The following is a 41255-nucleotide window of genomic DNA, read 5'->3' as shown; positions in this document are numbered from 1 at the left end:
CCATGGCCCAGATGATGAGCCAGCTGGACATCATGGCGGCCAGCGAGGTCGAGATCCCCTTCGAGGTTCTGCGTCCCTTGCTCCAGTCCATGGCCGCCACGGCCAAGTTGGCTTGGGATCCCTATCTGCACGATCCCAAGCTGGCCCGCCGGCTCTACCGCGTGACCTCGCCCACGCTCATCGTCCGCGGCGCGCAGGACACGCTCGTGCCCGGCGCGCACGCCGAGGCCTACGCCCGCGGCATCTCCCGAGCTCGACTGGTGGAGATCGACGGCGCTGCGCACCTGTTGCCCCTGGAGAAGCCCGAGGAGCTGATCGAGGCGGTCGGGGCCCACCTGGCCGCGTAGCTGGTCCCGACTACTCGCGTGCCCGCATCACGGCGAGGACCACGAGCCCGACCCCGACGACGAGAAAGCCGGCGCCGAAGCCGACGGTCGATCCGCGGGTCAGGTTCAGGGTGACATGCGTGAACGCCTCGTAGGCGAGCGCCCCGTACGCGAAGCCGACGATCACGAAGCCGGCGGCGGCCAGAAACAGGCCAGGAGCAATGCTCGCCCGGTGTCGGTGGGTCGGCGGTGTCGCCGTCGCCATCACCGGCTGGGTCTGGGGCGCGGGGGCTCCGCTGGGCCCGCCCGGGCCACCCGGTCCGCCTGGTCCGGCAGGGGGATTTCTCGTAGCCGTGGCGGCCATCGTGGCGGTGCCCATGCCCGGGGCCGGACCGCCGGTCCCGCCGCTCATGCCGCTGATGCCGCTCGGGCCGCTCGTGCCCCCTGCAGGGCTGGGTCCACCGCCGCCCACCGCCGGGCCACCCGGCGACGCGAGGTCGGCGCCGCAGTGGGGACAGAATCGAAACTCCGAGGGCACCTCATGCCCACATCGGCCGCAGTAAGGCATGACTCAACACCTTTCCTCGACAGGGGTTGCCCCGCTCCAAGCACCCGTCGGCGTGCAGGGTACCGCGTGACGCGGGGGCCTGGGGGTGACCATTCCTGGTCGTGCCGGTCGGCCGGTCGGTCGCCGAGGACGCCGGGGGAATCTCGCGTTCGGGTAGATGCGTCGGCCCGAACCGGGCATTCTGGTGTTGTGGGCGATAACCGGAGGATGCCGATGGGTAGGCACGTGATCCCCCTGGACGCTGGCGTGGAGGCCGAGGAAGAAGCCCTGCGGGTTGCGGACCAGGCGTACGACAAGGCCATGCACGCCACGATGGACGTGGCCAACAGCGAGCTCGAGCGGGCCGAAGCGCTGCGCGTGGCGACCCTCGCACGGGCCGAGGCGCTGCGCGCCGCGACGGTCGCGCGGGCGGACGCGCTGCGCCGGATCTCAGGCGAGCACATCGGTTCCGTGCGGCGGGCCGAGGCGGACCGGACGGCGGCGCTACGGCGTGCCGAGACCCGGTACCAGGAAGCGCTGGAAACGGCGGAGGAATCGGCCACCAAGGCCGTCGAGTACGCGTACGAAGCGGAGATGGTGGCGGCCCAGGCGGCCAACGAGGAGGCGTTGCGTGCGGCCGAGACGGCGGCGGTGAGCGCGATCACTCGGGCGGCTACGGTGCGACAGGCGGCCCTTGCCCGGGCCGAGGCCATGAGGAATGCCAGCAAGTCGCGAGCCGAGACCGTGCGCGACGCCACCAAGACCTACGAGGCGTCTCTCGACGCCGCCGCCCGGGGCCGGGCGGAGGAGCTGCGGGAAGCGACGCGCGAGCAGGACGAGGCGCTGTACGCCGCCACGGTCGACTACGAGACGGCACTGCGGGCCGCCCAGGGCGCACCCCCCTCGCTCGATCGAGCCGAGGCGCCGGCCGGCGCCATCGGTCCGGGACACGCGGAGGCCAGCTCCTCGACAGAGAACGGCCCCTCGACAGAGAACGGCCAGCACGATTCCATCCCCACCGACGGCAAGATCACGCCCTCGTGATCTGACGTTCGGCGCCCGACGCTAGGGTGCCGGCCCGATGGGATCATCAGTCGCGCCGGCTTCCCGAGCCGGCAGTGCCGATGCGCCGGCTTCCCGGGGCGGCGGGGCGCTCGGGACGATCGTCGTCGTCGGTGCGTCTCTGGCCGGCCTGCGGGCGGTGGAGACGCTCCGCCGGGCCGGCTACGACGGTCGCCTCCATCTGGTCGGTGCCGAGGAGCACCTCCCCTACGACCGGCCGCCGCTCTCGAAGCAGGTGTTGGCCGGTGCGTGGGAGGCCGACCGCATCTGGCTCGAGGACGAGGACGACTTTGCCGCCCTCGACGTCGAGGCTCATCTCGGCCACACGGCGACCGACCTCGACCTCGACGAGCGGGTGGTGGTGCTCCACGGCGGGACCCGCCTCGGCTTCGACGGTCTCCTCGTCGCCACCGGAGCGAGGCCCCGCCACCTGCCCGACACGCCCGACCTGGACGGCGTCCACGTGCTGCGGACCCTCGAGGACTGCCTGAGCCTTCGGCGTGCCTTCGAGAAGGGGGCTCGGGTGGTCGTTGTCGGTGCCGGCTTCATCGGCTCGGAGGTGGCGGCGACGGCGCGCTCGCGTGGCCTCGATGTGACCCTCCTCGAGGCGCTGCCCGTGCCCCTCGCCAACGGGCTGGGCGAAGCGATCGGCGGCGTGTGCGGCGAGCTGCATCGTGATCATGGGGTGGACCTCCGGTGCGACACCGCGGTCGCCGGATTCGACGGCAACGGACGAGTCGAGCAGGTGTGGCTGGCCGACGGGTCCGCCATCGAGGCCGACGTGGTGGTGGTGGGCGTGGGGGTGACGCCCAACACGTCCTGGCTGGACTCCTCAGGGCTGTCGATCAACAACGGCGTGGTCTGCGACGAGCGTTGCGCCGCCGGCGCCCCGGGTGTCTACGCCGCTGGCGACGTGGCTCGGTGGCACAACCCGCTGTTCGAGGAGGAGATGCGCGTCGAGCACTGGACGAACGCATCCGATCAGGGCGTGGTGGCGGCGCAGAACCTGCTCGCCGGACCGGGTGGCGGGCAGGCCTACGCCCCGGTGCCGTACTTCTGGTCGGACCAGTACGACACGAAGATCCAGCTGGTCGGCCACCCGCGGCCGGGCGACGAGGTCCAGGTGGTCCGGGGCTCGGTCGAGGAGCGTCGTTTCGTTGCCCTCTACGGGCACAGGGGCCGGCTCAGTGCCGCGCTGGCGTTCAGCTCGCCCCGCCCCCTCATGGCGTACCGCCGGCTGCTGAGCGAGCGTGCATCGTGGGACGAGGCCCTCGCCCACGCGGCCTCGAGCGGATAGCCGGCGGGCAGCCCACGCGGCCGGCGCGGGGTTGGGGCGCCCGGGCGGCGAAGCGACCAGGACTAGGCGGGGCTGGGCTCGTCGAGGCCCTGGGCCAGGGCGTTCCAGGACAGGGTGGCGCACTTGATCCGCACCGGGAACTTCACGACCCCCTGCAACGCGGCCAGGTCGCCGAGGGCGACCTCGGGCTCGGTGCCATCACCGAGAGCGCCGGCGCCGTTCCCGTCGCTGTCCTCGCCGTCCAGGCGGGCCTCGTGTACCGACATGAGTCCCTTGAAGGCTCTGATCACCGCCCGAGCCTCGTTGATCGACCGACCCTTGACGACGGTGGACATCATCGACGCCGAGGACTGGCTGATCGAGCAGCCCTGCCCGCTGACCTTGACGTCGGCGATCGTGCCGCCGTCGACGTCGAGGTAGACGATGATCTCGTCCCCGCACAGCGGATTGAAGCCCTCCACCCGGCGGGCCGGTGGTGACGGCAGCTCACCCCGGTTCCTCGGGTTGCGGTAGTGGTCGAGGATGATCTCGCGGTACAGGTCTTCGAGTCCGGCCATGCAAGCTCCTAGAAGAACAGCGCTTCGGCCTGGGTCAGAGCCTCCGACAGCGCGTCGACGTCCGACTCATCGTTGTAAACGTACAGCGAGGCGCGGGCTGTACCGCTCACGCCCAGTCGGCGCATGAGGGGCTTGGCGCAGTGGTGGCCAGCGCGCACGCAGACCCCGGCCTGGTCGAGCACCTGGGAGAGGTCGTGCGGATGGACGTCCTTGTACGAGATCGACAGCAGTCCGCCCTGTCGGAGCGGGTCACGAGGTCCGTGGATCACCAGGGCGTCGCCGTGGCGCCTGCCCAGGGTCTCGAGGGCGTAGGTCGTCAGCTCGATCTCGTGGGCGCGCACCGCGTCCATGCCCAGGGCCTCGAGGTAATCGACGGCCGCGCCCAGCCCGATGGCCTCGGCGATCGGCGGGGTGCCCGCCTCGAACTTCCAGGGCAGGGAGTTCGGCTCGAAGCCGTCGAGGCGCACGTCGCGGATCATGGAGCCCCCGCCCAGGAAGGGGGGCGTCGCCTCGAGCAGCTCTTCGCGACCCCAGAGGACCCCGATCCCGGTGGGCCCGAGCATCTTGTGACCGGTGAAGGCGAGAAAGTCACAACCGAGCTCGGTCACGTCGGTCGGGACATGGGGGACGTATTGCGACCCGTCGCCCACCACGACCGCGCCATTGGCCCGCGCCGCCTCGACGATGCGCTCGAGCGGGTTGATCGTCCCGAGGACGTTGGACATGAGCGTCACCCCGACGAGCTTCACGCCGTCGGCCAGCCGCTCGAGATGGTCCAGGGCCAGCTGCCCATCGTCGTCGACGTTGAGGTAGCGCAGCTCGAGGCCGAGCTCCTCGGCCATGATGAGCCAGGGCACGATGTTGGAGTGGTGCTCCATCTCGGTGAGCAGGACGCGGTCACCCGCCCGCAGGTTGCGGCGTCCCCACGCCTGGGCCACGAGGTTCAGCGACTCGGTGGCGTTCTTGGTGAAGACGACCTCACGGTCGGGCGCCGGTGCGCCGATGAAGCGGCCGATCTTGCCCCGGGCCTCGGCGAACAGTCGGTCGGACTCCTCGGCGATCGAGTACAGGCCCCGGTGGACGTTGGCGTAGGTCGACTCGTAGTAGGCGTCCATGGTCTCCAGGACGGCACGCGGCTTCTGGGACGAGGAGGCCGAGTCGAGATAAACGAGGCGAGGACCTTCGCGTGGACGGTCGAGGACCGGGAAGTCGGCCCTGAGGAGCCCGCCGTCGACGGAGTCGACCCTGTCCATCTGCCCCAGATGCCGATGCGCCTGCGATCTCTCGTCCCGGCCCGCTTCCAGGCGCTGAGGCGCCTGCGGGCTGTCCTCCCGGCCGACCTCCCGGGCCGGCCCTAGGCGCGCCATGCGTCGTAGCCCTCTTCCTCGAGCCGGCCAGCCAGCTCGGGACCGCCCGAGGCGACCAGCCGCCCGTCGATGAGGATGTGCACCCGATCCGGCCGCAGCTCGGAAAGGATGCGCTGGTAGTGGGTGATCAGCAGCACCCCGAGCTCGGGGCGGGCGGCCCGCACCTCCTGCACACCCCTTGCGACCACCCGGAGGGCGTCGATGTCGAGCCCGGAGTCGGTCTCGTCGAGGATGGCCACCTCCGGCTCCATGATGGCCATCTGCAGAATCTCGTTGCGCTTCTTCTCCCCGCCCGAGAACCCCTCGTTGAGGTAGCGGTCGCCGAAGGACGGGTCCATCCCCAGCTTCTTCATCCACTCCATGATCGACAGGCGCAGCTCGAGGACCGACATGTCCATGCCCCGGCGGGCCGAGAGCGCCTGACGCAGGAACTGGGCCACTGGGACGCCCGGGATCTCCTCGGGGTACTGGAAGGCGAGAAACATCCCGGCCTTGCCCCGCACGTCGGGCGGCCAATCCGTGACGTCCTCGCCCTTGAACAGCACCCGCCCGCCGGTGACCCGGTGGTCGGGGCTTCCCAGCAGGGCGTTGGCCAGCGTCGACTTGCCCGATCCGTTGGGCCCCATCAGGGCGTGGATCTCTCCGGGCCGGATGATCAGGTCCACGCCCTTGAGGATCTCGGTACCGTCGGCGGCGACGTGGAGGTCCTGTATCTCGAAGATCGGCTCGGCCACGCGTCGATTCTATTAGCACTACGACGGTAGGGGAAACCCCCGATTTACCAGCCCCGGTCGATCCACTCCTGGAGGTGGGGCCGCTCGTTGCCGATCGTCGTGTCGTCGCCGTGCCCGGGCAGCACCAGCACGTCCGGGCCGAGGGGAGCGAAGAGCCGCTCCTCGAGCGAGCGGATGATGGTCGGGAAGTCGCCTCCCGGGAAGCCGGTCGCGCCGGGACCGCCGGGGAACAGCGTGTCCCCGCTGAAGAGCACCGGTGCCCCCTCGAGCAGGAAGCACATCGAGCCCGGCGTGTGGCCCGGTGTCTGGATCGTCTTGAGGCGCAGCCGGCCCACCTCGAACACCGAATCGTCCTCCAGCAGGAAGTCGTAGGACGGCAGCATGCCGGCGTCGTCGGGGGTGACGCCCACGTCGATACCGGCCTCCCGCACGGCAGGGACGGCCTGAATGTGGTCCCAATGACCGTGGGTCTCCAGGACCTTCACGACGTTGAGCCGCCGGCACAGCTCGAGCAGGCGGTCGTGCTCGTTGGCGGCGTCGATGAGGACGGCCTGTCCCGTCTCCTTGCACCGCAGGACGTACACGTTGTTGTCCATCGGGCCCACCACCACGTGATGGATCTCGGCCCTGCTGTCTTGAAATTTCATCTTGACCACCCGGTCTAGTAGAACTGACTCATTCTCGCCGCCCGATCGAGGGGGAAGCAGTGAACTTCGCGTTCAGCGAGGAACAGGAGGAGCTCAGGCGCTCGGTGCGCCGGTTCCTCGACGACAAGTCTCCGATACCCGAGGTACGCCGGCTCATGGAGACCACCGACGGCTACGACCCGGCCGTCTGGGCCCAGATGGGCACCCAGTTGGGACTCCAGGGGCTTGCCATCCCCGAGGAGCACGGGGGTTCGGGCTTCACGTACGTGGAGCTGATCGTCGTGCTCGAGGAGATGGGTCGATCCCTGCTGTGCGCGCCGTACTTCGCCACCATAGCCCTGGCTGCTAACGCCATCCTCACCTCCGGGGACGACGCGGCCAAGAAGGAGCTGCTCCCTGGCATCGCCACCGGTGACACCATCGCCACCCTGGCCTTCACCGAGGACAACGGGCGCTGGGACGAGGACGGCATCGCCACCGCGGCGACGAGGGCGGGGGACGGCTGGACCCTCGACGGGCACAAGATGTTCGTGCTCGACGGCCACGTGGCCGACCTGCTGGTCGTGGCGGCGCGCACGCCTGCGGGGCTGAGCTTGTTCGCGGTCGAGGGCACTGCGCCGGGGCTGAGCCGCACCGCGCTGGCCACCATGGACCAGACCCGCAAGCAGGCGCGCGTCGAGCTGGCGGGCACGCCGGGACGCCTGATCGGTACCGACGGGGGGGCATCGGCGGGGCTGAGTCGGACCCTGGACCTGGCCGCGGTGGCCCTCGCCGCCGAGCAGGTCGGCGGGGCCCAGCGCTGTCTCGACATGAGCGTCGAGTACGCCAAGGAGCGGGTCCAGTTCGGCCGGCCCATCGGCAGCTTCCAGGCGATCAAACACAAGTGCGCCGACATGCTCCTCGAGGTCGAGTCGGCCAAGTCGGCGGCCTACTACGCCGGATGGGCCGCGGCCGACAGCTCTGACGAGCTGCCCGTGGTGGCCAGTCTGGCCAAGGCCTACTGCTCCGACGCCTACTTCCACGCCGCCGCCGAGAACATCCAGATCCACGGCGGCATCGGCTTCACGTGGGAGCACGACGCCCATCTGTACTTCAAGCGGGCCAAGTCCTCCGAGCTGTTCCTCGGCGATCCGACCTACCACCGGGAGCTGCTCGCGCAGCGCATCGGTCTCTAGGGCACGGGGCCTCTGAGCCACCGGGCCCGACGCCGGCCGGCGCCGGTCGGTGACTAACCTCGCGTGGTCATGGTCACTGTCGTGCTGGTGATCGTGGCGGCGGTGCTCGTGGCGGCGCTGGTGGCGACGGCGGCCACCGTCACCCGGCAGACCGAGCGGCGGCGGCCCCGACCGCGCGGACATGCAGAGGGGCGCCACGCACCGCGGCGGGCGGTCGATCAGGATGTGGTGGCGTCCTGGGTGACGCGTCACCTGCCGTTCGAGGTCAGCGAGCGCCTGAGCCAGCAGGACGTGCGACAGATCATCGGCTGGAACCTCGAGTATTTCCGCTCGCGGACCACCTCCGGCAACGGCCACTCGGCCAGCGTGGAAGCACCGATCGTGGTGGCTGGCGCCGAGACGGTCGACTACGTACTGGAGCGGGCCGGCGCGGTGGGCACGTCCTACACACCCGCCCAGGTGCACGCCGTCCTGGCCGCTCAGATGAACTACCTGGAGTCCATCGGGGCCGTCGGCGAGGACCCGCCGGAGCCTCGTTGAGCTGGCCTGGCGCGATACTGACGGGGTGGCATCTACACCGGAGCGGGACTCGGGAGACGGCGGGCTGCGGGCCTCCGACGCCGATCGGGACCGGGTGGCCGCCGTGCTACGCCAACACTGCTCCGCCGGGCGGCTGACCTTCGAGGAGCTCTCGGAACGACTGGGGCAGGTGTACGGGGCGCGCACCCTCGACCAGCTGTTCGCCCTCACCAATGACCTGCCCGATCCCGAGCCGCACCCGCACCTGGCCGAGCACCTTCCCCAGCTGCGGACAGCCGTTCCGACACCGGGTCGGGCGCTGGCGACCCACGTGGCCGTCTACGCCGTCGTGAACGCCGTGCTGGTGGCCGTGTGGGCGGCGACGGGAGGCGGGTACTTCTGGCCCATATGGCCCATCGTGGCGTGGGCCGTGCTGGTCGCCGCCCACGTCGTCAGCGTGGTGCGCGCCGCCGGTCGTCACCCCGACGACGGCTGAGACCGGGTCGAGCGAAATGACGGCCCGGAAATGCCCTCGCGGTGCGCGTCCGTCCGTATAGCCTGTTGGCACCAGAGAAAGGAGGTGGTCCAACTGAACAGTCCAAGTCTCGGGACCCTGGAGGTGGCTGGCCGTTAGGCGGCTGCTGGACCACCTGGTGAATCTCAACCAGACACCGCTCGGCGAGGCGGTCGGGAGCCGGTCCCACTCGATGCCATAGGTCCTCGTCGGGTCCTTTCCAGCAAGATTTGTCCGGGGGGCGCTTCGGCGCCCCCCGGACCCATGTCCGGGCTGCTGTCCGGGCAGGGGGTGGAGCCGGGCCAGGTTGGCTCATGATTGCCAGGGGTAGGTGCGACTGGTGCAGGTGGACATACGCAGCGGTGGGATCACGCTGCGTGGGTATCTGGTGCGACCCGACCTCGAGCCGGGTCGCTCCTGCGGGCTGGTGATCCTGTGCCACGGCTTTCCCGCCGCCCCGAAGGGAGCGGCGGGCGCCGCCCACACCTACCCCCAGCTCGCGGACCGCTTGGCCGCGGAGGCCGGGTGGGCCGTCCTGACGTTCAACTTCCGGGGGACAGGGGAGTCAGAGGGCGACTTCTCCCTCGGTGGCTGGATGGACGACCTCAGGGCCGCGGTCGACCACGCCCTCGGTCTGCCCCAGATCAGCGGCGTGTGGCTGGCCGGGTTCAGCACGGGCGGTTCGCTCGCCCTGTGCGGGGCGGGCGAGGACGAGCGGGTCCGAGGCGTCGCCGCCCTGGCGGCTCCCGCCGACTTCTCGCAGTGGGCCGCTGCTCCCGATCGCCTCTTGGCCGAGGCCGGTGACCTCGGGGTGGTGCGCAGCGCCGGCTTTCCCGACGACCCGGCGGCCTGGGCCCGAGAGCTCGACGAGCTCCGGCCCCTCGCCCTGGTGGGGAAGGTGCCGCCCCGGCCGCTGCTGATCGTGCACGGCGGGGACGACGCGGTCGTGCCCGTGGTGGAGGCGCGCGCCCTCGACGACGCCGCCGATGGGCGAGGGGAGCTGCGCGTGCTCAGCGGCGCGGGTCACCGTCTCCGCCACGATCCGCGGGCCGTCGCCGTCCTGCTCGGATGGCTCGAGCGCCACCGCGAGGAGACCTGAGCCTCACCCCTTGCGGGGTTCGACGGCGGCCAGCGTGTCATCGATGGCGTGCCGCAGCGCCCGGGCCCGGTGCTCGGGATCGTCGGCCTCGGTCAGGAAGCGGACGACCACGAAGCGGCGACCGCCGGCCTCGACCATGGCCCTCACCGTCTCCGGCGTCACGCCGCCGGTCACGAAGAACGGCCGGGCGGTGCGGGCCGACGCGTGGGACACGTAGCCCAGCCCCGTGCCGGCCCGTCCCGGCTTGGTCGGCGTGGGGCTGACGGGCCCGGCCGAGAGGTAGTCGACCGGCTCGCGCTCGGCGGCCTCGAGCTGGGCGGGATCGTGCGTCGAGAGCCCGATCAGGGCGTCGGGACCCATGATGCGTCGGGCCAGGGTGGGCGGCGCGTCCTCCTGGCCGAGGTGGACGCCGTCCGCTCCGAGCTCGAGAGCGAGGTCCGGGCGGTCGTTGAGGACGAAGGGAACGTCGTAGTTGTGGCACACCTCCAGGGCGACGCGGGCGCGCGCCAGCAGCGGCCGAGCCTCGAGCGACTTCTCCCGCAGTTGCACGACGTCGACCCCGCCGCGGATGCAGCCGGCGAGGAAGGTGGCGAGGTCGTCGCGATCGGGACAGCACAGATAGAGGCGGCGTTCGTCAAGGGTGTGGCGCGCCGCGGTGGTGATGACGCCCGTCAGGCGGGGGCCGAGGGCTCGGTCCGCGCCTGTGCCTTGATTGCTCGCTTGTGCTCGCGCACCTTCCCGAGGGCGTCAGGACCATCGATGTCTGCGACCGACATGAAGCTGTCCGGCTGGCCGAAGGGGCCCGCCGCCTCCTCCCAGCCTGCGGGGCGCACATCCATGCGCTTGCCCAACAGGGCGACGAAGATCCTGGCCTTCCGGTCGCCGAACCCGGGCAGGGACCTGACCGTCTTCAGCAGCTCCTGCCCGCTCGCCGCCGAGCGCCAGATGCTCGACGCGTCCCCGCCGTAGTCGTCGACGACGACCCGGCACAGCTCGTGGACCCGGCGGGCCATGGACCCGGGGAACCGGTGCAGTGCCGGCGGGCCGGTGAACACCTTGACCAGCGCCTCGGGGTCCATCGCGGCCATCTCCGCCGGGTCAAGGCGTCCCCCCAGCCGTTCGCGCAGCTCGAGCGGACTCCGAAATGCCCATTCCAGCGGCACCTGCTGGTCCAGCACCATCCCGATCAGCAGAGCAAGTGGGTCCCTGCTCAGGAGCTCGTCGGCAGCGTCGTCGCCGGACAGGGCGAGTGAACGGGCAGGCACGGGCCCGATTGTGTCACGCGTCCCGAGGGTCGGGCCTCTCGGCATCGATGCCGTAGCGGGAGATGGCGTCGGCGACCTCCTCGGCCTTGGCCTCGCCCAGCTCGACGAGGGCGGTGAGGACGGCGACGACCACGTGGGCGGCGTCGGTCTCGAAATGTCGACGCAGGGCGGCGCGGGTATCCGAGCGCCCGAACCCGTCGGTGCCGAGGGCGGTGAAGTGAGCCGGCACCCACCGGGCCACCTGGTCGGGCACGGCCTTCATGAAGTCGGTGACGGCCACGACCGGGCCCTCGTTCCGGGACAGGATCTCGGTGACGTACGGCGTCCGGGCCTGCCGCCCGGGATGGAGCCGGTTCCACCGCTCGGCGGAAAGGGCGTCCTCCCGAAGCGCCTTGTAGGAGGTCACCGACCACGCCTCGGCTGCCACGTCCCAGTCCTTGGCCAGCATCTCCCGCGCCTCCATCGCCGTCTGCCAGGCGGGCCCGGAGAAGAAGATGGCGGCCCGACGGCGCTGCGACCCCTTGGCCCGTGGTCCCTCGGGTGGGCCGGCGAAGCGGTACATCCCCCGGATGACACCTTCTCGGACCCGGTCGCCGTCCGCCCCCTCGGGCAATGACGGCATCACGTAGTTCTCGTTGTAGAGCGTGAGGTAGTAGAAGCGATCTTCGGGCTCGTCGCCGTACATGCGGGTGATGCCCTCCGACACGATGACGGCCACCTCGTAGGCGAAGGCGGGGTCGTAGGCCGACAGGTTGGGGACGGTCGACGCCAGCACGTGCGAGTGGCCGTCCTGATGCTGGAGGCCCTCGCCGTTCAGCGCCGTCCGCCCGGCGGTGGCCCCTAGGAGAAAGCCCCGTCCTCTGGAGTCACCGAGCGACCAGGCCAGGTCACCCACGCGCTGGAACCCGAACATCGAGTAGAAGATGTAGAAGGGCAGCATGGGCTGGCCCCAGGTGGCGTACGAGGTGGCGGCGGCGGTGAAGCTGGCCATGGAGCCGGCCTCGGTGATGCCCTCCTCGAGGATCTGTCCCGACTCGCTCTCCGAGTACGACAGCAGCAGGTCGGCGTCCACCGGCGTGTACCGCTGGCCGCCCTCGGCGTAGATCTCGAACTCCTTGAACAGGGCGTCGAGTCCGAACGTGCGGGCCTCGTCAGGGATGATCGGGACCACGCGGCTACCGATGGCGCTGTCCCGCAGCAGGTTGCGCAAAAGCCTGGCGAAGGCCATCGTCGTCGACACGGCCTGGTTCCTGGAGCCGGCCAGGAACTCCGCGAACGCCTTGGGATCCGGTGCCGGCAGGGCCTTGGGCCGCACGACGCGGGCTGGCAACGGACCGTGCAGGGCCTTGCGTCGGGTCATCAGGTACTCGTGCGCCGGCGAGCCAGGGGCGGGGCGGTAGTAGGGCGGCAGGTCGTCGTCGAGCGCCTTGTCGGGGATCTCGTCCTCGAGGTAGAGGCGCTCGCGAAGGCGCAGGAGCTGCGCCTTGTTCATCTTCTTGATCTGGTGGGTGGCGTTGCGGGCCTCGATCTCGGGCCCGAGCGTCCAGCCTTTGATCGTCTTGGCCAGGATGACGGTTGGGGCGCCCTGGTGCTCGGTGGCCGCCTTGTAGGCGGCGTAGAGCTTGCGGTAGTCGTGGCCACCGCGCGGCAGCGCCTGCAGGTCGGGGTCGGAGAGGTGCTCCACCATGCGCCGGAGCCGCGGGTCGGGTCCGAAGAAATGCTCGCGGATGTAGGCACCCGACTCCGTCGCGTACTTCTGGTATTCGCCGTCCACGGTCGTGGTCATCCTGTTCACCAGCACGCCGTCGACGTCGCGCATCAGCAGCTCGTCCCACTTGGAGCCCCAGATCACCTTGATGACGTTCCAGCCCGCGCCCCGGAACGTCGCCTCGAGCTCCTGGATGATCTTGCCGTTGCCGCGCACCGGGCCGTCGAGGCGCTGGAGGTTGCAGTTGATGACGAAGACCAGGTTGTCGAGCCCTTCGCGCGCCGCCAGCGAGAGGCCGCCGAGGGTCTCGGGCTCGTCCACCTCGCCGTCGCCCAGGAAGCACCACACCCGCGCCGCGGTCGTATCGGCCACGTGCCGGTGCCGGAGGTAGCGGTTGAAGCGCGCCTGGTACACCGCGTTGATCGGGCTCAACCCCATCGACACCGTGGGGTACTCCCAGAACTCCGGCATCAGTCGGGGATGGGGATAGCTCGACAGTCCCTCGCCCCCGATCTCCTGGCGGAAGTTGTCCAGCTGGGTCTCGGTCAGCCTGCCCTCGAGGTAGGCCCGGGCGTAGATGCCCGGGGACGCGTGACCCTGGAAGTACACCTGGTCGCCAGCGGTGCCGTCTTCTTTGCCCCTGAAGAAGTGATTGAAGCCGACTTCGTAGAGCGACGCCGAGCTGGCGTAGGTGGCCAGGTGCCCCCCGATGCCCTCCGAGCGGGCGTTCGCCCGAGTGACCATCACGGCTGCGTTCCACCGGATGAAGGCGCGGATGCGCCGCTCCATGTACTCGTCGCCCGGGAACCACGGCTCGTCCTCGGGCGGGATCGTGTTGATGTACGGCGTCGAGACGGTGGCCGGGAATCCCACCTGGGCCGCCCGGGCCCGTTCCAGCAGCTTCATGAGCAGGAAGCTGGCCCTGGTCCGGCCCCGGGTCTCCACGATGGAGTCGAACGAGTCGAGCCACTCGAGGGTCTCCTCGGGGTCGATGTCCGGAAGCTGATGGGAAAAACCGTCGAATATCACCATTCCATCCTCGCGCTTTCGGTCGGCTAGGAGTGCTCCTCGGGGCATGCTGTTGGAGATGGCCACGATCGTGTACACCGACGGCGCCTGCCTCGGGAACCCGGGCCCGGGCGGATGGGCCTGGGCGGTCCCCGGCGGTCGCTTCGCCAGCGGCGCCGACTCCATGACCACCAACCAGCGCATGGAGATCACCGCCGCGCTCGAGGCGTTGCGCGCGCTGGAGTCGCCCGTGGAGGTGGTGAGCGACTCGATCTACGTGGTCAACTGCTTCCGCCAGCGGTGGTGGGAGACCTGGGTGCGCAAGGGCTGGCGGAACGCGCGCGGCCAGCCCGTCGCCAACCAGGATCTGTGGAAGCCGCTCGTCGATCTGGTCCGCTCGGAGGGCGGGATCACCTTCAGGTGGGTGAAGGGGCATTCGGCCGACCCCTACAACGACCTCGTCGACGCGCTGGCCGTGGAGGCGGCGCGCACCCAGGCGGGTCGCCGAGGTGACGGGCCACCCGACGTCGGGTAGCAGAGCGAACATGGCGGTCGGCGTGGATACCGGCGGCACGTTCACCGACGTGGTCGGCGACGACGGGCGCGTGCTGAAGATTCCGTCCACACCCCAGGACCCGTCGTTGGCTGTGGCCGACGCCCTCGAGCGCGTAGCGCGACCCGACCTCCTCGCTCACGGCACCACGGTGGCCACCAACGCCCTGCTCGAGCGGCGCGGCGCCCGGGTCGCCCTGGTGACCACCCGGGGCTTCGCCGACGTGATCGAGATCGCCCGCCAGGACCGGCCCGCGCTGTACGACCAGTGGACCGACCGGCCCGAGCCCCTCGTTCCCCGGGAGCTGCGACTCGAGGTGGCTGGACGCTTGGACGCCACCGGTGCCCAGCTCGAACCTCTGCCACAGGAGCTGCCGACGGTGCCGGCCGGAGTCGAGTCCCTGGCCGTGTGCCTGCTGCACTCGGACCTCGACGAGTCCCAGGAGCGCGAGCTCACCGAGCGCCTCGTCCCCCTGGCGTTGCCCGTGTGGCGCTCGAGCCAGGTCTCTCCGGAGTTCCGGGAGTACGAGCGGACGGTGACCACCGTGGTGAGCGCCCACCTCGGCCCCACCTGTCGCGACTACCTGGCCCGGCTGGCGAGCATGGCCGACCGCGTCCTGGTGATGACCTCGGCCGGCGGCCTCGTTCGCGTCGACCAGGCGGCGGCGAAGCCGGCCACGCTGTTGCTGTCGGGACCTGCGGGCGGGGTGCAGGCCGGTGCGGCCGCCGCCGCGGCTGCCGGTTACCCCGACGTGATCACCTTCGACATGGGGGGCACGAGCACCGATGTCTGCCTCGTGCGCGACGGTGTACCGGAGCCGGCGGGGCAGCGGACCATCGCGGGTCTACCGCTGCGGCTACCCGCCCTCGACATCCACAGCATCGGCGCCGGCGGTGGGTCGATCGCCCGCATCGACCCCGGCGGCGCCCTGGCCGTCGGCCCGCAGTCAACTGGTGCCGACCCCGGACCGGCGTGCTACGGCCGCCAGGACACGACCGCGACGGTGACCGATGCCGACCTCGTCGCCGGGCGGATCCCCGAGGGCACGGATTTCCCCGGGATCGGCCCCCTGGACGACCGCGCCGCCCGGCGGGCGCTCGATCACGGCGCCATGGACGCCGAGGGCGTCATCGAGGTGGTGGACGCGGCCATGGAACAGGCGCTGCGGGTCGTGTCGGTCCAACGCGGCGTCGATCCCCGATCGCTGGCCCTGGTCGCCTTCGGGGGCGCGGGCCCGCTCCACGCCTGCGCCCTGGCCGAGGCCCTGGACATGGCCGCGGTCGTGGTGCCACCTCGCGCCGGCGTGTTGTCGGCCGTGGGCCTGTTGTGCTCGCCACGCCAGGCCGACGTCGTGCGGTCTTGGCCGACGCCCGGGTCTGTCGATGGTCTGGCCCGCGCGCTCTCCGAGCTGGCCCGCCACGCCGCCGATGCGGTCGCGACCGACCAGGGCGCCGACATCGTCGTCGAGACGGCCGTCGACTGCCGCTACGCAGGCCAGAGCCACGAGCTCACCGTGGGGTCGCCCGAGCAGTTCCCGGCGGAGCACCGGCGGCGGAACGGGTTCTCCAGGCCCGGCGCGCCGGTGGAGGTGGTGGCCCTGCGGGCGAGGGCGACGGCGCCGGCCCCGTTCACGGTGGAAGATCTCGGGCGCCCGCCTTCCCGCCGGCCGGCCCGCGGGCCGTGCGTGGTCGCCGAGCCCGACTGCACGCTGTGGATCCCCGACGGCTGGCGGGCGGACGTGGCCGCCGACGGAGCGTGGGTGCTCGAGCGATGAGTCTCGACCCAGCTTCGCTGCAGGTGCTCATCTCCCGGCTCACGGGTGTGGCCGAGGAGATGGGCGCCGTGCTCCGGCGCTCCGCCTTCAGCCCCAACATCAAGGAGCGCGCCGACTGCTCGGCCGCGCTGTTCACCGCCGGCGGCGAGCTGCTTGTCCAGGCCGAGCACATACCGGTGCACCTCGGCTCCATGCCGGCATCGGTCCGGGCCGTCATCGACGCCGTCGGCGAGCTCGACAGCCCGCTCCGGCCCGGCGATCGGCTGGTCCTCAACGACCCGTTTGCCGGCGGCACCCACCTCAACGACCTCACCCTTGTCTCGCCCTGTTTCGTCGACGGTGTCCTGTCGGGTTGGGTCGCCAACCGCGCCCACCACTCCGACGTCGGAGGGATGGCGGCCGGTTCGATACCGCCCGACGCCACCGAGATCTATCAGGAGGGCCTGCGCATCCCTCCCGCCCGTCTCGGGCCCGAGATCGAGGCCCTCCTCGCTGCCAACTCGCGTACCCCCGAGGAACGCAGGGGCGACCTCGACGCCCAGGTCGGCGCCAACGGCGTCGGGGTCGAACGGATGGCGGAGATCCTTGCCACCGGGGCGCCGGTGGACGAGGTGGTCGCCTACGGCGAGCGGCGCATGCGGGCAGCGCTCGCATCACTCCCCGACGGGGCCTGGTCGTTCACCGACGTCCTCGACTCGGCCGGAGGCGCGGAGGTCACCGTCGGGCTCACGGTCGCTGGTGACGAGGCCGTGTTCGACTTCACGGGCTCGTCACCCCAGCAGCGGGGGAACGTCAACGCGGTCGAGGCGGTCACGGTGAGCGCCGTCGCCTTTGCCGTGCGCGCCGCGACGGATTCGAGCATCCCCGCCAACGGCGGTGCGCTCCGTCCGGTGCGTGTGGTGGCCCCGCCGGGGACGATCGTGGCCGCCCGACCGCCGGCCGCGGTGGGCGCTGGCAACGTCGAGGTCAGCCAGCGGGTGGCCGACGTGTGCCTCCGGGTCCTGGGCGAGGCCGCGCCCGGGCGGGTGGGAGCAGCCGGGCAGGGGACCATGAACAACGTCATGATCGGCGGCCGCGGCTGGGTGTACTACGAGACGATCGGCGGGGGACAGGGCGCCCGCCCGACCCGCGCCGGCATGAGCGGCGTGCACACGGCCATGACCAACACCCGCAACACGCCGGTGGAGGCCCTCGAGCGGTCCTTCGGCCTCCGGGTCCGGCGCTACTCCCTGCGCCGGGGCAGCGGTGGACGCGGCCGCTGGCCCGGTGGGGAGGGCATCGAACGCGACCTGGAGGCGCTGGAGCCGGTCACGGTCTCGCTGGTGACCGATCGGCGCGTCAGCCAGCCCTGGGGACTTGCGGGCGGCGAGCCCGGCGGACGGGGCGAGAACTGGCTGCTGCCGGGAGGAGACGAGGGTCGGGCCCGGCTCCTCCCCCCGAAGGTGACGCTCGAGCTGGGCCCGGGCGACGTGCTCCGCATCCTCACCCCGGGTGGTGGCGGCTACGGGCCTGCCGCCTAGCCGCTTCGCGGCTTCGGCTGATGTTTTCGGCCGGCCTCCCGGGCCGGCCTAGCCGCCGTGCGGCTGCGGCTGATGCTGTCGGCCGGCCTCCCGGGCCGGCCCTAGAGTTCCTGACCATGCGGATCGACGGCAGCGCCGCACTGGTCAGCGGAGGGGCGTCCGGGCTCGGCGAGGCGACGGCGCGTCTGCTCGTCGCCAACGGAGCGGCGTGCACGATCATCGACCGCAACGCCGAGCGCGGCGAGGCGCTGGCCAAGGAGCTCGGCGGCGCGACCTCCTTCGTGGCTGCCGACGTCACCGACCCGGCGCAGGTGGGGCAGGCCGTCGATCACGCCGCCCAGTCAGGCCCGCTGCGCATCGCGGTGAACTGCGCCGGCCTGGGCAGTGCCTCGCGACTGGTCGACCGCAACGGTGCGCCACACGACCTCGACGCCTTCCGCTTCGTCGTGAGCGTCAACCTGATCGGCACGTTCAACGTCATGCGGCTCGCCGCGGCGGCGATGGTCGCGACCGACGCGCTCGATGACGGCGAGCGGGGTGTGATCGTGAACACCGCCTCGATCGCCGCCTTTGAAGGTCAGATCGGCCAGATCGCCTACTCGGCCTCGAAGGGAGGGATCGTGGGCATGACCGTTCCCGCGGCGCGCGACCTTGCGCCATCGGGTATCCGGGTGCTCACGATCGCGCCCGGCGTGATGGACACGCCCTTGCTCGGCCTGCTCCCCGACGAAGGGCGCCAGGCCCTCGCCGCCGGCGTGCCCTTTCCCAAGCGGCTGGGCACCCCCGACGACTTCGCCGCTCTGGTCGTCCACCTGTGCCAGAACCGGTACCTGAACGCCGAGGTGATCCGCCTCGACGGCGGCCTGAGGATGCAGCCCAGATAGCGCAATAAGCTGCACCGATGCGCTACGTGGAAGTCGGTGGGGTCCGGGTCTCGGCGGTCGGGCTGGGCACCTGGCAGTTCGGATCGCGGGAGTGGGGCTACGGCTCCGCCTACGCCCAGCACGATGCTCTCGATATCCTCACTCGCGCCCTCGACCTCGGGATCAACCTGGTCGACACGGCCGAGATCTACGCCTTCGGTCGATCGGAGCGCATCGTGGGGCGGGCGATCGCCGACCGCCGGGACGAGGTCTTCCTCGCCACGAAGATCCTTCCCGTCATGCCCATCCCCCCGGTTGTCGAGCAGCGGGCGAGGGGCAGCGTCCGTCGGTTGCACGTCGATCACCTCGACCTGTACCAGCTCCACTGGCCCAATCCGGTCGTCCCCATCGGCCCGACGATGGCTGGCATGCGCCAGCTCAAGCGATCAGGCCTCGTTCGTCACGTGGGCGTGAGCAACTTCTCCCTGGGCGACTGGCGAGCGGCCGAGGGCGCCCTCGGCGCTCCGGTGCTGAGCAATCAGGTGCAGTACAGCCTGGTGGCCCGGAAGCCGGAGAAGGAGGTGCTCGGCTGGGCGCAAGCGAACGACCGCCTCGTCATCGCCTACAGCCCGCTCGGCCAGGGGTTCCTCTCGGCCCGCTACAGCAGCGAGCACCGCCCGGGTGGGATGCGGGCCTTCGCCAGCCTGTTCCTCCCCGAGAACCTCGAGCGGGGAGCCCAACTGCTCGCCGCTCTGCGGGACGTCGCCAAGGTCTACGACGCCACCGCGGCCCAGGTGGCGCTGGCCTGGGTCATCCGGCACCCCAACGTGGTGGCCATTCCCGGCGCCAGCAGCGTCGCCCAGCTCGAGTCGAACGCCGCCGCCGCCGACCTGGAGCTCACCGACGAGGAGGTCGCCCGGCTGACCGGTGCGTCGGACGCCTTCGATCCCGTCTCCGGTCCGGCCGCTCTCCCCGGCATCGTTCAGACGCTCATCCGCCGAGGCTGAGGCTGCTCACGCGGTCACTCTCTCGGGCGCGGACCGCCCGTATCGCGTGAGCATCCTCCACCGCGTGGTCTTCGGGAGTCGACAGACCTGATTCGACAAGAGGTGGAACTGAGCACCTCTCCCCGTCGTCGCGTCACGACCCGGTCGACCGGCTGGCGGCCACGGCGGCGCTGCGCTGCCGGCGCGCCGCCCGGCGCAGCTGGATCATGCGGGCGCCTCCGAGGAGCAGGACGATGACGGCCCCACCGACGGCCGAGCAGAGGAGTGACAGCGCCAGGGGGAAAGTCCCGTGGAAGGCGAGGAACGTCACTCGCACGTCGGTCAGGTTCTGGAAGATGAAGACAAGCAGGGCGATCAGGAACACGAGGCCGACAGCGACCGTGGTCCAGGCGGCGCTCAGCCGCGTGCGGGGGACAGCCTTTGCTGCCGGTGCGGCCGAGGGCTGGCCGGCCTGCGGCTGAACCGTCCCCTCGCCCTGGTCAGCCGACGCAGCGCCGGCCTGCGGCTTCTTCCGCCCGAACCTCATGACTGCCTGTATACCCCGTCAGCCGAGCTGGGGAGAGTTACTAGGCTGAGGGGAGTCAAGAGGAGGTGGTCAGCACGGCCCGCGAGTTCGACGTGGTGGTCATCGGCGGGGGGCCCGGAGGGTACGCGGCCGGCCTGTACGGCGCCGCCGCCGGGCTGTCGGTGGCCGTGGTCGAGAAGGACAAGGTGGGGGGGACCTGTCTGCACCGGGGGTGCATCCCGGCCAAGGAGTTCCTGGAGACGGCCACCGTGTTCCGGACCGTGGCGGGAGCCAAGGAGTTCGGCATCCAGGCCAGCCAGCCGAGCGTCGACTTCGGTACCAGCCAGGCCCGCAAGCAGAAGGTCGTCGACCAGCTGTGGAAGGGTCTCGCCGGTCTCATGAAGCACCGCAAGATCACGACCGTCATCGGCACCGGATCCTTGGCCGCCGACCACCTGGTGCGCGTCGACGACGGGTCCGAGCTGGTCGGCCGGCACGTCGTGTTGGCCGCGGGGTCGGTACCGAGGACCATCCCCGGCTTCGAGATCGACGGGCAGCTGGTGATGAGCTCCGACGAGGTCCTCGAGCTGGAGCGCCTGCCCGCGTCCGCCGTGGTCATCGGGGGCGGAGCCATCGGCTGCGAGTTCGCCTCGATGATGGCCGACCTCGGGACGCAGGTGACGGTGCTGGAGGTCCTGCCGTCGCTCATTCCCGGGTGCGACGCCGAGGTCTCCGGCGCCGTGGCCCGGTCGTTCAAGAAGCGCGGCATCGTGGTGCACACGGGCGTCGAGGTCCACGGCCATCAGCCCAACGGGAACGGGACGACCGTGTCCTTCGGCGATGGCGGGCAGGTGAGCGTGGACGCGGTGGTCGTGTCGGTCGGGCGCCGGCCCGACAGCCACGGTCTGGCGGACGCCGGCGCCGGCGTCGAGCTGGACGAGCGCGGTTTCGTGCGGGTCGACGACCACATGCGCACGACCGCCGACGGCGTCTACGCGGTAGGAGACGTGGTTCCGACGGCGCAGCTTGCCCACGTCGGGTTCGCCGAGGCCATCGTTGCCATCAAGGACATGCTCGGCGAGCCGGTAGTGCCGGTTGACTACACGACCGTCCCCTGGTGCATCTACACACACCCGGAAGTGGCCTTCGCCGGCCTCTCCGAGGCCGCGGCCCGGGAGGCGGGCTACGACGTGGTCGTGAAGAAGGACCCGTACGGGGGAAACAGCCGGGCCAAGATCGTCGGCGAGACGGAGGGGTTGGTGAAGGTCATCGCCGAGCGGGGTCCCGACGGTGGTGCCGGACGGCTCCTGGGGGTCCACATGGTCGGGCCCTGGGTCACCGAGCAGCTCGGTCAGGGCTATCTGGCCGTGAACTGGGAGGCGACGGCCGAAGAGGCGGCGCAGTTCATCCAGCCGCACCCGACGCTGTCCGAGGCGTTCGGCGAGACGGTGCTGGCCATGACGGGGAGAGGACTGCACGTTGGCTGACGTCACCATGCCCCAGCTCGGCGAGACCGTGACCGAGGGGACCATCACCAGATGGCTCAAGCAGGTTGGTGAGCCGATCGGCCAGGACGAGGTGCTCTTCGAGGTCTCGACGGACAAGGTCGACTCGGAGGTGCCTTCGCCGTCGGCGGGCTACCTGTCCGAGATCCTGGTCCCCGAGGGCGACACCGTGGACGTGGGGGCGCGGTTGGCGGTGATCAGCCCCGAGCCCCCCTCGGGGGCGAGTGGCGGCGACGGCGCCGGCGCTGCCGTGGCGCCCGAGCGGACCGAGGCGCCAGAGACCCCGCCCGCACCGCCTGAGCCGGCGCCCGCTCCACCGGAGCCCGCAACCGCGCAGGCGCCCGCGGCGCCCGCGCCACCGGCGCCCGAGCCCGCACCCGCGCAGGCGCCGCGGCCCTCGGCGACGGACGCCCCCACCGACGGCCAAGGCGGCGGGGGACAGGTGCTGTCCCCGGTGGTCCGACGTCTCCTCGCCGAACACGACCTCGATCCATCCGAGATCCGGGGAACCGGGGCCGGCGACCGGATCACCCGGGCCGACGTGCTGGCGGTGATAGACGCCCGCAGCGGAGGTGGTGAGGCACCCGCTCGACCGGTACCGGCTCGACCGGCACCGAGCCGCACTGCCCCGGCCCCGCCGGCCGCGCCACCTCCGCTCCCGAGTAGGCCGCAGGTGGTCGCGACTCCCACCGGCGAGCGCGACGAGGTGATCCCCTTCTCCAACATCCGCCGGCGAACGGCCGAGCACATGGTCCGGTCGAAGGCCACCTCGGCCCACACGCTCGTAGCTGTCGAGGCGGACTTCGAGGCGGTCGACCGGGTGCGGGGGGCCGAGCGCGAGCGGTTCAGGGCCGAGGAGGGCATCTCGCTCACGTACCTGCCGTTCGTCGCCCGGGCAACGATCGAGGCGCTTCGGGCCTTCCCCCACCTCAACGCGTCGGTGGGTGACGACGCCCTGATCGTCCACCACGACCTGCACCTGGGGATCGCTGTCGATCTCGACGCCGAGGGCCTGATCGTGCCGGTCATCCACTACGCCGACGGCAAACGGCTCCCCGTCCTGGGGAGAGAGGCGGCGGACCTCGCCAGCCGGGCACGCGAGCGCAGGCTCGGCGCTGACGACATCGCGGGCGGCACCTTCACGATCACGAACCCGGGTCCGTTCGGGACGCTGATCACGGTGCCGATCATCAACCAGCCTCAGGTCGGCATACTTTCCACCGACGGCGTCAAGCGGCGTCCGGTCGTGGTGACCCTCCCCGACGGCAGCGAGGGCATCGCCATCCACTCGGTGGGTGTGCTGGCCCTGTCGTTCGACCATCGGGCGGTCGACGGCGCCTACGCGTCGCGGTTCCTGGCCAAGCTCCGGGAGGTCATCGAGACCCGGGACTGGATCCAGGAGCTCTAGGCGCGGGAGTTGGGATCGACGGTGTTGCGAGCACGCTGGCTGGGACGGGTCCGCTATCGCGATGCCCACGCGCTCCAGCGGGCGCTGTTCGCACGGGGCGCCGACGACTACCTGCTCCTCCTCGAGCATCCTCACGTGTACACGCTCGGCGTCAGGGCCGAGCCCGAGCACGTGCTCGTGCCTCCAGAGTCGGTGGGGGCCGAGCTGGTGCGGGCAGACCGGGGAGGCGACGTCACCTACCACGGGCCCGGACAGCTGGTCGGCTACCCGATCGTCAGCGTGCCGACCGTTCCTGGAGCGACCCGGTCCTACGTCAGGTCCGTGGAGCAGCTGGTCATCGACGCGCTCGCCGATCTTGGCCTGCCCGGTACCGGGCGCCTCGGCGGGTACCCGGGCGTCTGGGTCGACCCCGACGGGGCCGAGCCCCGCAAGATCGCGGCGATCGGCGTCCGCATCAGCAGGGGACGCTCGATGCACGGCTTTGCCCTCAACGTCGACCCTGACCTCGCCATGTTCGACCACATCGTTCCCTGTGGCATCCCCGACAAGGCCGTGACGTCACTGGCGGCGGAGGACGTGCCCGTCCCCATGTCGACGGTGGTCGACGCGGTGATGGCGCGGGCCTCGAGTCTCTGGGGCCAGGCGGAGCGGCAGGACGTGGCCTGGCGAGTGGCGCCGTCGGACCTGTCCGCCTTCACCCGGGCCGGGCCCAGCCGGCTCGAGGGACGTCTCGCCGAGGCCGGGGTCGACCCGTCTCGAGGAGTGGCGCTGGCCGAGCCCAAGCCGCGCTGGCTCAGGGCCAAGGCGGTCATGGGGCCCGAGTACCGGGACCTCAAGCGGACGATGCGCAGCCTCGACCTGGTGACGGTGTGCGAGGAGGCGGGGTGCCCCAACATCTTCGAATGCTGGGCCGAGGGCACGGCCACGTTCATGATCAACGGGGAGCGGTGCACCCGGGCCTGCGGCTTCTGCCTCGTCGATACCCGCCACCCAGAGCCGATCGATCCGGAGGAGCCGCAGCGGGTCTCCGAGGCCACGGCCCGCCTCGGCCTGGCCCACGCCGTCGTCACGGCCGTCGCGCGGGATGACCTGCCCGATGGCGGGGCGGCCGCGTTCGCCGCCACCATCGCTGCCATCCGTGACCGTTCCCCGGGCACGGCGGTCGAGGTCCTCATCCCCGACTGCAAGGGCGACGAGGCCGCCCTGAGCACGATCTTCGAGGCCCGCCCCGAGGTGTTGAACCACAACCTGGAGACCGTCGCCCGCCTCCAACGGGCGGTACGGCCATCGGCGTCCTACGCCCGCAGTCTGTCGGTGCTGGGTCGGGCCAAGGAAGCCGGGCTACTCACCAAGTCCGGTCTGATCCTCGGGATGGGTGAGACCGAGAGCGAGGTCGTCGGAGCCCTGGCCGACATGCGGGCGGTCGGGGTCGACATCGTCACCCTCGGCCAATACCTGCGGCCGACAGCCGATCACCTGCCGGTGGCGCGCTGGTGGCGGCCCGAGGAGTTCGAGGAGCTGCGGAGGGTAGGGATGGCGCTCGGGCTGACGCACGTCGAGGCGTCACCGTTGACCCGGTCGAGCTACCACGCTCGGGGCGCGGCGGCGGCCGCCACCGCACACTCGGCGACGGGCTGACCCAGGTGGACCTCGGCCTCGAGGGGCGCGTCGCGCTGGTGGCCGCGTCGTCCCGCGGGCTCGGCTTCGCCTCGGCCGCGGCCTTGGTCGAGGAGGGCGCCAGCGTTCTGATCTCCGGCCGCGGCAAAGACTCTGTCGCCGCCGCGCAGAAGACGCTCCGGTCGCGCGCTGTGCGCGGAGCCGAGGTCGCCGGCGTGGTGGCGGACGTGACCGAGCCGGCTTCACCGGCTCGGCTCGTCGAGGAGACGGTCCAGCGCTTCGGCGGCCTCGACATCCTGGTTGCCAACGCCGGAGGACCGCCGCTCGGCCGCGCCCTCGAGGTCGACGACGCCGCGCTCGAGGCTGCCATCGGGGCCAACCTGCTCACCTCGGTGCGGCTGGCCCGCGCCGCCGCGTCGCCCCTCCGGGCGGGGGAATGGGGCCGGATCTGCTTCATCACCTCCTACTCCGTCAAGCAGCCGGTCCCCACCCTGGCGCTCTCCAACACCGCCAGGGTCGGACTGTGGGCCTGGGCCAAGACGGCTGCTGCCGACCTCGCCGACCAGGGCGTCACCTTGAACCTCATCTGTCCCGGACCGCACGCCACCGAGCGCATGGCCGAGCTCGGGGCCGGTGGCGGCGTCCGCATGGGCGATCCCGCCGACTTCGGCAAGGTCGTCGCCTTCTTGTGCTCCGAGCCGGCCGGGTTCGTGAACGGCGCCGCCGTCGTCGTCGACGGAGGTTCGACGCTGGCGTTGTAGCCCTCCGAGGGTCAGGCCACGAAGTACTTGGCGCGAGGGTGGTGACAGACGATGCCCGAGGTGGTCTGCTCCGGGTGTAGCTGGAACCCCTCGCTCAGCTCGACCCCGATCCGCTCGACCGCCAGCAGCTCGGCGACCTTGGCGTTGTCCTCCAAATTGGGGCAGGCGGGATAGCCCCACGAGTAGCGCCCGCCGCGGTACTGCTGACGGAACAGCCCACCCAGGCTGGGACCGTCCTCATCGGCGAAGCCCCATTCTTCACGTATGCGGCGGTGCCAGAGCTCGGCGAGGGCCTCCGCCATCTCGACCCCTAGACCGTGCAGCAGCAGATAGGCCTGGTACTGGTCCTTCGCGAAGAGCTGGGCTGTCGCGTCGGAGACCGAGTGGCCCATGGTGACGACCTGGAAGGCGGCCCAGTCGGGTTCTCCGGACGCCTCGGACCGGAAGAAGTCGGCGATGCAGAGCCAGGGCGTCTTCTGCTGGCGGGGGAACGTGAAGCGGAGCCATTCGGCCTGACGGGCCTCGTCCTTCCAGATCACCAGGTCGTCGCCGTCGGCGTTGGCAGCGAAGTAGCCCCACGCCACCTGGGGAACCAGGACACCACTGGCCCGCGCCTCGGCCAGCTGGTCGCGCAGCACGGCGCGGACGCGGGTCTTGAACTCGGCGTCGGGCTCGCCTCGCTCGGGTCGGTACCCCCACTGGTTGCGGAACAGCGCCGTCTCGTTCAGATAGGCGGCGATCTCGTCGATGGCGACCCCCTTGGCCAGCTCCGATCCGACGAAGGGCGGGTCGAAGACCGGGTTGTCCGTCGCCACCTCGGGCGACCGGGCGGGGATCTCGTCGGGGCTGACCTCGGCCGGCCGCTGGCTCTTGCGCGGAGGCAGGTCCCGACCACCCGGCTCGCGGCCGAAGCTCGGGTCGTTCTCGCCGGTGCGCTGGAGCTCCCGCAGGCGGTCCATCGTGCGCAGGCCCTCGAAGGCGTCGCGGCCGTAGAAGAGGCGGCCCTCGTAGACCTCGCGCAGATCCCGTTCGACGTAGGTGCGGGTGAGGGCGGCCCCGCCGAGCAGCACGGGCAGGCGAGAGAGCCCTCGACCGTTCATCTCTTCGAGGTTCTCCCGCATGATCAGGGTCGACTTGACGAGTAGACCGCTCATGCCCAGCGCGTGGGCATCCACCTCCTCGGCCTTGGCCATCATCTCGCCGATCGACACCTTGATGCCGAGGTTGTGCACCTCGTAACCGTTGTTGGTGAGGATGATGTCGACCAGGTTCTTGCCGATGTCATGCACGTCGCCCTTGACCGTGGCCAGCACCACGCGACCCTTGCCTCCCTGGTCGTCGTGCTCCATGTGCGGCTCCAGGTGGGCCACCGCGGCCTTCATCGTCTCGGCCGACTGGAGGACGAACGGGAGCTGCATCTCGCCCGAGGCGAACAGGTCGCCGACCGTCTTCATCCCGGCCAGCAGGAGGTCGTTGACGATGCCGAGGGCCGACCAGCCGTCGCCGAGCGCCTGGTCCAGCTCGGGCTCGAGGCCGTTGCGATCACCGTCGACGATGCGCTGCTCGAGCCGGCGCTCGAGGCTCCAGTCGCTGCGGTCCTCGGCACTCGACGTGGCGCTCGACGACACGCCCTCGAAGAGCGACAGCAGCTCGCCAAGGGGGTCGTAGCCCTCGCTGCGGCGGTCGTAGACGAGATCGAGGCAGACCTGCCGCTGGCGGTCGTCGATCCGATTGAGGGGGAGGATGCGGCCGGCGTGCACGATGGCGGCGTCGAGGCCGGCGTCGACGCACTCGTGCAGGAACACCGAGTTGAGCACGTGGCGGGCGGCGGGAGTGAGGCCGAAGGACACGTTGGAGAGGCCGAGGATCGTGTACACGCCGGGTAGCTCGGCCTTGATGCGGCGGATCCCCTCGATGGTCTCGATACCGTCGCGCCTGCTCTCCTCCATGCCCGTCGACAACGGCAGGGCGAGGGGGTCGAACAGGAGATCGGACGGCTCGAGCCCGTAGCGGCCCACGGCGATGTCGTGGATGGCGCGGGCCGCCCGCAGCTTCCAGTCAGCGGTCCGCGCCTGGCCCTCGGTGTCGATGCAGGTGCACACGACAGCGGCCCCGTACTCCCGGGCCAGGGAGAGGAAGCGGTCGAGCCTCGTTCCGGGCGCGTCGCCGTCTTCCAGGTTCACCGAGTTGAGCACGGCTCTCCCGCCGATCCACGAGAGCCCCGTCTCCACCACCTCGGCCTCGGTCGAGTCGAGCACGATGGGCTGGCTGGCCTGGGTGGCCAGGCGGCTCGCCACCTGCTCCATGTCGGCCCGGCCGTCGGCGCCGGTGTAGTCGACGCACACGTCGATGAGGTGGGCGCCCTCCTTGACCTGGTCGCGGGCCATGGCCGTGGTGGTGTCCCAGTCCTCGGCCAGCATCGCCTCGCGGAAGCGCTTCGAGCCGTTGGCGTTCGTGCGCTCGCCCACCACCAGGAACGACGTCTCCTGCGCGAAGGGGACGTTCGTGTACAGCGAGGCGGCGCCGGGCTCGGGTTCGGGGGAGCGGTGCGCCGGCGTCAGCCCGCCACAGCTGTCCACCACCTGGCGAAGGTGCTCGGGAGTCGTGCCGCAGCACCCTCCGACGACCGACACGCCCAGATCAGTGATGAACCGCCGATGGAACTCGACCAGCTGCTCGGGCGTCAGGTCGTAGTGCATGCGGCCCTCGACGACCGACGGCAGACCGGCATTGGGCTGGCACGAGATGGGCATCCGGGCGTGGTGGGAGAGGTGGCGCAGGTGCTCGCCCATCTCGGCCGGCCCGGTGGCGCAGTTGAGGCCGATGAGGTCGGGCCGCATGGCGTCCAGCGCGCACAGCGCAGCCCCGATCTCCGTGCCCGGGAGCATCCTCCCGGTGAGCTCCATGGTGACCTGGACCTGGATGGGAACCTGCCGTCCGACGGCCGCCATGGCCCGACGGCAGGCGATGATGGCCGCCTTGGCCTGGAGCAGGTCGAACACGGTCTCGATGACGAAAAGGTCCACGCCGCCCTCGAGGAGCGCCCGGGCCTGCACCTCGTAGGCATCCCGTAGCTCGGCCAGCCGGATCTGGCCCAGCGAGGGGAACCTGGTACCGGGGCCGATGCTCCCGGCGACCCAGCGGGGTCGGTCGGGCCTGGCGTAGCCGTCTGCGACCTCCCGGGCCAGGCGGGCGGCGGCCAGGTTGAGCTCGTGGGCCCGGTCGGCGATGCCGTACTCGGTGAGGACGGTGGGGAAGGCGCCGAAGGTGTCCGTCTCGACCACGTCCACGCCGACCTCGAGGAACGACCGGTGCACGCCGGCCACCAGGTCGGGCCTGGTGCTGACCAGCACCTCGTTGCAGCCCTCGAGCTGGGCGCCGCCGAAGTCGTCCGGGCCGAGCCCGGCCAGCTGCAGACTGGTGCCCATGGCGCCGTCGAACACGACGACGCGCTCGGCCACGGCCTCGAGATAGCTGGTCATTGCCGGTTCAGGTTACCGGGGGTCGTGCCCGACCCTCGCCGCCGCCCGGCGCGCCGCCCGCCCACCGGTAGATTGAGTCTGCCGTGAAGATCTACACCAGGCGTGGCGACGACGGCACCACGGGCCTCCTGTACGGCGGTCGGGTGCGCAAGGACTCCGCCACCATCGACCTCAACGGGGCGGTTGACGAGGCCCAGGCTGCCCTGGGTGTCGCCCGGGCCGAGGCGGAGCGGGGCTCGGAGCTCGACGAGCTGCTGATCGGCCTGGAGCGGGATCTGTGGGTCCTCATGGCCGAGGTGGCGACGGCGCCCGACAACCTGCACAAGCTGACGCCGGGCGTGAGCCTGGTCACCCCCGACATGGTGACCGCCCTGGAAGCCCGGATCGACGCCCTCGACGACAGCTTCGAGATGCCGACCGAGTTCGTGGTGCCGGGACAGACCCGCGTGGCCGCCCTCCTGGACACCGCCCGCACGGTCGTGCGGCGAGCCGAGCGGCTGTCCCTGTCCTTCGTCGAGGGGTCGCAGGTCGGCCCGTACCTCAACCGCCTGTCCGACCTGTGCTGGACGATGGCCCGGTGGCAGGAGGACGAGCATCTGCCCAGTCGCTCGGGGGGCAAGAGACGCCAGCCACGCAAGGAGTCCTGATGACGATCGCCTTCTCCACCGCCAGCGAGGTTCCGGACAACCTGGATGCCGTCGCCGTCCCTGTGTTCGCGGGCCTCGACCCGATCCCCGGAGCTCCGGTCGAGATCGACCGCCGGTACTGCGAGCAGCGGGGCTTCGACGCCAAAGCGGGTGAGGCCCTGCCGATGCAGGGCGATGATGGCGTCACCGTCGTGGCGGTCGGTCTGGGCGCGCCCGGTGAGGTGGGGCGGGAGAGCTTTCGGAAGGCAGGCGCTGCGTTCGCCCGGACCTCCTGGCAAGCGGCGACGGCGGCCTTCAGCCTCCCGGGGTCACGACCAGCGGGCCTCGACGCCGCCGAGGCCGCCGAAGCGGTAGCCGAGGGGATGTCTCTGGCCGCTTACCAGTTCACGACCTACAAGGCTCAGGCGAAGCCGAGTCGGCTCGAGCGTGTGTCGGTTGTCGGGGACGACGTCACCAAGCTTGGAGCTGGCGTGGCGCGGGGCGCCCGAATCGCCGAAGCGGTCTCCATGGCCCGTGATCTGGTCAACGAGCCCGCCGGGGCGATGACGCCGAGGCGCCTCGCCGAGGTGGCCCGGGAGCTGGCCGACCGGCACGGCATGTCGGTGACCGTCCTCGACGAGGTGGCGATCGCCAGCGAGGGCCTGGGCGGGCTGGCCGGCGTGGCGCAGGGCTCGGACGAGCCGCCTCGCCTGATCGAGCTCGTCTATGAGCCCTCGAACCCCGCGTCTGGCGCCGGTGACGGGGACATACCGACCGTCGCTCTCGTGGGCAAGGGCATCACGTTCGACTCCGGAGGGCTGTCGATCAAGACCGCCGACGGGATGATGACGATGAAGACGGACATGAGCGGGGCCGCCGCCGTGCTCGCCACCATGTCGGCCCTCGCCGACCTCGATGTCGGGGTCAAGGTGATCGCCATCATGCCGACCACCGAGAACATGCCCGGTGGCCGAGCCGTCAAGCCAGGGGATGTGCTGAAGATCCGGAACGGCAAGACGATCGAGGTGCTCAACACCGACGCCGAGGGGCGACTGGTCCTGGCCGACGGGCTCTCGCTGGCGGCCGAGGCCGCTCCTGACGCCATCGTCGACATCGCGACCCTCACCGGCGCCTGCGTCGTTGCCCTCGGCCGCCAGATCGCCGGCGTCATGGGCAACAGCGAGGAGCTCGTGAGCCAGGTACGAACGGCGTCCGAACGGGCCGGCGAGCTCGTCTGGCACCTTCCGCTACCCGAGGAGTATCGCAAGGGCATCGAGTCAGAGGTGGCGGACATGAAGAACATCTCTTCACCCGCCGGCGCCGGCGGGGCCCTCACGGCTGGCCTCATCCTGGGCGAGTTCGTCGACGGGGTCCCCTGGGCGCACCTGGATATCGCCGGACCGGCGCGCTCGGACTCCGACGAGGGCTACACGCGCAAGGGAGCCACCGGCTTCGGCGTGCGCACCCTCATCGAGTTGGTGTCGCTGTTCGAGGCGCCGCGTCGGGAGCCGTCGGCGCCGCGTTGACGGCCGGCCGGCGTGCCCACGCCCAGGCGGTCGACTCCGTCGCCAGCGCGGGCGAGAACCGCCACCGCCGCAGCTGGCGCTCGACGGCCTCGTGGTCCTCGCCCAGCTGGCACAGGCTGAGCGCCAGCTGGCGCGAACGATGACGCTGCTTCTCCTCCGCAGCGGGGCCCAGTTGTGCCTCCTGCCACCGCCGGTGACTGTGCTGCAGTGTCTCCGGCAGGTGGAGGACCTGCCTGCGGTTGAGCGGCGGGATGCGGCGCCGAACGGCCAGACTGTCGTAGCTCTCCGGCCTGGCCAGCTCGAAGGCCACGCACCGACCGAGGGCCCGGACGAAGGGGGAATGGCGACCGCCCTTGGCGCCCAGACCGAGGCTGCGGGCCGTCTCGGGCAAGTCGAGGGAGAAGCCGTCGGGCTCGGCCTCGAGGCGGTAGGCCAGACGGCGCAGCAGCCAGGTCGTCGAGGGGCCGAGGACCGCGAGCCAGTAGGTCTCCACATAGGGCGAGCGGGGGTCGTGGCCGAGGGCATCGATGACCACGTCGGGCCAAGGGACGACGATGAGCGTCGCCCCCATACCTGTCGGGAGAGCTTGGTGATCTTTCATGCACTTTCATTATCTCCCGGTGCCGGGCGCTGTCAAGCCGCCGCTGCGCCGTGACTGCTCTCAGACTCGTTCGCGCTCGGTCGGCCTCGCTTGCGATGGCACCTGTGACACGGCGTCGCGACGGCGACGGGGCGAGAGGACGCTCGTCGCGAACTCGCCCGTGTTCTGTATGAACAGCGCAGCATTGCCCCAGACGAAGGGCAGCCAGATGGGGATACCGAGGAAATCGTTCGTCGAATACCTCCACGCTCCAGCGTGAATCCCCAGGATCTCGGCTGTCGGGCCAAAGACGAATCCCACCGCGTAGACGACCAGGCTCGGGCGGGTCGGACGAAGGAAGAAGATGCCGATCCCCACGGCAAAAACGAGCACTATGAGGGCGACAGGGTGTCGCCACAAGGCAGCGGTCACCAGCAAGGTCGAGAAGGCGAGGATGGCGCTGATCAGGGCGCGGGCGGAGTCTGCCATATGGCAACTCTAGGGCCGGGCGGCCCACGCTGACAGGAACGCCAACGCGGTGGCCGCGGCGTTGTCAGCAGCCAGCTGCCTGTAGACGAAGAACTGGACAGGGAAGCCGGGCAGCATGAGGGGGTCGCCTTTTCCGTCCGACGCGGCCCGAAAGCCGATGGAGGGCACTCGGTAGGTGGCGGCGACCTGGAAGACGGCTGCCGTCTCCATGTCCTGCTCGACGTAGCTTCCGGGTGGCGGGGTCGACGCCGCCTGGTAGCCCAGGACGAAGCTCGGGTCGACGAATGGTGCGGCGCCCGACACGAACCGCCCCGTCTGGGAGACGGCGTCGGTGTTCGGCTCCCGGCACGGGGTGCAGCCGAAGACGTCACTTCCCGCAGGGGTGCACGGTAGGGCGCGCATGCCGAATGGGTCCGTGCTCAGTCCGTTCCCGCCTACTTCGACCTGGGGTGTGTGCGTCACCCGCACCGGTGTGACGAGGTTCGGGGTCGCCAGACAGGCGCAGGCGGGATCCCCGGTCGGGGTCGACTGCTCGAGCTTGACGGCGTCGCGGCGGATCATGTCGCCGACCGTCGCCAGCATCGCCGGGTCGGCGCCGGCCCACGTCCTCCCGTCTTGGGTCCAGCGACTGGGCACGATCACGTCACCGATGTAGTCGCCACCCGAGGTGCCGGAGAAGACGACACCGGAGATCGCCGGCCGAGCCCCGCAGCGGAAATGCTCGAAGGCGGCCTCTGCCGACCGCCTGGCGTTGACGAGCCCGATCCCGGTGAGCGACATGATCACGTCGTTCCCCCGCAGGGATCCCTCGTAGAAGCTGCGGCCGTTCAGTACCACCGTGCGCCTGGGGTCGATTGACGCCGCCGCCAGCAGCGGGTCGAGCTCGAGCGGCATGGCCGACAGGACCAGCAGGCGCGGTGCGCACGCGACGGCGTTCGTCGTGCCGGCGCCCGTGGTGCCGGCGGAAGCCGTGCTGGCGCCCGCCGTGGCGACGACCGTGGCCAGAGCCAGTGTCGCGGCGGCACAGATCCCGCGCCGCCAACCAGGTTTGACGTGCGACATGTGGACTCTCCCCAGCAGAGACCCCAGTTTGTCACGCGGCCGTCATGGCCGCCCGGGCGCAACCTCAGGCGCGGTCGTCGACCACGTCCAGGTCGTAGAAGGTCGGCGGCCCGTCAGCGAACTTCATCATCTCCTGCGAGAAGCGCTGGGTCTCGGGCAGGTCCGAGTTCTGCATGGCCGACTCGTAGGAGTCGAAGAAGACCACGTTGAAGTAGCGGTTGGCGTCCTTGCGGTCCCGGCAGATCATGCGCCTGCCCGCTGACCGCTTCCCTTCGGTCGCCTTCTCCCACTGCTCCCCGACCCCCAGCACGCCGTCGATGTTGCCGCTCCGAAATTCGATGATCTGGACAAAGGCCATTTGCACCGCCCCCTTTTCTCCGATGCTCTCACGTTCCGGCGTCGGGGACGAGGGGTGACGGCGGTGAGGCCGTCAGCTCATCAGCGGCGACGCTTGCGACGGGTGTTGACCCCCGCCTCGATCTCGGCCACCAGCTCCCCCGTCAGGGAGGTGAGGGCCGATCCGGGGCGGCGGCCGTAGGTGGCGGCGATTGCCTCTCGCTGGGGGAGGGCGGTCTTGGCCAACCAGACCCGGGCCTCCTCGAGGCTGGCCGTGGCCTCGTCCAGGGACCGGGTGCCGGCCCGGACCCGGTTCAGCACCACCATCGCCGGGACGCGGGCTTCACGGGCCAGGTCCAGGGTCCCGTCCAGCCGGTCGAGGTCGGACCAGCTGGTCTGGGAGGGCACGACAACGATGTCGGCCAGGTCCACGGCGGCGCTGACGATGGGCAGCTGGCCGGGCGGTGTGTCCACCACCACCACGGGGTAGCCGCCGCCGATCCCACTCAGGCGACGTCGGAGATCCCGGGTGGGTAGCGCCACCGTGACCGCCCGGAGCCCGGAGCCCTCCTCGGACGCCGTGTCCGACCAGCGCATGGCCGAGGCCTGCGGATCGGCGTCGACGAGCAGCGAGGAGCCATGCTCCACGGCAGCCGCCTCGGCCAGGCCGACGGCAACGGTCGTCTTCCCAACTCCGCCCTTGAGGGCCGCAACGACGATCAGCACGGGCTGAGCCTACGCGCCCCGGGCCCGACTCCACCACGACCGCCGGCTCAGTCCGCCCAGCGCACGGCCACCAGGTGCCGCGGCCGGGAGAGACCCTTGAGGGTCCGCAGGCCCCGGTCCTCCAGCTCGAATCGGCCGTCGAGCTGGTCGGCGACGGCCTCGGTGATGAGCACCTCGGCCGGCTGGGCCTCCGTCGTGACCCGGGCGGCCATGTTGATGACCGTCCCCAGCAGGTCCCCCGTCTCCTCCACCGCCTCGCCGGCGTGCAGACCGATGCGCACGCCAGGGGCGAAACCGGTGTCCTCACGCTGGTCCCGCAGGCGCCGCTGGACCTCGATCCCGCAGCGCACGGCGTCGCAGGACGACCCGAACCGAGCCAGGAAGCCGTCGCCCTGGGCGCTTACCTCGGCGCCGCCATTGGTCGCATAGCAGCTGCGCAGCAGGGTCCGACAGCGCGAGCGGATCCGGCTCCATTCCTCGTCGCCGACCACCTCCGTCAAGCGAGTGGAGTCGACGACGTCGATGAACATGGCGACCACCTGGCGGCGCGTCGGCTTGGGCGAGGGCCCGTTGGTGCGCGGCGGCCCGACGGTTGTGGGCGGCGGCCCGACGGTCGCGGGCGGTAATGACCACACACGGTGCTCTGGTCTTGGACGTCCACGGCGCTCCTGCGCCGAGCGCACACAGACGGCATGGAGGCCCAACGCAATGCCCCAGCCGGCGGCGGGAAAGAAGGGCCAGAAGAAACCGTGTCCCGTCAGGGCCCACGTCCCGACCAGGAGGCCGTTCGTCAGCCAGTAGGCGGCGGCATGGAGTCGGAACCCGACGTTCTGGCGTACACCGGCGGGCTGGGGTTCACTGCTGGCCGCCGGCTCGAGGTCCCAGACCAGCCCGGCCAGCTCGCCGATCGTGCGGGCCCGGACGGCAGTGTCGAGACGCTGCTCCAGCTCCTCCAGTCCCAGCTGGCCGGCGGCGGCGCGCAAGCGCTCGATCGCCCGCTCGCGGTCCCCAGCGGACGCCAGGCTCCCCAGGGCCTCGGTTGCCACGCCCGCCAGTATCGTCCATTTTGTGCCGGTTCAGCCACCTGGCGCCGGCCGGTGGGCGACGCGGTGCGCTACCCCGTGGTGGCCCCGAAGAAGGCGCGGATGAGGGGCTCGTAGTGCTCCAACGGCTCGCTCTTGTAGTCGCTGTCGAAGGCCACCTGGTCGTAGTTGGCGCAGAACTCAGCCGTGTAGTCGAAGAACGGCGACTCCCGGTAGGCGTCCCGGGCATTCTGGTCCAGCCCGATGTGCTGCCAGAAGTAGTAGCCCTGGAAGATCCCGTGGTGGGCGACCATCCAGTGGTTTGCCTTGGACACGAAGGGCTCCAGGATGCCGGCGGCGATGGTGGGATGGTTGAAGGGGGCCAGGGTGTCGCCGATGTCGTGGACCAGCGCGCACACGAGGTACTCGTCGTCACGGCCGTCTCGCTCGGCTCTGGTCGCTGTCTGCAGCGAGTGCTCGAGCCGATCCACGGGGAACCCGCCGTAGTCGTTGCGGAGGTAGCCCAGCTGCTCGAGGACACGATCGGCGACCATGCTCTGGGTCACCTGGAGCTGGGGCATGATCGCCGTCCAGTCCTCCTTGGTGGACTGGTCGAAGCTCTTGAACGAGGCTCGTACGCCCGTGGTCGCCATCGGTCCTCAGTCCTCCCACGCCTGGTTGGTGCTGCTCACGACCTTACCCGCCGGGTGAGGGCGACGAGCCAGGCCTGGGCGCCCTCGGGGTCGATGGTGATGTCGATCCTCGTCGGCTCGATGCCGTCAACGGTCCATCCAGCGGCGAAGCTGGACCTGATCTCGTCCTCGGTCACCCGTCGGGGGCCCCACTCACCCGGCTGCCGATCGCTGAAGCACAGCATGAAGTAGCAGCCACCCGCGGGAATCGCGGCGCGAAGGCTGTCGATGAACCGGGAACGGTCATCGTCGTCGAAGATGTGGAACAGCCCGCAGTCGAGCACGGTGTCGAACTGCTCGCCCACGGCGCCCAGCTCCAGGGCATCGCCCACGAGAAAGCGGGCAGTCAGCTGCCGGTCGCGGGCCTTGCCCTCGGCGAGGGCGATGGCGCTCGGGGCGGCGTCGATGCCGGTGGCTGGCAGCCCCAGACCCGCAGCCATCAGCGCGTGCTCGCCCGTGCCGCAGCCGACATCGAGCAGCCGCCCTTTGAGCTCGCCGGCCTCCGCCAACTGGAGGAAGGCGGGCTGAGGCCGACCGATGTCCCACGGCGGGGTGCCGGCGTACATGGCGTCGAAGTCCTCGGCTCGCGGTGGATGTGGGGTCTCCTGGGAGTGGTCGTTGCTCTCTGTCACGGTCCCCCGTTCGACGAGCCGGTAGCAGTAACAAGTCTGGATACCAGTCTTGCGCCCCTGGTATAGCTTCGGGTGGCGCAGGCTGACCACGGATCGGGGGCGGCTGCGGACATGAGCGACGTCCAGACGGTGAGCCGGATCAGCCTGCGGGTGAACGGCCAGAGCCGGGAGCTGTCGATCGACAACCGGACGACGCTGCTCGACGTCCTGCGGGAGCACCTCGATCTCGTCGGATCGAAGAAGGGCTGCGATCACGGACAATGCGGGGCCTGCACCGTGCTCGTCGATGGTCGAAGGGCCAACAGCTGCCTGCTCTTCGCCGTGGCGATGGAGGGGGCCGACATCACCACCATCGAGGGGCTCGGCGCTGATGTCGGGATGCACCCGGTGCAGTCGTCCTTCGTCGACCGCGACGCCCTCCAGTGTGGGTACTGCACGCCTGGCCAGATCTGCTCGGCGGTGGGCATGCTGGCCGAGGTCGGAGCGGGCTGGCCGAGCGCCGCTACCGAGGACCTAGGCAGCCAGAGCATCACGGTCGATGCCAACGAGGTACGGGAGCGCATGAGCGGCAACTTCTGCCGCTGCGGTGCCTACGCCAACATCGTTCCTGCGATCCTCGACAACGCCCGATGAGACGGTTTGCCTACGAGCGGGCCGCCGACACGGCGGGAGCCATCGCGACGGTCAGTGGCTCCTCGCCGGCCGCGTTCCTCGCTGGCGGCACCAACCTCGTCGACCTGATGAAGCTCGGCGTCGAGGCGCCCGAGCTCCTGGTCGACATCACCCGCCTGCCGCTCGACCGCATCGAGACGACTGATGGAGGCGTCCGAATCGGCGCCGGCGTCCGCAACAGTGACCTCGTCGCCGACCTCGTGATCCGACGCCAGCTGCCGGTGCTCGCCAGGGCCGTGCTGGCGGGTGCTTCGGGCCAGCTGCGCAATGTGGCCACCGTGGGCGGCAATCTCCTCCAGCGCACCCGCTGTCTGTACTTCCAGGACGTCAGCAAGCCGTGCAACAAGCGAATGCCGGGGTCGGGGTGTCCAGCGATGGAGGGCGATCACCGCAATCTCGCCATCCTGGGTGGGTCTCCATCGTGCATCGCCACCCACGCCTCCGACATGGCGGTCGCCCTGGTCGCCCTCGACGCCATCGTCCATCTCGAGGACAGCGGAGGACCCCGCGCCGTACCGATCGGCGAGTTGTACCGGCTGCCCGGTGACGAGCCCCATCGGGACACGACGCTGCCTCGGGGCTCGCTGATCACCGCGGTCGAGATTCCGCCCCTCGGCTTCAGCAGGCGGTCGACCTACCGCAAGGTCCGGGACCGGGCGTCGTATGCCTTCGCGGTCGCCTCGGTGGCCGCCGCCCTCGACGTGCATGAGGGCGTGGTGCGTGACGTGCGCATGGCCCTCGGCGCCGTCGCTCCGGTGCCGTGGCGCGCCCACCGGGCAGAAGACGCCCTCCGGGGCCAGCCGGCGACCGAAGCGAGCTTCCGGCGCGCAGCCGAGGCGGAGCTGGCCGACGCCCGACCACGCCGGGACAACGGGTTCAAAGTCCCGCTGATGAGCAACGTGATCACGCGCTCGCTCTCCGACCTCGCGGGGCTCGGCCCGTGACTGTCCTCACCGAGCCGATCAGGCGATCGACCGGTGTGGCCCGCAGCCGGGTGGAAGCACCGGACAAGGTGACCGGCAGAGCCCGCTACGCGTTCGAACATCCCCTCGACGACATCGCCTACGCCTGGCCGGTCGCCTCGACGATCGCCAAGGGGGAGATTCGCTCCATCGCGGCGGACACCGCGCTCGGCCTTCCCGGCGTGCTGGCGGTCATCACACCGGACAACGCGCCACGCCTGGCGTCGACCGATGACGCCGAGCTGGCGCTGTTCCAGTCGAGCTCGGTTGCCTACCGCGGTCAGCTCGTGGCTGCCGTCGTGGCGACGAGCCTCGAGGTCGCACGCCACGCCGCCGAGCGCATGACGATCGACTACGCGGCCGCGAGCCATGACGTCACCCTGACCCCGGATCACCCCGGCCTGTACGCGCCGGACTACGTCAACCCGCGGTTCGAGACCGACACGGTGGTCGGTGATCTCGACGTCGGGCTCTCGAGCGCGGCGGTGCGAGTCGACCAGACCTACCGAACGCCGGCTGAGCACAACAACCCGATGGAGCCCCACGCGACGATCGCGGCCTGGGACGGTGACCAGCTGACGCTGATCGACTCCAGCCAGGGACCGCCCCGCGTCAAGCCGACCATCGCCCGCTTGTTCAACCTCGATCCCGTGCAGGTCCGCGTCGTCTCGGAGCATGTCGGCGGGGGCTTCGGATCGAAGGGCTTCGCCCGCCCCAACGTCGTCCTGGCGGCCATGGCAGCGAGAGTCGTGCACCGCCCGGTCAAGTGCGCCCTTACCCGCCAGCAGATGTTCTCTGTCGTCGGCCACCGCTGCCCCTCGATCCAGCGCGTGCAGCTGGGCGCCGACAAGGACGGCCACCTGGTCGCCATCGGCCATGACGTCGTCGAGCAGAGCTCGACGATCAAGGAGTTCGCCGAGCAGACCGCAGTCGCCACCCGTCACATGTACGCCGCACCACATCGGCGCACGACGCACCGGCTGGCGCGGCTCGATGTCCCGACGCCGTCGTGGATGCGGGCGCCGGGGGAGTGCCCGGGCATGTTCGCGCTCGAGTCGGCCATGGACGAGCTCGCCCAGGCCTGCGACCTCGATCCGGTCGAGCTGCGCATTCGAAACGAACCCATCGCCGATCCGGAGACCGGCCAGCCCTTCTCGAGCCGCAACCTGGTGGCGTGCCTGCGCGAGGGGGCAGCCCGGTTCGGCTGGGAGCGCCGGGATCCGACGCCGGGCGTGCGGCGCGACGGCGTCTGGCTGGTCGGAACGGGCGTGGCGTCGTCCACCTACCCAGCGCGAGCCCTACCGTCGACGGCCCGCGTCACCGTCGACGACTCGGGCCGTTTCGAGGTGTCGATCGCGGCCGTCGACATCGGCACCGGGGCGCGGACCGCGTTGCTGCTCATCGCAGCCGAGTCGCTTGGGGTCCCAACCGACGCTGTCGAGATGCGTATCGGCGACAGTTCGCTGCCGGATGCCATGATCGCCGGCGGCTCGATGGGCACCACGTCATGGACGTGGGCCGTCGTCAACGCCTGTCGTGCCCTCCGGGAGCGCATCGAGCATGACCACGGCGGCACGGTGCCGGTGGGCGGGCTGTCGGCGGAGGCGAGCACCGAGGCGGACATCGCCGCTCTCCCGAGCTCGGCCCGCTTTGCGTTCGGGGCGCAGTTCGCTGAGGTGCGGGTGGACACTGATACGGGTGAGGTGCGCGTTCCTCGCCTGCTCGGCGTGTTCGCCGCCGGACGCATCGTCAATGCCACGACCGCACGTTCGCAGCTCATCGGTGGCATGACGATGGGGCTCTCCATGGCCCTGCACGAGGAAAGCGTCCTCGACCCCGAGTTCGGCGATTTCCCGAACCACGACCTGGCCAGCTACCACGTGGCGGCTTGCGCCGACGTGATGGACATCGAGGCGAGCTGGGTCGACGAGGAGGAGCCCGAGCTGGGCCCCATCGGGGTGAAGGGAATTGGCGAGATCGGCATCGTGGGCACAGCAGCCGCCATCGCCAACGCCGCTCACCACGCCACCGGGATCCGGGTGCGCGACCTGCCCCTCCGGCTGGACAGGATGCTGCGCTGAGCGACAGGGGTGAGCAAACTTTTTCCGAGCGGGCGCGCGCGGTGATCGCCGGCCTGGAACCAGGCGAGGTCGTGACCTACGGGGAGGTTGCGGCCGAGGTCGGTGCTCCCGGTTCGGCACGTGCGGTCGGGAGACTGCTCGGCACCGACGGGGCTGGTGATCTGCCGTGGTGGCGGGTGGTCACCTCGACTGGACGCCTCGTGCCGGGTCACGAGGGGCGCCACGCCCGCCTGTTGCGCGCTGAGGGCGTGCGCGTCACGCGTGGTCGGGTCGACCTTCGCCGGCGGTAACGCGTACGGCCGAGGCTCAGGACTGTCCTTCGAACAGGAATGCCAGGAGCTCGGACGACGCTGGCCGACTCTCGTTGCCTGATACACCCTTTCCGTACAATCGGTGCTCATGGATGTTGGAGCGCTGGAGGGCTGCTCGACGGCGGAGCGGGCCGACGCCATCGATCAGCTGCACGGCCTCATGAGCGCCACCCACGCCCAGCTGCTGGCGCTGGTGGCCGACTACGACCGCCGTGAGGACTGGCGCGAGGACGGCGCCACCTCCATGGCTGACTGGCTGGTGGCCCGCCTGGGCCTGTCCCACCGCCAGGCTCGGGAGTGGGTGCGGGTGGCCCGGTCCTTGGAGGAGCTGCCCACCCTGGCCACGGCCTTCGGGGAGGGGCGGCTGTGCTTCGACCAGCTGGCCCCGGCCACCAAGCTGGCCGGCCCCGAGACCGAGGCGGCGGTGGCCGAGCGGGCGAGGGGATGCTCGGCGGCCCAGCTGGAGGCGGCCGCCCGGCGAGCGAGGCCGGTGGGCACCGAGGAGACCAACGAGGCCCACCGCCGCCGGGCCCTGCGGTTGTGGTGGGACGAAGAGGGCGGTGTCCTTCGCATCTCCGGCCGCCTGGCCGACGCCGAGGGGGCGGTGGTGGCCACCGCCATCGGCAGCCTGGCCACCGCCGCCGGGCCCGACCCGGTGACCAGGCTCTACGAGCCCTACGAGTCCCGCTGCGCCGACGCCCTGGTCGAGCTGGCCTCC

At 70.8% G+C, this 41255-nt stretch carries 41 protein-coding genes; 23 read left to right on the top strand and 18 right to left on the bottom strand.

Annotation, left to right across the window (positions count from 1 at the left end; all coding sequences use genetic code 11):
- The coding region (locus VGF64_09515) for an alpha/beta hydrolase (GenBank protein HEY1634983.1) at positions 1 to 347 on the top strand (347 nt) is incomplete at its 5' end.
- A gap of 10 nt (positions 348 to 357) precedes the next feature.
- Here the strand turns inward: VGF64_09515 and VGF64_09510 are convergent.
- Complete coding sequence (locus VGF64_09510) at positions 358 to 894, bottom strand: zinc-ribbon domain-containing protein (protein ID HEY1634982.1); 537 nt, start codon at positions 892 to 894, stop codon at positions 358 to 360.
- Positions 895 to 1107: 213 nt separating this feature from the next.
- Between VGF64_09510 and VGF64_09505 the strand changes: the two genes are divergently transcribed.
- Both VGF64_09505 and VGF64_09500 read left to right on the top strand, forming a co-directional pair.
- Positions 1108 to 1917 carry a hypothetical protein gene (locus VGF64_09505; GenBank protein HEY1634981.1) on the top strand — a complete coding sequence of 270 codons (810 nt, stop codon included), beginning with the start codon at positions 1108 to 1110 and terminating at the stop codon, positions 1915 to 1917.
- A gap of 37 nt (positions 1918 to 1954) precedes the next feature.
- Positions 1955 to 3232: an FAD-dependent oxidoreductase gene (locus VGF64_09500; protein ID HEY1634980.1), complete on the top strand. Its 1278-nt coding sequence runs from the start codon at positions 1955 to 1957 to the stop codon at positions 3230 to 3232.
- Positions 3233 to 3294: 62 nt separating this feature from the next.
- Here the strand turns inward: VGF64_09500 and VGF64_09495 are convergent, their stop codons facing one another.
- From VGF64_09495 to VGF64_09480, 4 genes are all read right to left on the bottom strand, one after another.
- Positions 3295 to 3789 carry an SUF system NifU family Fe-S cluster assembly protein gene (locus VGF64_09495; GenBank protein ID HEY1634979.1) on the bottom strand — a complete coding sequence of 165 codons (495 nt, stop codon included), beginning with the start codon at positions 3787 to 3789 and terminating at the stop codon, positions 3295 to 3297.
- A gap of 8 nt (positions 3790 to 3797) precedes the next feature.
- Positions 3798 to 5042 carry a SufS family cysteine desulfurase gene (locus VGF64_09490; protein ID HEY1634978.1) on the bottom strand — a complete coding sequence of 415 codons (1245 nt, stop codon included), beginning with the start codon at positions 5040 to 5042 and terminating at the stop codon, positions 3798 to 3800.
- Positions 5043 to 5143: 101 nt separating this feature from the next.
- The gene (gene sufC, locus VGF64_09485; protein HEY1634977.1) at positions 5144 to 5890 is read right to left on the bottom strand and encodes a Fe-S cluster assembly ATPase SufC; all 747 of its coding nucleotides are present in this window, start codon (positions 5888 to 5890) and stop codon (positions 5144 to 5146) included.
- A gap of 44 nt (positions 5891 to 5934) precedes the next feature.
- Positions 5935 to 6537, bottom strand: a complete 603-nt coding sequence (locus VGF64_09480) for an MBL fold metallo-hydrolase (protein ID HEY1634976.1) — start codon at positions 6535 to 6537, stop codon at positions 5935 to 5937.
- A 59-nt stretch (positions 6538 to 6596) separates the two neighbouring features.
- On the opposite strand from VGF64_09480, the gene VGF64_09475 reads away from it, so the two are divergent.
- From VGF64_09475 to VGF64_09460, 4 genes are all read left to right on the top strand, one after another.
- Positions 6597 to 7712 (top strand): acyl-CoA dehydrogenase family protein, encoded by a 1116-nt coding sequence (locus tag VGF64_09475; GenBank protein HEY1634975.1) that lies wholly within the window; start codon positions 6597 to 6599, stop codon positions 7710 to 7712.
- A gap of 69 nt (positions 7713 to 7781) precedes the next feature.
- Positions 7782 to 8252 carry a hypothetical protein gene (locus VGF64_09470; GenBank protein HEY1634974.1) on the top strand — a complete coding sequence of 157 codons (471 nt, stop codon included), beginning with the start codon at positions 7782 to 7784 and terminating at the stop codon, positions 8250 to 8252.
- A gap of 25 nt (positions 8253 to 8277) precedes the next feature.
- Entirely contained in the window at positions 8278 to 8727 is a 450-nt protein-coding gene (locus VGF64_09465; protein ID HEY1634973.1) for a DUF1707 domain-containing protein, read from the top strand.
- A gap of 358 nt (positions 8728 to 9085) precedes the next feature.
- Positions 9086 to 9844, top strand: coding sequence for an alpha/beta fold hydrolase (locus VGF64_09460; protein ID HEY1634972.1), 759 nt, complete (start codon positions 9086 to 9088; stop codon positions 9842 to 9844).
- Positions 9845 to 9847: 3 nt separating this feature from the next.
- Here VGF64_09460 and thiE read toward each other — a convergent pair whose 3' ends face one another.
- The 3 genes from thiE to aceE are packed head-to-tail and all read right to left on the bottom strand — an operon-like array spanning position 9848 to position 13849.
- Positions 9848 to 10462, bottom strand: coding sequence for a thiamine phosphate synthase (gene thiE / locus VGF64_09455; GenBank protein HEY1634971.1), 615 nt, complete (start codon positions 10460 to 10462; stop codon positions 9848 to 9850).
- A 53-nt stretch (positions 10463 to 10515) separates the two neighbouring features.
- Positions 10516 to 11109 carry an HhH-GPD-type base excision DNA repair protein gene (locus VGF64_09450; GenBank protein ID HEY1634970.1) on the bottom strand — a complete coding sequence of 198 codons (594 nt, stop codon included), beginning with the start codon at positions 11107 to 11109 and terminating at the stop codon, positions 10516 to 10518.
- Between the two features lie 13 nt (positions 11110 to 11122).
- Positions 11123 to 13849 (bottom strand): pyruvate dehydrogenase (acetyl-transferring), homodimeric type, encoded by a 2727-nt coding sequence (gene aceE / locus VGF64_09445; GenBank protein ID HEY1634969.1) that lies wholly within the window; start codon positions 13847 to 13849, stop codon positions 11123 to 11125.
- Between the two features lie 55 nt (positions 13850 to 13904).
- Here aceE and VGF64_09440 point away from each other — a divergent pair, with 55 nt between their 5' ends.
- From VGF64_09440 to VGF64_09420, 5 genes are all read left to right on the top strand, one after another.
- On the top strand, positions 13905 to 14360 hold the full coding sequence (locus tag VGF64_09440; protein ID HEY1634968.1) for a ribonuclease H: 456 nt from the start codon (positions 13905 to 13907) through the stop codon (positions 14358 to 14360).
- Between the two features lie 10 nt (positions 14361 to 14370).
- Positions 14371 to 16152: a hydantoinase/oxoprolinase family protein gene (locus VGF64_09435; GenBank protein HEY1634967.1), complete on the top strand. Its 1782-nt coding sequence runs from the start codon at positions 14371 to 14373 to the stop codon at positions 16150 to 16152.
- The gene (locus VGF64_09430; GenBank protein HEY1634966.1) at positions 16149 to 17672 is read left to right on the top strand and encodes a hydantoinase B/oxoprolinase family protein; all 1524 of its coding nucleotides are present in this window, start codon (positions 16149 to 16151) and stop codon (positions 17670 to 17672) included. The genes VGF64_09435 and VGF64_09430 overlap by 4 nt, the downstream gene beginning before the upstream one ends.
- A gap of 116 nt (positions 17673 to 17788) precedes the next feature.
- Positions 17789 to 18556: an SDR family NAD(P)-dependent oxidoreductase gene (locus VGF64_09425; protein ID HEY1634965.1), complete on the top strand. Its 768-nt coding sequence runs from the start codon at positions 17789 to 17791 to the stop codon at positions 18554 to 18556.
- Positions 18557 to 18573: 17 nt separating this feature from the next.
- The gene (locus tag VGF64_09420; protein ID HEY1634964.1) at positions 18574 to 19542 is read left to right on the top strand and encodes an aldo/keto reductase; all 969 of its coding nucleotides are present in this window, start codon (positions 18574 to 18576) and stop codon (positions 19540 to 19542) included.
- A gap of 133 nt (positions 19543 to 19675) precedes the next feature.
- Here the strand turns inward: VGF64_09420 and VGF64_09415 are convergent, their stop codons facing one another.
- Complete coding sequence (locus tag VGF64_09415) at positions 19676 to 20068, bottom strand: lipopolysaccharide assembly protein LapA domain-containing protein (GenBank protein HEY1634963.1); 393 nt, start codon at positions 20066 to 20068, stop codon at positions 19676 to 19678.
- 65 nt (positions 20069 to 20133) lie between these two features.
- Here VGF64_09415 and lpdA point away from each other — a divergent pair, with 65 nt between their 5' ends.
- Genes lpdA through VGF64_09395 form a run of 4 tightly spaced genes read left to right on the top strand, consistent with a single transcriptional unit; the run spans position 20134 to position 25338 of the window.
- Complete coding sequence (gene lpdA, locus VGF64_09410) at positions 20134 to 21534, top strand: dihydrolipoyl dehydrogenase (protein HEY1634962.1); 1401 nt, start codon at positions 20134 to 20136, stop codon at positions 21532 to 21534.
- A complete protein-coding gene (locus VGF64_09405) occupies positions 21527 to 22960 on the top strand; it encodes a dihydrolipoamide acetyltransferase family protein (GenBank protein ID HEY1634961.1) in 1434 nt (477 codons plus the stop codon). The genes lpdA and VGF64_09405 overlap by 8 nt, the downstream gene beginning before the upstream one ends.
- Positions 22961 to 22981: 21 nt before the next feature.
- Positions 22982 to 24598 carry a lipoyl synthase gene (gene lipA / locus VGF64_09400; GenBank protein HEY1634960.1) on the top strand — a complete coding sequence of 539 codons (1617 nt, stop codon included), beginning with the start codon at positions 22982 to 22984 and terminating at the stop codon, positions 24596 to 24598.
- 5 nt (positions 24599 to 24603) lie between these two features.
- Entirely contained in the window at positions 24604 to 25338 is a 735-nt protein-coding gene (locus VGF64_09395; protein HEY1634959.1) for an SDR family oxidoreductase, read from the top strand.
- An 11-nt stretch (positions 25339 to 25349) separates the two neighbouring features.
- On the opposite strand, the gene metH is transcribed toward VGF64_09395, so the two are convergent.
- Positions 25350 to 28820 carry a methionine synthase gene (gene metH, locus VGF64_09390; protein HEY1634958.1) on the bottom strand — a complete coding sequence of 1157 codons (3471 nt, stop codon included), beginning with the start codon at positions 28818 to 28820 and terminating at the stop codon, positions 25350 to 25352.
- Between the two features lie 83 nt (positions 28821 to 28903).
- On the opposite strand from metH, the gene VGF64_09385 reads away from it, so the two are divergent.
- Both VGF64_09385 and VGF64_09380 read left to right on the top strand, forming a co-directional pair.
- Positions 28904 to 29467 (top strand): cob(I)yrinic acid a,c-diamide adenosyltransferase, encoded by a 564-nt coding sequence (locus VGF64_09385; GenBank protein ID HEY1634957.1) that lies wholly within the window; start codon positions 28904 to 28906, stop codon positions 29465 to 29467.
- Positions 29467 to 30972, top strand: a complete 1506-nt coding sequence (locus VGF64_09380; GenBank protein ID HEY1634956.1) for a leucyl aminopeptidase — start codon at positions 29467 to 29469, stop codon at positions 30970 to 30972. The genes VGF64_09385 and VGF64_09380 overlap by 1 nt, the downstream gene beginning before the upstream one ends.
- Here VGF64_09380 and VGF64_09375 read toward each other — a convergent pair.
- The 8 genes from VGF64_09375 to VGF64_09340 all read right to left on the bottom strand — a co-directional run bounded on the left by VGF64_09375 (position 30914) and on the right by VGF64_09340 (position 36511).
- Entirely contained in the window at positions 30914 to 31573 is a 660-nt protein-coding gene (locus VGF64_09375; protein HEY1634955.1) for a hypothetical protein, read from the bottom strand. The genes VGF64_09380 and VGF64_09375 overlap by 59 nt on opposite strands.
- Positions 31574 to 31633: 60 nt before the next feature.
- On the bottom strand, positions 31634 to 32041 hold the full coding sequence (locus tag VGF64_09370) for a hypothetical protein (protein ID HEY1634954.1): 408 nt from the start codon (positions 32039 to 32041) through the stop codon (positions 31634 to 31636).
- Positions 32042 to 32050: 9 nt separating this feature from the next.
- Positions 32051 to 33103: a hypothetical protein gene (locus tag VGF64_09365; protein HEY1634953.1), complete on the bottom strand. Its 1053-nt coding sequence runs from the start codon at positions 33101 to 33103 to the stop codon at positions 32051 to 32053.
- A 64-nt stretch (positions 33104 to 33167) separates the two neighbouring features.
- Positions 33168 to 33461: a hypothetical protein gene (locus VGF64_09360; GenBank protein HEY1634952.1), complete on the bottom strand. Its 294-nt coding sequence runs from the start codon at positions 33459 to 33461 to the stop codon at positions 33168 to 33170.
- Between the two features lie 80 nt (positions 33462 to 33541).
- Complete coding sequence (locus VGF64_09355) at positions 33542 to 34165, bottom strand: ParA family protein (protein HEY1634951.1); 624 nt, start codon at positions 34163 to 34165, stop codon at positions 33542 to 33544.
- Between the two features lie 47 nt (positions 34166 to 34212).
- Positions 34213 to 35211 (bottom strand): adenylate/guanylate cyclase domain-containing protein, encoded by a 999-nt coding sequence (locus tag VGF64_09350; protein HEY1634950.1) that lies wholly within the window; start codon positions 35209 to 35211, stop codon positions 34213 to 34215.
- 68 nt (positions 35212 to 35279) lie between these two features.
- Positions 35280 to 35840 (bottom strand): HD domain-containing protein, encoded by a 561-nt coding sequence (locus VGF64_09345; GenBank protein ID HEY1634949.1) that lies wholly within the window; start codon positions 35838 to 35840, stop codon positions 35280 to 35282.
- Positions 35841 to 35875: 35 nt separating this feature from the next.
- A complete protein-coding gene (locus VGF64_09340) occupies positions 35876 to 36511 on the bottom strand; it encodes a class I SAM-dependent methyltransferase (GenBank protein ID HEY1634948.1) in 636 nt (211 codons plus the stop codon).
- Positions 36512 to 36622: 111 nt separating this feature from the next.
- On the opposite strand from VGF64_09340, the gene VGF64_09335 reads away from it, so the two are divergent.
- The 5 genes from VGF64_09335 to VGF64_09315 all read left to right on the top strand — a co-directional run.
- Complete coding sequence (locus tag VGF64_09335) at positions 36623 to 37144, top strand: 2Fe-2S iron-sulfur cluster-binding protein (protein ID HEY1634947.1); 522 nt, start codon at positions 36623 to 36625, stop codon at positions 37142 to 37144.
- On the top strand, positions 37141 to 38127 hold the full coding sequence (locus VGF64_09330) for a xanthine dehydrogenase family protein subunit M (protein HEY1634946.1): 987 nt from the start codon (positions 37141 to 37143) through the stop codon (positions 38125 to 38127). Before VGF64_09335 ends, VGF64_09330 begins: the two co-directional genes overlap by 4 nt.
- Complete coding sequence (locus VGF64_09325; GenBank protein HEY1634945.1) at positions 38124 to 40226, top strand: xanthine dehydrogenase family protein molybdopterin-binding subunit; 2103 nt, start codon at positions 38124 to 38126, stop codon at positions 40224 to 40226. Before VGF64_09330 ends, VGF64_09325 begins: the two co-directional genes overlap by 4 nt.
- The gene (locus VGF64_09320; GenBank protein HEY1634944.1) at positions 40223 to 40516 is read left to right on the top strand and encodes an MGMT family protein; all 294 of its coding nucleotides are present in this window, start codon (positions 40223 to 40225) and stop codon (positions 40514 to 40516) included. The genes VGF64_09325 and VGF64_09320 overlap by 4 nt, the downstream gene beginning before the upstream one ends.
- A 109-nt stretch (positions 40517 to 40625) precedes the next feature.
- Positions 40626 to 41255 (top strand): DUF222 domain-containing protein (locus VGF64_09315; protein ID HEY1634943.1); only part of this gene is annotated, 630 nt, incomplete at its 3' end.

It is taken from the genome of Acidimicrobiales bacterium, from assembly GCA_036491125.1.
Taxonomy (GTDB): Bacteria; Actinomycetota; Acidimicrobiia; order Acidimicrobiales; family AC-9; genus AC-9.
The sequence above is the reverse complement of the archived record's forward strand: the minus strand, read 5'-3'. Positions and strand labels throughout refer to the sequence as shown.

Excerpts from the sequence above, each read along its gene's own strand:
- VGF64_09490 (HEY1634978.1), bottom strand. The coding sequence starts at position 5,042 with ATGGACAGGGTCGACTCCGTCGACGGCGGGCTCCTCAGGGCCGACTTC.
- VGF64_09370 (HEY1634954.1), bottom strand. The coding sequence starts at position 32,041 with ATGGCAGACTCCGCCCGCGCCCTGATCAGCGCCATCCTCGCCTTCTCG.
- metH (HEY1634958.1), bottom strand. The coding sequence starts at position 28,820 with ATGACCAGCTATCTCGAGGCCGTGGCCGAGCGCGTCGTCGTGTTCGAC.
- VGF64_09415 (HEY1634963.1), bottom strand. The coding sequence starts at position 20,068 with ATGAGGTTCGGGCGGAAGAAGCCGCAGGCCGGCGCTGCGTCGGCTGAC.
- VGF64_09470 (HEY1634974.1), top strand. The coding sequence starts at position 7,782 with ATGGTCACTGTCGTGCTGGTGATCGTGGCGGCGGTGCTCGTGGCGGCG.
- VGF64_09430 (HEY1634966.1), top strand. The coding sequence starts at position 16,149 with ATGAGTCTCGACCCAGCTTCGCTGCAGGTGCTCATCTCCCGGCTCACG.
- VGF64_09345 (HEY1634949.1), bottom strand. The coding sequence starts at position 35,840 with ATGGCGACCACGGGCGTACGAGCCTCGTTCAAGAGCTTCGACCAGTCC.
- VGF64_09510 (HEY1634982.1), bottom strand. The coding sequence starts at position 894 with ATGCCTTACTGCGGCCGATGTGGGCATGAGGTGCCCTCGGAGTTTCGA.
- VGF64_09505 (HEY1634981.1), top strand. The coding sequence starts at position 1,108 with ATGGGTAGGCACGTGATCCCCCTGGACGCTGGCGTGGAGGCCGAGGAA.
- VGF64_09420 (HEY1634964.1), top strand. The coding sequence starts at position 18,574 with ATGCGCTACGTGGAAGTCGGTGGGGTCCGGGTCTCGGCGGTCGGGCTG.
- VGF64_09330 (HEY1634946.1), top strand. The coding sequence starts at position 37,141 with ATGAGACGGTTTGCCTACGAGCGGGCCGCCGACACGGCGGGAGCCATC.
- VGF64_09435 (HEY1634967.1), top strand. The coding sequence starts at position 14,371 with ATGGCGGTCGGCGTGGATACCGGCGGCACGTTCACCGACGTGGTCGGC.
- aceE (HEY1634969.1), bottom strand. The coding sequence starts at position 13,849 with ATGGTGATATTCGACGGTTTTTCCCATCAGCTTCCGGACATCGACCCC.
- VGF64_09480 (HEY1634976.1), bottom strand. The coding sequence starts at position 6,537 with ATGAAATTTCAAGACAGCAGGGCCGAGATCCATCACGTGGTGGTGGGC.
- VGF64_09380 (HEY1634956.1), top strand. The coding sequence starts at position 29,467 with ATGACGATCGCCTTCTCCACCGCCAGCGAGGTTCCGGACAACCTGGAT.
- VGF64_09440 (HEY1634968.1), top strand. The coding sequence starts at position 13,905 with ATGGCCACGATCGTGTACACCGACGGCGCCTGCCTCGGGAACCCGGGC.
- VGF64_09375 (HEY1634955.1), bottom strand. The coding sequence starts at position 31,573 with ATGAAAGATCACCAAGCTCTCCCGACAGGTATGGGGGCGACGCTCATC.
- VGF64_09335 (HEY1634947.1), top strand. The coding sequence starts at position 36,623 with ATGAGCGACGTCCAGACGGTGAGCCGGATCAGCCTGCGGGTGAACGGC.
- VGF64_09495 (HEY1634979.1), bottom strand. The coding sequence starts at position 3,789 with ATGGCCGGACTCGAAGACCTGTACCGCGAGATCATCCTCGACCACTAC.
- VGF64_09425 (HEY1634965.1), top strand. The coding sequence starts at position 17,789 with ATGCGGATCGACGGCAGCGCCGCACTGGTCAGCGGAGGGGCGTCCGGG.
- VGF64_09360 (HEY1634952.1), bottom strand. The coding sequence starts at position 33,461 with ATGGCCTTTGTCCAGATCATCGAATTTCGGAGCGGCAACATCGACGGC.
- VGF64_09500 (HEY1634980.1), top strand. The coding sequence starts at position 1,955 with ATGGGATCATCAGTCGCGCCGGCTTCCCGAGCCGGCAGTGCCGATGCG.
- VGF64_09365 (HEY1634953.1), bottom strand. The coding sequence starts at position 33,103 with ATGTCGCACGTCAAACCTGGTTGGCGGCGCGGGATCTGTGCCGCCGCG.